41 protein-coding genes and 1 pseudogene (1 of these 42 running past the window's edge) are annotated in these 57,671 nt (G+C 42.0%); 19 read left to right on the plus strand and 23 right to left on the minus strand.

Annotated features, from left to right (window positions below; translation table 11 throughout):
* From MHO82_RS09775 to MHO82_RS09785, 3 genes and pseudogenes are all read right to left on the minus strand, one after another.
* Positions 1-201 (minus strand): annotated as a pseudogene (locus MHO82_RS09775) (hypothetical protein); the annotation flags it as partial.
* A 288-nt stretch (positions 202-489) separates the two neighbouring features.
* Positions 490-870 carry a DUF4345 family protein gene (locus MHO82_RS09780; protein ID WP_239183758.1) on the minus strand — a complete coding sequence of 127 codons (381 nt, stop codon included), beginning with the start codon at positions 868-870 and terminating at the stop codon, positions 490-492.
* A 90-nt stretch (positions 871-960) separates the two neighbouring features.
* Complete coding sequence (locus MHO82_RS09785; protein ID WP_239183759.1) at positions 961-1,884, minus strand: SDR family NAD(P)-dependent oxidoreductase; 924 nt, start codon at positions 1,882-1,884, stop codon at positions 961-963.
* A gap of 115 nt (positions 1,885-1,999) precedes the next feature.
* Here MHO82_RS09785 and MHO82_RS09790 point away from each other — a divergent pair, with 115 nt between their 5' ends.
* On the plus strand, positions 2,000-2,935 hold the full coding sequence (locus MHO82_RS09790) for a LysR family transcriptional regulator (RefSeq protein WP_239183760.1): 936 nt from the start codon (positions 2,000-2,002) through the stop codon (positions 2,933-2,935).
* Positions 2,936-3,186: 251 nt separating this feature from the next.
* A complete protein-coding gene (locus tag MHO82_RS09795) occupies positions 3,187-4,050 on the plus strand; it encodes an NAD(P)-dependent oxidoreductase (RefSeq protein ID WP_239183761.1) in 864 nt (287 codons plus the stop codon).
* Between the two features lie 133 nt (positions 4,051-4,183).
* Here MHO82_RS09795 and MHO82_RS09800 read toward each other — a convergent pair whose 3' ends face one another.
* A complete protein-coding gene (locus tag MHO82_RS09800; protein WP_239183762.1) occupies positions 4,184-6,181 on the minus strand; it encodes a methyl-accepting chemotaxis protein in 1,998 nt (665 codons plus the stop codon).
* Positions 6,182-6,395: 214 nt separating this feature from the next.
* Entirely contained in the window at positions 6,396-8,000 is a 1,605-nt protein-coding gene (locus MHO82_RS09805; RefSeq protein ID WP_239183763.1) for a cytochrome c peroxidase, read from the minus strand.
* A 192-nt stretch (positions 8,001-8,192) separates the two neighbouring features.
* Between MHO82_RS09805 and MHO82_RS09810 the strand changes: the two genes are divergently transcribed.
* Positions 8,193-8,987, plus strand: a complete 795-nt coding sequence (locus MHO82_RS09810) for a transporter substrate-binding domain-containing protein (RefSeq protein WP_239183764.1) — start codon at positions 8,193-8,195, stop codon at positions 8,985-8,987.
* Here MHO82_RS09810 and MHO82_RS09815 read toward each other — a convergent pair whose 3' ends face one another.
* Positions 8,988-9,344 (minus strand): hypothetical protein, encoded by a 357-nt coding sequence (locus MHO82_RS09815; protein WP_239183765.1) that lies wholly within the window; start codon positions 9,342-9,344, stop codon positions 8,988-8,990.
* A 97-nt stretch (positions 9,345-9,441) separates the two neighbouring features.
* On the opposite strand from MHO82_RS09815, the gene MHO82_RS09820 reads away from it, so the two are divergent.
* The 3 genes from MHO82_RS09820 to MHO82_RS09830 all read left to right on the plus strand — a co-directional run bounded on the left by MHO82_RS09820 (position 9,442) and on the right by MHO82_RS09830 (position 12,027).
* On the plus strand, positions 9,442-10,182 hold the full coding sequence (locus tag MHO82_RS09820) for an SDR family oxidoreductase (RefSeq protein ID WP_239183766.1): 741 nt from the start codon (positions 9,442-9,444) through the stop codon (positions 10,180-10,182).
* 66 nt (positions 10,183-10,248) lie between these two features.
* Positions 10,249-10,863, plus strand: coding sequence for a flavin reductase family protein (locus MHO82_RS09825; protein WP_239183767.1), 615 nt, complete (start codon positions 10,249-10,251; stop codon positions 10,861-10,863).
* 258 nt (positions 10,864-11,121) lie between these two features.
* The gene (locus tag MHO82_RS09830) at positions 11,122-12,027 is read left to right on the plus strand and encodes a LysR family transcriptional regulator (protein WP_239183768.1); all 906 of its coding nucleotides are present in this window, start codon (positions 11,122-11,124) and stop codon (positions 12,025-12,027) included.
* A 167-nt stretch (positions 12,028-12,194) separates the two neighbouring features.
* On the opposite strand, the gene MHO82_RS09835 is transcribed toward MHO82_RS09830, so the two are convergent.
* Positions 12,195-13,193 carry an aldo/keto reductase gene (locus MHO82_RS09835; protein ID WP_239183769.1) on the minus strand — a complete coding sequence of 333 codons (999 nt, stop codon included), beginning with the start codon at positions 13,191-13,193 and terminating at the stop codon, positions 12,195-12,197.
* Between the two features lie 233 nt (positions 13,194-13,426).
* Between MHO82_RS09835 and MHO82_RS09840 the strand changes: the two genes are divergently transcribed.
* Positions 13,427-14,185, plus strand: a complete 759-nt coding sequence (locus MHO82_RS09840; RefSeq protein WP_239183770.1) for a transporter substrate-binding domain-containing protein — start codon at positions 13,427-13,429, stop codon at positions 14,183-14,185.
* 67 nt (positions 14,186-14,252) lie between these two features.
* On the plus strand, positions 14,253-16,127 hold the full coding sequence (locus MHO82_RS09845) for an EAL domain-containing protein (RefSeq protein WP_239183771.1): 1,875 nt from the start codon (positions 14,253-14,255) through the stop codon (positions 16,125-16,127).
* 66 nt (positions 16,128-16,193) lie between these two features.
* Here MHO82_RS09845 and MHO82_RS09850 read toward each other — a convergent pair whose 3' ends face one another.
* The 3 genes from MHO82_RS09850 to MHO82_RS09860 form a co-directional block, all read right to left on the minus strand.
* Positions 16,194-17,036 (minus strand): SMP-30/gluconolactonase/LRE family protein, encoded by an 843-nt coding sequence (locus tag MHO82_RS09850; RefSeq protein WP_239183772.1) that lies wholly within the window; start codon positions 17,034-17,036, stop codon positions 16,194-16,196.
* 185 nt (positions 17,037-17,221) lie between these two features.
* Positions 17,222-18,454, minus strand: a complete 1,233-nt coding sequence (glgC, locus tag MHO82_RS09855; RefSeq protein ID WP_239183932.1) for a glucose-1-phosphate adenylyltransferase — start codon at positions 18,452-18,454, stop codon at positions 17,222-17,224.
* Between the two features lie 243 nt (positions 18,455-18,697).
* Positions 18,698-20,959 (minus strand): S8 family serine peptidase, encoded by a 2,262-nt coding sequence (locus MHO82_RS09860; protein ID WP_239183773.1) that lies wholly within the window; start codon positions 20,957-20,959, stop codon positions 18,698-18,700.
* Positions 20,960-21,181: 222 nt separating this feature from the next.
* On the opposite strand from MHO82_RS09860, the gene MHO82_RS09865 reads away from it, so the two are divergent.
* The gene (locus tag MHO82_RS09865; RefSeq protein WP_239183774.1) at positions 21,182-21,715 is read left to right on the plus strand and encodes a prepilin-type N-terminal cleavage/methylation domain-containing protein; all 534 of its coding nucleotides are present in this window, start codon (positions 21,182-21,184) and stop codon (positions 21,713-21,715) included.
* Positions 21,716-21,847: 132 nt separating this feature from the next.
* Complete coding sequence (locus MHO82_RS09870) at positions 21,848-22,699, plus strand: hypothetical protein (RefSeq protein WP_239183775.1); 852 nt, start codon at positions 21,848-21,850, stop codon at positions 22,697-22,699.
* Positions 22,700-22,775: 76 nt separating this feature from the next.
* On the opposite strand, the gene MHO82_RS09875 is transcribed toward MHO82_RS09870, so the two are convergent.
* Genes MHO82_RS09875 through MHO82_RS09895 form a run of 5 tightly spaced genes read right to left on the minus strand, consistent with a single transcriptional unit; the run spans position 22,776 to position 31,403 of the window.
* Positions 22,776-23,333, minus strand: a complete 558-nt coding sequence (locus tag MHO82_RS09875) for a DUF1566 domain-containing protein (protein ID WP_239183776.1) — start codon at positions 23,331-23,333, stop codon at positions 22,776-22,778.
* Complete coding sequence (locus MHO82_RS09880) at positions 23,333-24,823, minus strand: DUF1566 domain-containing protein (protein WP_239183777.1); 1,491 nt, start codon at positions 24,821-24,823, stop codon at positions 23,333-23,335. Before MHO82_RS09880 ends, MHO82_RS09875 begins: the two co-directional genes overlap by 1 nt.
* Positions 24,824-24,827: 4 nt before the next feature.
* Positions 24,828-27,128, minus strand: a complete 2,301-nt coding sequence (locus MHO82_RS09885) for a proprotein convertase P-domain-containing protein (protein ID WP_239183778.1) — start codon at positions 27,126-27,128, stop codon at positions 24,828-24,830.
* 11 nt (positions 27,129-27,139) lie between these two features.
* Positions 27,140-29,275: a TonB-dependent hemoglobin/transferrin/lactoferrin family receptor gene (locus tag MHO82_RS09890; RefSeq protein ID WP_239183779.1), complete on the minus strand. Its 2,136-nt coding sequence runs from the start codon at positions 29,273-29,275 to the stop codon at positions 27,140-27,142.
* A 4-nt stretch (positions 29,276-29,279) separates the two neighbouring features.
* A complete protein-coding gene (locus MHO82_RS09895) occupies positions 29,280-31,403 on the minus strand; it encodes a prolyl oligopeptidase family serine peptidase (RefSeq protein ID WP_239183780.1) in 2,124 nt (707 codons plus the stop codon).
* A 150-nt stretch (positions 31,404-31,553) separates the two neighbouring features.
* Between MHO82_RS09895 and MHO82_RS09900 the strand changes: the two genes are divergently transcribed.
* A complete protein-coding gene (locus MHO82_RS09900) occupies positions 31,554-32,069 on the plus strand; it encodes a GNAT family N-acetyltransferase (RefSeq protein WP_239183781.1) in 516 nt (171 codons plus the stop codon).
* Between the two features lie 176 nt (positions 32,070-32,245).
* On the opposite strand, the gene MHO82_RS09905 is transcribed toward MHO82_RS09900, so the two are convergent.
* A complete protein-coding gene (locus MHO82_RS09905; RefSeq protein ID WP_239183782.1) occupies positions 32,246-33,010 on the minus strand; it encodes a carbohydrate deacetylase in 765 nt (254 codons plus the stop codon).
* A 303-nt stretch (positions 33,011-33,313) separates the two neighbouring features.
* On the opposite strand from MHO82_RS09905, the gene MHO82_RS09910 reads away from it, so the two are divergent.
* The 3 genes from MHO82_RS09910 to MHO82_RS09920 all read left to right on the plus strand — a co-directional run bounded on the left by MHO82_RS09910 (position 33,314) and on the right by MHO82_RS09920 (position 35,767).
* Entirely contained in the window at positions 33,314-34,213 is a 900-nt protein-coding gene (locus MHO82_RS09910) for a LysR substrate-binding domain-containing protein (protein WP_239183783.1), read from the plus strand.
* 259 nt (positions 34,214-34,472) lie between these two features.
* Positions 34,473-34,739: a hypothetical protein gene (locus MHO82_RS09915; RefSeq protein ID WP_239183784.1), complete on the plus strand. Its 267-nt coding sequence runs from the start codon at positions 34,473-34,475 to the stop codon at positions 34,737-34,739.
* A 272-nt stretch (positions 34,740-35,011) separates the two neighbouring features.
* Positions 35,012-35,767: a hypothetical protein gene (locus tag MHO82_RS09920; RefSeq protein ID WP_239183785.1), complete on the plus strand. Its 756-nt coding sequence runs from the start codon at positions 35,012-35,014 to the stop codon at positions 35,765-35,767.
* Between the two features lie 135 nt (positions 35,768-35,902).
* Here the strand turns inward: MHO82_RS09920 and MHO82_RS09925 are convergent, their stop codons facing one another.
* The gene (locus MHO82_RS09925; protein WP_239183786.1) at positions 35,903-36,289 is read right to left on the minus strand and encodes a hypothetical protein; all 387 of its coding nucleotides are present in this window, start codon (positions 36,287-36,289) and stop codon (positions 35,903-35,905) included.
* Positions 36,290-36,629: 340 nt separating this feature from the next.
* Here MHO82_RS09925 and MHO82_RS09930 point away from each other — a divergent pair, with 340 nt between their 5' ends.
* Positions 36,630-37,988 (plus strand): cytochrome P450, encoded by a 1,359-nt coding sequence (locus tag MHO82_RS09930; RefSeq protein ID WP_239183787.1) that lies wholly within the window; start codon positions 36,630-36,632, stop codon positions 37,986-37,988.
* A gap of 111 nt (positions 37,989-38,099) precedes the next feature.
* On the opposite strand, the gene MHO82_RS09935 is transcribed toward MHO82_RS09930, so the two are convergent.
* Positions 38,100-39,017 carry a permease gene (locus MHO82_RS09935; RefSeq protein WP_239183788.1) on the minus strand — a complete coding sequence of 306 codons (918 nt, stop codon included), beginning with the start codon at positions 39,015-39,017 and terminating at the stop codon, positions 38,100-38,102.
* Between the two features lie 109 nt (positions 39,018-39,126).
* On the opposite strand from MHO82_RS09935, the gene MHO82_RS09940 reads away from it, so the two are divergent.
* On the plus strand, positions 39,127-39,429 hold the full coding sequence (locus tag MHO82_RS09940; RefSeq protein WP_239183789.1) for a metalloregulator ArsR/SmtB family transcription factor: 303 nt from the start codon (positions 39,127-39,129) through the stop codon (positions 39,427-39,429).
* A 7-nt stretch (positions 39,430-39,436) separates the two neighbouring features.
* Here the strand turns inward: MHO82_RS09940 and MHO82_RS09945 are convergent, their stop codons facing one another.
* The gene (locus MHO82_RS09945; protein ID WP_239183790.1) at positions 39,437-43,549 is read right to left on the minus strand and encodes a DUF6701 domain-containing protein; all 4,113 of its coding nucleotides are present in this window, start codon (positions 43,547-43,549) and stop codon (positions 39,437-39,439) included.
* A gap of 345 nt (positions 43,550-43,894) precedes the next feature.
* Between MHO82_RS09945 and MHO82_RS09950 the strand changes: the two genes are divergently transcribed.
* Positions 43,895-47,611: a DUF6701 domain-containing protein gene (locus tag MHO82_RS09950; protein WP_239183791.1), complete on the plus strand. Its 3,717-nt coding sequence runs from the start codon at positions 43,895-43,897 to the stop codon at positions 47,609-47,611.
* A gap of 28 nt (positions 47,612-47,639) precedes the next feature.
* Here the strand turns inward: MHO82_RS09950 and MHO82_RS09955 are convergent, their stop codons facing one another.
* From MHO82_RS09955 to MHO82_RS09970, 4 genes are all read right to left on the minus strand, one after another.
* Positions 47,640-48,608 (minus strand): alpha/beta hydrolase, encoded by a 969-nt coding sequence (locus MHO82_RS09955; RefSeq protein ID WP_239183792.1) that lies wholly within the window; start codon positions 48,606-48,608, stop codon positions 47,640-47,642.
* A gap of 445 nt (positions 48,609-49,053) precedes the next feature.
* Positions 49,054-49,779 (minus strand): Tim44-like domain-containing protein, encoded by a 726-nt coding sequence (locus tag MHO82_RS09960; protein ID WP_239183793.1) that lies wholly within the window; start codon positions 49,777-49,779, stop codon positions 49,054-49,056.
* A gap of 970 nt (positions 49,780-50,749) precedes the next feature.
* Entirely contained in the window at positions 50,750-52,033 is a 1,284-nt protein-coding gene (locus tag MHO82_RS09965) for an MFS transporter (protein ID WP_239183794.1), read from the minus strand.
* 14 nt (positions 52,034-52,047) lie between these two features.
* A complete protein-coding gene (locus MHO82_RS09970; RefSeq protein WP_239183795.1) occupies positions 52,048-52,788 on the minus strand; it encodes a glycerophosphoryl diester phosphodiesterase in 741 nt (246 codons plus the stop codon).
* Positions 52,789-53,180: 392 nt separating this feature from the next.
* Here MHO82_RS09970 and MHO82_RS09975 point away from each other — a divergent pair, with 392 nt between their 5' ends.
* Positions 53,181-55,484, plus strand: coding sequence for an EAL domain-containing protein (locus MHO82_RS09975; RefSeq protein ID WP_239183933.1), 2,304 nt, complete (start codon positions 53,181-53,183; stop codon positions 55,482-55,484).
* A 363-nt stretch (positions 55,485-55,847) separates the two neighbouring features.
* Positions 55,848-57,671, plus strand: partial view of a methyl-accepting chemotaxis protein gene (locus tag MHO82_RS25865; RefSeq protein WP_239183796.1) — the 5' portion only. The gene runs 126 nt beyond the window's last position; the window shows 1,824 of its 1,950 coding nt (coding positions 1-1,824); the start codon lies at positions 55,848-55,850; its stop codon lies beyond the right edge, outside the window.

The following is a 57,671-nucleotide window of genomic DNA, read 5'->3' on the forward strand; positions in this document are numbered from 1 at the left end:
CTTTATGTTGCCATCAAGAAAGTTCTGCCAGTAATCGGGGTTACGAATAAGCTGGTTATTCACCACCAAATACAGTTGTTCGTTGTCAATCATGATGGTACCTGCGTTATGTTGTGTGCAGGTCACAGGGTCGATGGTGTTGGCGTGGCTCCACGAAGAAGAAAGGAGCAGGGAAGTGAATAAAATAGATTTAAGTTTCATAATTCAACGGCTTATTAATAAACCATATGCATTATATTGATATTCAACTTAAGGGGAATGCAAAGTTTATAGATTGGGCTTTAATTATCCATTTATTCAATCTGAGTCACATAAATTCGATTATTTAGTCTATAAATCAATCGTTTGTGGCTAGTGATGAAGTCGAGATAGTGAAGGGCTTGTGAAACATAAAGGCAGCTCTTCTAAAAGTTGCCTTTATTATGTGGTTTTCTTATGTCTTACTTATTGATTGTTTTTTCATTTATTACTCTTTGACTGAGTTGCCCCTTAGTAAAAACCGCCATTTTTCATGTGGCTGAAGAGCAATACGCCTGCAATCACGAGTTCTAACACTAAAGGTGGAACAACGGCTTTATCAAACCCATCGAAAATCAGCCCTACAACTCGGCCAACAGCCACGGCGATCATTAGAATGGCCACGAAGAAATACCCTTCGGTGTTGCCTGACGTCAGCCCCAGTACCAGAATGGCAACGCTGGCTAAAAACAAGCCTCCCATGACTGAGCGAATGGTATTCAGCCCTGCTTTGCCAATGGGTTCTAGCGAGAAATTCGTGACCATTTTTTGTGGTGCAAACATCGACATGATGCCAAGCCCGCTTAGCATTACAGTAACAAGGCCAACAAGAATTTGTAGTGTAGTGTCCATTATGGTTTCCTTTTATATTTATATTTATATTTATATTTATATTTATATTTATATTTATATTTATATTTATATGACTATTTGATGTCTGAGTTACGAAAATTGTTGAATCGCTTGGCGGGCGTTGTCTTGTGCGGTGGTATTGCCAAACGAAGGTTCAATCGTGAGCTGATCCACCACCGGGCCTGTGGGTGAACCAGCGTGGCTTGCGTAGAAATGGCCACTCTCGAACCTTGGATCAAACAGTCCTTCTAAGTAACGTTTGGCCCCTTTTTCTACGCTGTGCATCATGCCGAACATGGGCATAACAAGGCCGCCGACGTATTTAAAGAACAGTTTTTTGAGGAAGGGTAAATCGTCCATGCCGTTGGTGCCTGTTGTGCCGCCCGGGCTCATGGTGACAAAGCGAAGATGCGGATGTTGCCTTGCCATGGATGCCATCCATAACGTGCCTGTCAGTTTTATGGTGCCATAGACATCGAGTGGATCGGCTTTTGAGCCAAATTTGCTGCCATTGGCGATGGAAGCGAATTCTTCGATGGAGGAGCTGCTTAGCTCGGGTTTCGCCACGCCCATTTTGGGTATTCCTCTGGCGGTTTCTGAGCCAGCGTAAAGAATGGTGGAGGTAACAAGCTGACGTTTTATTAGCTCTTCAACCAGCACCACATGGCCTAATACGTTAGAAGCAAAGATGTTGGTGACGCCGTCACTGGTGAGTGCGTGTGGCGTTCGCCCACCAGTGCCGCCCGCATTTAATACTACGGCATCAACAGGGGATGTCATTGCGGCTACTGCATTGCGAACGGATGTTGAATCTGACACATCAAGGATGATGATTTCAAAAATATCTTTTCCTGTGGCTGCGACGAGTTGGCTTTTGGCATCGTTGGCTTTGTCTATATTTCGACAGCCCAAGTAAATTTTGTTAATGCCTTCTTGTGAGGCTAATTGGCGAGCCGCTTCGAAACCAATCCCAGCGTTCGCGCCAGTAATTAGAACGGTTTTAATCGTATTCATGTTTGTTCCCATTAGTGTGATTGTTGGCATGGGATTAAGTTATCACCATTGAAAAATGAACTGTATACGGGTAAAAGTGGACACAGTGTTTCAAAAATGAACCATAGGTGACTCAGTGCTAAACAATGAAAGTTTTGCCTTCAATTGGGATGATCTGAAATTTTTTCTCGCTGTTGTTCGAGCCGGAACCTTACGCGGTGGAGCCGAGAGCATTCAGGTGAACCATACCACCCTCACTCGCCGTCTTTCGATCATGGAGGAGCGGATTGGAAGCCGTCTTTTTGATCGCTCTAAGCAAGGGTTAGTCCTCACTCAGATAGGGGAAGAGTTATTGCCTTATGCAGAGAGAGTGGAAGAAGAGATGACATCGGCCTCCCGTATGATCATCGGTCGAGATGCCGATCCGGTCGGAACCGTTTATGTTTCTATGCCTCATGGTATGGCAATGACGTCTATCATGGATGATCTCGCCCTTTTTTCTGAGCGTTACCCTGATATTACCCTTAACTTACAGTTTGGGAATGAGATTGCTAATCTGCATCGCCGTGAAGCTGATGTGTCTATTCGAGTAGCTAATGATGTGTATGACGATGCGGTTGGCCGCAGGCTTGTGCAGATGTCTCAAGCGGCTTATTGCACCCGTGAATACGCCGAACGAGTGAAAGACAACGGCGGAGAAGGGCTGCACTTTATTGGTTGGCATGAGCCGGAAGGGGATCTGACCGCAAAGTGGCTAAAAGAGAGCTTCTACCCTAAAGCGACCCTGAAACACCGAGTTTCGGAGCTGGTTCCTTTACTTTCCTTGGCAGCTTCTGGGCTTGGTATGGCTTATTTAGCGTGTAACCTCGGCGATAGACACCCCAACCTTGTTCGAGCACCTTTTCAAAAGCCGTTGCCTTATCGCAGCATTTGGTTGTTACTTCATCGCGATTTGCGTCGAACTGCGCGAATACGCTGTTTGGTTGATTTTTTAGCAGAGCAAATCCAGTCGCGGGAAAATGAGTTTTGGGTGACAGGAACCGTCCCACATGCGATGAAGGATAATGGTTAAGTGTAAACAGTCGTTACGATGTGATGGTGGCGGGTAGGTCATTCTGCGTATTGTTAGATAACATCGGCAAAAAGTATATCAATTTTGCCATGAGGTATATCAATGTATGTTTTGGTTAAAAATATCACTTATTTAGGGTGATTTTCGGTTTTGTAATGCATTCATATCCCCTAAAGTGAGCCCATAACCGCTTAGGAGAGGCTTCTAAGTGTGAAACCAGTGAATAGATAACTCTGCACAAGGAGAGAAAGATGAAAGTTAGTTTTATCGGTTTAGGTACGATGGGTTTCCCAATGGCAGGTCACCTTGTGAAAGCAGGGTTTGACGTGACTGTGTTTAATCGTACTCATGAAAAGGCCTTAGCGTGGCAGGAGCAGTATCAAGGCTCAGTGGCGACATCGGTGCAAGAGTGTGCTGAAGGCGCTGATGTGGTGATCACCTGTGTAGGCAATGACGATGATGTACGAGAAATGATCACTGGGCCAAATGGCGCATTAGCGGTGATGGCGGAAAACACCATTGTGGTTGATCACACAACAACGTCAGCGACTTTAGCAGAAGAGCTTGCAGCAGCCTGTAGCGAAAAGAAGGTCGATTTTATTGATGCGCCTGTATCTGGTGGTCAAGCGGGTGCTGAAAATGGCTGTTTAACCATTATGTGTGGTGGCGAGCAAGCGGTATTCGATAAGTTAGATTCAGTATTTAACGCTTACGGAAAATCGTACATTTTGATGGGCGAAGTGGGCCAAGGTCAGCGCAGCAAAATGGTGAACCAAGTCTGTATTGCTGGTGTTCTGCAAGGGTTATCAGAAGGCTTATTACTGGCTGAAAAATCGGGCTTAGATATTGCGAAGTTAGTAGACGTGCTAAAAAATGGCGCGGCAGGCTCTTGGCAAATGGAAAACCGCGCAGTGACCATGGCGGAAGATAAGTTTGATTTTGGCTTTGCGATTGATTGGATGATCAAAGATTTAGGGATTTGTTTAGATGAATCTCAACGTAAGGGGCTGGAGCTACCATTGGCGGAAAAAACCAATAATGCGTACAAAGCGTTATCAGAAGAAGGCTTTGGCAGAATGGATACCTCTGTGCTGATTAAATCGCTTAAAAAATAATGTGTCTATCTTCACGTGCTTGCGCCCAGTAATTAGCCTAGTCATTAAGAGCGAATAAATAAAAACCGCAGCTTCTTTTGAGGCTGCGGTTTTTCACTTTTCTATGGAAGAGATTTGAGTTACTTAGATAGCGTTACACTTTAAATTTGGACATTTCTTCATTTAAATCAATGACCTTATTTTTTACATTCTGAGACGTTTCATTAGCGTCTTTACAGTTGTTGGCCACGCCATCTGCGGAATAAGAGAGCTGGTGGATCAAATCGGCTAAAGATTGAGTCACGCTGGATTGTTGCTCGGTTGCCACTGCTACGTCACTGACTTTCTGTGTTGCGCCTTGAATATGTTGCATGCTGTCGAGTAACACGGAATTGGTGGTGGTGGTTTGTTCAATGCCTGATTGCACTAAGGTTTGGCTGCGGTTGATGGTATTAACCACTTGCCCTGTGGAGTTCTGGATGGCATTCACAATGGTGTTGATCTCAGAGGTGGATGAGGTGGTATGCTGAGCCAACAAGCGAACTTCATCGGCAACAACGGCAAAACCACGGCCTTGCTCTCCGGCGCGAGCGGCTTCAATGGCGGCATTGAGCGCCAGTAAATTGGTTTGTTCGGCTAATTGCTCAATCACTTCCGTCACTCGCTCGATTTTGTCACTTTCATCATTCAGCTTTTGTACCATGTCGTTCGCGTGATTGATGGCGTGGTGAAGCTGTTCTACCGTTGCTTTATTGTCTGTGAGTGCTTGCTCGCCTTTAGCCAATAAACTTTCTGAAGTTTGTAAATCTTGAGAGGCTTCTTGGGTGTTATTGGCGGTTTCGTTCGCCGTGACCGACAGCTCTTCAATGGCAGTGGCAATGGAGCTGATTTTCTGAGTTTGTGCCACGACCTCGTTACTGGTTTTGTTATTGGTTTCGAGTAAAACAAGCATGCTGCTGTCTACGTCATCGGCTCTGTCTGTGACGCCTTTCACCAGCGAGGAGAGAGACAAGCTCATGCGGTTCATGGCGGCGACCAAAGTGGTTATTTCATCAGCGCCTTTGTCGGCCAGAGGTTGGCCAGCCACGTCACCATGAGAAATGTCTTCGGCACGTTTAGCGACCAAATTTAAGCGTCGTCCTATGTTGCTGCCTAACAGTTTGGCAATAACCATAGAAGCTAATGTGGCTAATAACGCTGTAACAAATAGCGTCCAGACCACCGAAGTGACGCTGGTGCCAATGGCATTGCCGCTGTGCTCAGCATGGGTTTGTTGTTTGCTGACGATATTCTCTAACGTGGCAGCTAACTGATTAGCCGCAGGAATGGTGTTTTGAGCCATGTGGTAATTGGCTTGGTTCCAATCAGGGGCTTGGCGTAAACTGATCACTTGATCGGCCAACGGAAAATAGAGCTGCTGCATCTCTTTGAAAAGCTGCCATAAGGTGAGATCACTGCCTGCTAACAAGCTTTGTTTACTTTCAATTTCAGCCACAGATTTATGATGATTCGCAATCAGTTCTTGGTATTTCGCTAGGTATTCCTCTCGGCCATAAAAAAGGTAGTCGCGCAGGGCAGAAAGGGCATTGGCTAATGAGTTGTAGCTATCGGCATACAGTTTAATTAAGCGTTTTCGCTCGCCCCCTGTTTGATTCCTTTCTTCATCATTGAGTAAGCCTTGCAGTTGATCTAAAGCCACCTCAGCAATTGGGGCCGCTTCATTTAAGAGCAAAGCGTGCGCAGGCAGGTTTTCTTCACTGTGGGCAATCTCGGCCACTTGGTTCTGGCTGGCTACCAGCGTTTGCCATTGGGTTTTTACTTGGGAAAAATCATCGTGGCTTAAATTGCTTTGTAGCGTTGGCAGTACTTGATCTACGTATTGAGTGGTTTGGGTTAGCTCTGTTTTTAGGTTGTCGGCAAGGGTTTCATCGGATCCCAGTAACATATAAGCACGCAGTGATGACATGGATGCCTGTACTGATTGCTGCAATGAACGGCTGGCATCGACCGTGGGTAAATCGACAGAAAGAAGGGAGTTTGCATTCTCTTCAACTTGGTTAATGATGTTATACACCGCGACCGAGGCGCATAAATACAGTGACGCAACCAGCATAAAACTGAGCGTAAGCTTCCTTGCTATCGGTAATTTCATTTTTTATCACTTTTGATACAACATAGTTTGGTTAACATAATGTTAAAAAATGATTCGGTAAATAATTAACGTATTTTGCGACTCATATTTTCTTCTTAGTGTTGGACAGATCAAGATTTGAGAGGTGTGAATAAGCAACGAAATGCTCAGAAAAAAGCCCCCACTCAGAGGTATGGACGAGAAGATTGAGTGGGGGGAGAAATGGGATTACAGCTTAGAGCACGTTTCCGTCTGCATCGGTGCCGATTAAGACGTTATTATCTGGGTTGTCGGTGACTTCGTCGGCAATCCAAGGAGCAAGGCAGGCTCTAGAGGTTGCACATTCATCGGTCAGTGCGTGGAGGAAAGCCACTAGCTCACCCACTTCGCGATCATTCAGGTTCGCTCGTTGCAGTAACGAAGTATTGTTCTGTTGCTCTGCTCTGAGTTTATTCAAAGCTAATTCAGAATTGGCAAAAGAATCGGGGTAGAGGGCATCACAGTCGGCGATATTTTTAAACTGAGGGAGCTGACACCAACGTGCGTTTTCAAAGAAGTTTTCCACACTGCGGCTTGGGTTACGGTAATGTCGCACCACTTGCTCAAGGCTTTTGTAAGTGCCTGCGTGGCCATAAGGGGCGGTGAGCGCTATATTCAGTAAGCTTGGGGTTCTGAAACGGTAGCGATCGTCGGTATTGCCTGTGACTCGCTCTCGGCCAAAGTCATCGTTATTTCCGTCTCCATTACCTGGACCAAATTGAGGGAAAGCAACAGCGTGATGGCGACCATCACTAAACAATGTACCGTTATGACAAGCAGCACAGCCAGCGCCCCTTTCGTTGTTTGGGCGGAAGAATAACAGCGCACCACGTTTTTGCTGATCGCTTAATGCGGTTTGATCGCCATTTAAATACTGCTGCCAAGGCGAATCGATAAACAGCATAGAACGTTCGTATTCGCCAATAGCATGGGCAATGTTTTCATAGGTAATGAGGGTTTCAGCGTCATCGGCGCTGCTAAAAGCGGTCTGAAACTCTTGTAGCCATTGATTCAAGCTCAGCTCGCCTTGTCTAATGCCATAATCACCAATCCGAGCAGCCAAATGAGCACGGATTAAATCGTTACTGCTGCCATTTTCAAAGCCGTCTGTTTTCATTTCATCCGTTGACGTTACTGGGAATCTGGCTTGAGCGGTGGCCAAATTGGCTCCTGCATTGGCATCACCAATACCAAAACCTGAATCTGGCGTACTGATGCCAGAAGCGGCCCCATTTTCTCCGGTTTCTTTGCCTAAACTTTCAATACGAGAATCCCAAAATAATCCTGTGTCCCACAAAACAGTATTAAAGATGGTTGGGCTGTTGCGGGGTACAGAGGGTAAACCACTGCGGTTTACGCGTCCGTTTCCCAACACTTCTGGTTGAATCGCTTCAACCCCGATAGGCAGCGCTAGTTCATCGGCACCGCCTAAAGTCGGGTGGTGGCAACTGGCACAGGCGGTATCTAGCCCTCCTCCTAAACTTTTACTGAAAAACAATTTTTTACCCAGTTGAGCGGCTGGAGACGTGATGTCTGGCACGCTTCTTCCTGCCAGCGGTTCGGCATCCAGATTCAGGGCAGTGATCAGTTCTGCAAGGGCTTCATCCAATACTTCATCGCTATTATTTGGTGGGTTTGCCCCTGGAGGAGTGGCGGCAGGTGTATCCAGTACCGCTGCGTTTGCATCAGACGTCTGCGTGTCGTTATTGGAGCCACCGCCATTACAGCCTGCCAACATCACGACAGAGAAAGCCAAAGTTAAAGCCAGCTTAGGTGGGGGAGTTAGTATTGTGGTTATCATGGTCACCTCCTGTAACGTTTTTGACAGTTTAGGAAGTAAATGGGCAGGCTTTGCACAAACAATAAGGAATAAATGTGCAAATTAGGCAGATGGTTAGCTTTTTCCAGTCGGCTAAAAGTGGCGTAAATATAGCGGTAACCCTATCTTTATACATATCAACAGCGCATTAGGCTGCGGGCGAGAGTATTAGGAATGGTGAAAAAAACGGGGAAAGTGTTGGTCTTCTTAATGATGGCTTTTTTGTGCGTTTTTTCGGTTAAAGCCAGCGAAAAACCTGTCATTGTTTTAGCTGGTATTGAAGATTATGCGCCTTACAGTTTTACGGTGAATGATCAACATACAGGGATTTATGTTGATCTCATGACAGAGTTATTTTCACGTATTTCGTACCCTATTCATATCAAACTAATGCCGTTTAATCGTGTTTTACATGAAACGAGAACAGGCACGGTATCGGCTGTGTTCGGAGCCTATTGGACATCAGATAGAACCACGTACGCTACGTATGTTGAAGAACCTCACCTTGCCACTATTTCTGTTGCGCTTTTTGTGCCGAAAGGAAGCTGGATTAAGCAGGCCACTATTGAAAATGTAACCGGTGCCGTTATTGGTTATAAAATGGGTTTTGCCATGCCCGTGGAGTACGATGCCGCCGTAGAAAATGATTTGTTTATTAAAACAGAAGTGCGCACGGCAGAGCGATTAGTGAAAATGCTGCTTGCTAAACGTTTAGATGGTTTTATGCATACCATAGGGCAAAGCCAATATTACATTGAGCAATTAGATAAAAAGCAAGAAATACAACAAGTTTCTCCTCTTGTTTTTGATGAAAGGTTTACTTATTTAGCCTTTTCTAATGAGGCGCTAAAAACGTTACCAGAAGAGCTTTTACCTTTAATCACTCAAGCGTTATCTACGATGGTGCAAGATGGCACATTTGCTTCTGTCTATCGTAAATACAACTTGTCATATGTCGCCGAAAAATAGTTACAGATTTGGCTTAGGGTTCTGTACCGGTAATGGCAGAAAAGAGATATTGGATTCTACAGGGCTGCAATGACGGAAGTGATACAGAGAACGCTGGCGTATTACACAAAAGCGCTTAGTCAACTCAATAGAGGAACTGGCGATACAGGCGTGGTTTTTAGGTAAAGGCAGTTTGATGATTTCATTGGGTTGGTTTTTTAGGCTGACATTAATGAAGTGACGCTTTTCTGGAAAATAGTACACCGATGAAAAAGAGACAATATTGCCATAGGCGGTTTCTGCGTTTGGTGCGCACAGAAAAATCACTAACCAAAGTAGTCCCCCTGAGAATAAAGGAATGAGTGCCAGTTTAAACATCGTTACTTTCACACTTAAATACTCAATAAGTTGCACTTAAGTTAATTATGATAAATAAATGAGAACTTACAATGCGTATTACATAGGTGGGAAGATAATGAAAACGGTTTTAATTACTGGCGGTAGTAAAGGAATCGGTTTGTCGGCAGTGCTTAGATATCAAAAACAAGGGCATAAGGTGATCACGTGTTCTCGAAACACACAAACTTGGAATGAGGCGGTTACTCGGTTTCCTGAATTAGCCAATGTTGATTTTCAATCAGTGGACTTAGCAGATAACACGCAAGTCGAGCATTTTTTCGATCACATTCGTGAGCAGTACTCTGTGCTCGATATTGCCATTAATAACGCCTCGCCTAAATTGGCGTCAGGCGGGGTATTTAGTGAAGTGCCTGTGGATGCGCTTTTTAGCACGTTGCAATGTGATTTTTGGGCTCATGCGCTGTGCTTAAAATATGAGTTACAACTGATGAAACAAGGCAGTACGGTGGTGAATGTAAGTTCGGTGAATGGTTTTCGGCCCACACCAAATGCGGCCATGTACAGTGCGTCTAAGCATGCCATTGAAGGGCTAACTCATTCTGTAGCCTTAGAAGCCATTAAACAAGGTATTCGAATTAATGCGGTTTCTCCAGGTGTTACATGGACACCTCGTTGGCAAGATAGAGTGACGCAGAGTCAGCCAGGGCTAAAAGAAGAGGTCGAAGCGGCTGTGCCATTGGCGCGTTTTGCTAATACTGATGAGATAGTGAATGCCATTGAATGGTTGTGCTCAGATCAATCAAGTTATGTGGTGGGTCATACTTTAGTGGTCGACGGTGGATTATCTCTCGCGTAATCGCGACAATAAGCGCATTATCAACACACTTTTCATTTTTTAGTTTTAGAGAAAGGATGCCTGTTCATGCAGTTGGATTTTTCAGCATTATCACCAACCGAAATTTATCATTTAGTTACCCAAACCGTGATTCCTCGTCCTATCGCTTGGGTACTGACCGAATCGGCAGAAAAGTCTTATAACCTCGCGCCATTTTCTTACTTTACGCCTGTTTCTAGTAACCCGCCGTTGCTGATGTTTTCGGTAGGAAAAAAGCCAAATGGTGAGCTGAAAGACACGGCGAAAAATGCCATTGAGAAAGAAAAAATGGTGATCCACATTGCTTCAGAAGCGCAAGCGGAAGCCGTAACAAAAACGGCGGCAACCCTTGAACACGGTGAATCTGAAGTGGTGCAAGCCGATCTTAAAACCGTGGAATTTGACGGTTTTCCATTACCGCGTTTAGCCGATTGCAGTGTGGCCTTTGGTTGTACCTTATACGAAGTGAAAGAAATTGGTGGGGTACCACAAACGCTAGTGTTTGCCCAAGTAGAAACCGTGTATTTAGCAGAGTCTGTAGTGGGTGAAGACGCTAAAGGGCGCTTGTCGTTAGATGCTACTAAGATTGCACCACTTGCTCGGTTAGGTGGTGGCGAGTACGCCCCTATTGGTACGCCGTTTGCGATTCAACGCCCGAAATAAGCGTGGTTTGAGGTAAATCTTAATATGGCCTTTGCAGTTCAATTTGCAAAGGCTTTGTTTTTTGGGGTCAAAAGAAATTAGTTATTATGTATTAGCTTGGTATAACCGATTTGTTATTGTGAATTATGAAAGGTAAACGGCAGAGGCAGAGAATAGGTGATATTTATAAAATTGTTTATATGTCTCATAATGTTGGCGACATAATGTCATTCTTTTTGTTAATATGAAACATTATGTAACTAGATGTAATGAGCAGTAGTGAGTATTATTAATCGTCAACTACCAAGTATTAAGCAATTACAGTGTTTTTTAGCTGTTGCGGAAGAACTAAGTTTTAGAAAAGCCGCTGAACGACTCCGAATGACTCAGCCACCTCTTACACGACATATAAAATGTTTAGAAGATATATTAGGGTGTGAGCTGTTATCGAGAAATACTCATAAAGTGCATCTTACTGATGCTGGAGCCAAATTAGAACGTAAAGCTTCTGCTTTGATAGAAGAACTTTCACTGCTAACGAATGAATTAGCAGAGGTCAAAACGAGCTTACGTATAGGGTTAACGAAAACCCTTAACTTTAATAATATTCCTATCTTATATAATAAAATTTCTGAGCTTCTGAGTGACGATGAACTAGCGATTCAAAGGTTAAACTCAGAGCAGTTATTACGATCACTTTCTAAAGGTCAAATGGATATTGTGATAACAGGAGAGAAAAGTCTATGTAGTACATATAATTATGATTTTCATTGGTTATACCGAGAACCGTTGTTGTTGGCTATGCCATCTTCTTATGTCGACCCTTTGAAAGCAAAAGTGTCATTAAAAGAAGTGGGTGATCTGCCTTTGTTTTGGTTTTCACGCAAAGAAAACCCTGTTTTTTATGATAAATGTGAAGGATATTTTTCAAAACTTCCTTACTCTATTAAAAGGGTAAAAGAGCCAGAAGATTCACTTGTTATGCTTTCTGCGATAGCCTTAGGGAAAGGTATGGCATTAATGCCCGCATCCATGTGCACTTTTACTCAGGAAGGTTTAACGTATAAACCTCTTATAGATGAGGCTCAAAAAGTATTGAATATTGATGTTTATGCTGTTGTCTCTAAATCAGAAGAAAGAGAACATGTTTTAGAAGGCTTGAACAGCCTAATAGATAAAGTTTAATAGGACGTCTTGTGACTGCTTCTAATCGCCTTGATCCTAGCTTGATCTAATTGTTCACCAAATTCGAAATAGGGCTCATTTTTTATCAGGTATGAGGTTGTGCTCCCTAGAGCTTTTTTGCTATTTCAAATTTGGCTTTTAATGAAAATTTAATTAATAGAGAAGGGCTAAACGTTAACCCCTTTCATTCCTTCTTTATTGTATCTACTACCCTTTATTATTACGTCTTTGTGAATATTATCTAATATTGATACGTCAGCAGGCTCTAATATGATGTTCGATGCATTAGAATTTTCAATTAAATATTTTTCAGTCTTTGTTCCTGGAATAGGTACAAGCTTATTGTATTTGGCTAATAACCAAGCAAGAGCGATTTGCCCAAGTGTGGCGTCGTATTTACTTGCTAAGGGTTTGATTTTTTCTAGGAGCTGACTATTGTGGTCTAAGTTTTTTTGTAAAAATCTTTCATTTGTTTTCCTAAAATCGCCATCAGAAAAACTGTCGTTATTTTTATAGGCTCCAGTTAAAAAACCACGCCCTAGTGGAGAATAGGGAACCAATCCTATATCTAAAGACTTAACGACAGGAAGGATTTCATCTTCAATATTTCGTGTCCATAGAGAGTACTCTGTTTGTAACGCCGAAATGGGGAAAACAGAGTGGGCTTGTTTGAGTGTTTCTGCTGATACTTCGCATAAACCTATATGTTTTATTTTACCTTGCTGAACTAGCCCAGAAAGACATTCCATACTTTGTTCGATAGGTAATTCTTTATCTATTCGATGCAAATAAAATAGATCAATTTGCTCTACACCTAGGCGCTTTAGTGATTCATTACAGCATTTAGTAATGTACTCTGGTGTGTTGTTAATACGCCTTGCATACGCAGCATCAGCAGAGCGCTCAATACCACATTTAGTCGCTATTTTAAATTGATGTCTGGTATTCAGATCTAGGCTTGAAAGGAAGCGGCCAATGAGTTTTTCATTATGACCACGGCCATAAAAATCAGCGGTATCGATGAAATTTATCCCTAAGTCTATTAACTGATTAAGTACTTTTAAGGACTCTTTTTCATTAGTGTTACCATAAAATTCACTTAGTCCCATAGCGCCATAGCCAATAGAACTTGTTTGTAGACCTTCTGCAATATACCTACTATTCATATATCCTCCTTCTATAGTGAAAATATTATTTCATCATTTTTTTTGAGGCTGAATTGCTATGTAAGCAATACCAATTCGGTATTACTGGGAATTATGTTGTAGTGATAAATTGGCTTTGTTTCCTAAATCGTATTCGGTTTAAAGTGTTACCGTTCGGGAGGAAATTTAAGCAACAAGCTATTGATCATGTATCTACACTATAAGAGGTGTTAGAAGCATTGGTGCTGCGGAATATGAAGTTTTATCTATTCACTGTTTTCATTTCTTTATCCCTTATTTCTGTTTGTCGTGCCGACACGATCACGATCACTGCCGATGAATGGTATCCCTATAATGGGGCACCGAATTCAACTTTACCTGGCTATGGTATTGAAATTGCAGAGCATATTTTTAGTCGACATGGCCATTCAGTTATGTACACGGTGCGCCCTTGGGAGCGAGCCATTTCCAGTACTCGGCAAGGAAGGTTCAACGCCATCATAGGCGCCTTTTTAGAAGATGCACCAGATTTTGTTTTTCCATCGCAAGAGTTTGGGCGGGCCCAAAACGCTTTTTTCATCAACAAAGAGAGTGCTATTGAAACGATCTCTGGCATACACGATTTGAAAAATTTACGGATTGGGGTAATTAAGGGATATAGCTATGGTGATGAGTTAGATGCGTTTTTAGTCCGTAATCCAAAGAGTGTTTATTATTCACATGGGGCAAGCCCTCTAGAACCATTGATTAAGTTACTGCAACAAGGCCGGTTAGACGTTGTTATTGAGGATCAAAATGTATTCTGGCAACAGACAAAATTAATGGAAATCAATGGCGCTTTTCGTGCTGTTGGTTTGCTAAATGATGGAAATCGAGTTTATATCGCTTTTTCTCCTAATCACGCTAAATCTAAAGAATATGCAGATATTTTTACACGTGGTTTGATTAAAATGCGGGAAACAGGCGAGCTGCACAAAATTCTTAGTAAGTATGGTCTTAGTGATTGGCAGTAGCATACCCCTTTTTGAGTATTGAACTCATCTATAATAATAGAAAATGGCTTGGTTAGGTGAGGCTGTTATGGACGTTAAAGGTTATAAAAAAACTGACATACCTCCTAAAATCCTCAATGATTGGCAGGAGTTATTGAACCATATTGCTTTAGAAGCGGGCATTCCTGCGGCTTTGATTATGCGGGTGTCTGATGAAAATATTTCCGTGTGTGTGAGCAGCAATACAGAAGGTAACCCCTATAAAGTTGGAGACAGCGAGTCCTTAAAAGGGGAGTTGTATTGCGAAACGGTGATTGCCAATCAGCAAGAGTTGTTAGTACCTAATGCTTTAAAAGATGTGGATTGGGACACTAACCCGGACATCGCTCTGGGGATGATTTCTTATTGCGGTTTGCCTGTTAACTGGCCGACAGGGGAAGCTTTTGGCACCATATGTATACTGGATAACAAAGAAAACCATTATTCAGATAAACAAAGAAACTTACTCAGTTTATTCAGAAAGATGGTTGAAAGTAATCTCGATGTTTTTTATCAAAATCAGACGCTAGAAAGTAAGATTTTACAGCGTACTACCCAGCTAGAGTATGTGAATAAAAAACTGGCTCAAACGATAGATCAATACGCCGCAGAGAAAGAGATTTCGAACCTACAAAAATACCGAGACTCGTTTACTTGGTTGCCAAACTTATCCCAGCTAGAGAAGTTTTTTAATGATCATTTGAAGCAGTCGGAGCCAAAGCTGTCGGTTATCTCTTTACGAATCAACAATTATGCGCAGCTTAGAGAGGAGCTCGGCTTAATAGATAGCCAAAAAGTGACCATTTATGTCAGTAAGCAGCTGACGTTTATTTTGCCGAGCACCGTGTATTTAGCATCAGTATCAGATGAAGAAATATGCATTCTCTTTTTATGCGATAACCAAGAGTACGTAGAAGAGACTATTGAAATCGCAGAGAAGTTGTCTAAAAAGTTGAATAAAGAAGTAAGCATACAAGACAAAAAAGTAGTGCTATCGGTTAGTCTTGGCGTTTCTATATACCCGCAAGACTCTGAAGACTTTATGCCTTTGGTTAGAAAGGCCAATTCTGCCTCGATTCACTGTCACATTGATAATAAAGGATACCAATTCTTCAATAGAAGGATGACCTCTGACTTAAGCCAAAAACACCAAATTGAGATCCAGTTGTCCAGCGCGCTGCGTAATAATGAGTTGTCACTTTACTATCAACCACTGGTTGATGTCGAAAGCAATAGGGTGATGGGGGCAGAAGTTCTCCTTCGTTGGTATAGCCCGATGTTCAGCTTACTTCTTCCTGAGTCTTTTTTATCTGTTGCAGAAGACTCGAAGCAAATTATTGAAATCGGGTATTACTCATTACGGGAGTCGGTTCAGCAACTTTCTAAATGGCAAGCTTTGTATGGAAAAGAGTTTTATCTTTCTATTAATTTATCACCTGTTCAATTATTAGATGAAAGTTTGCTAAGTAAAATTAAATACTTGCTGGAACTGTATGAAGTGAATGCGTCATCCATTGAAGTCGAGTTCCAAGAAAGTATTCTTTATCAGAACGAGGAGCGGTTTCTACAAACGTTAAGTAACATTCAGGGCCTAGGTATTAACATCTCTTTGGATAACTTTGGTTCAGAGTCGTCGTCACTCAAATATCTACATGCATTACCTATTTCCACTTTAAAAATAGAAAGACAGTTGATCAGTAGCCTTTTTAGCCCTCAAAACACCCAGAAAATCACGTCGGCGATCATCTCTATGGCTAATAATCTAGAAATCAACGTTGTTGCGAAGGGCATTGAAACGAAAGAGCAGGCCGACTTTGTGAAAAAATGCGGCGGTAATATTTATCAAGGGTTCTATTTTGGAAAGCCCGTGAATTCCAATGACTTCTATGCAAACTACCTTTCTGCGAACGATAAGCTTGAATAAGACGTGCAAAGATAGGAATACAAGGGCTTTGTTAGGAATGTTTAGATGTTTTTATTTATGAGTGCTTTACAACTTATATTCGAGAATTTCACCCTCTAATGCCATTGGTATGAGAAGTGTATTTTTCTTTTGGGAATAAAGCAGATCGCCAGCACCACGAGGAACATCGAGGATCTGTTGTGATTCACCATTGGTTGTTACTGAATACACCGCACCTTGTTTCCAGTCAGATACGATTAAATTGCCTTGCTTGTCGACTTGTAAGCCATCTAAATTGCCCAGTGGCTTTTGGGTAATGGCGGTGATCGTTTTAGTATTTGGGTTTACTTTTAGAATTCGCCCAAATGGTGCTTCAAGAGGGTTGGCATCATTAAAGTAGCCCCATGCCGCAATGTAGAGCTTGTTATCAATAAATTGTAGGCCGTTTGGGTTTTCGATGGCAGGAGTGTCTAGCCAAGTGGTGATCTGACCGTTTGTTAACTTGTAGATGGTGGAAGTGAACATGTCTGAAACGTAAACATCACCATTACCATCAATCGCGACATCGTTTAGAAATTCGGCATTTTTAGGTTGGTATTTGGTTACTTGCCCTGAAGCAAGATTGATGTCGACTAAATACTCCATATCGCTAACAAAGAGGTGCTCCCCTTTAATCGCGATGCCTTTTGGGTTCTCCAACCCTTTTGCGATGGTTGCAATCAGTTGATAATCGGTGTTTAAAGCAACGATAGAGCCGTCTCCCGGTTTGTCACCAGCTTGAAGAGACACAAAGTACACCCCTTTGCTTTCATCAAAGACAATCGACTCTGCTCCAGGTAGGTTTGGCACGGTATTGATCAATTGTGGGGCCGCTGCTGCTTGCGTGGACAGAAGAATGGATGTCGTAATGGCCATGGCTAATTTTTTCATTATATTCTCTTAGTTATTTTGTTGGCTTAATTGCTGGGGGAATAATAAGAGAATGACAATTGTTGATATATGCGGCATTAATCAAATATCTGTTTCCATATTACAACAATGATAGGGTGGGTAAGAGAGCCGTTAGTGAGGATAACGGGCTCTCTAAGGGAATGATGAAGATGCAAACGTGAAGTTTAGGGTACGAGACAAGGTGTAAAGTTATAATCTGATGGAATGATAACCACGCCTTTGTCTGAAATTTTAAAACGCATAGCATCAAGCTTTGGATCTACGCCAATTTCTATTCCAGCGGGTATCGTAACGTGTTTATCGATAATGCAGTTTTGTACGTAGGCATTGTCTTCTATGATGACGCCTTCAAAAAGAATGCTATTTACTACCACGGCGGCATTTTTAATGGTCACTTTAGGGAATAAAATGGAATTCTGAACTGATCCTCCTGTGCTCACGACACCGTTAGCAATAATGGAGTTAATAAAAATGCCTTCATTGCCTGTAACAGATGATACGGTGCGAGCAGGGGGGAGCTGTGGTTCATAGGTGCGAATCGCCCAATCTTGTTGGTACAAATCCATCGGCGGTGTGGGTTGCAGCAAATCCATATTGGCTTGGTAATAGGAATCAAGGGTGCCCACATCTCGCCAGTAAGCATCTTGGCTTACTCGGCCCTCTTTTCCACCAAATTGGTGTGCGTAGACGTGGCCTTGATCGATCAGTCTAGGGATGATGTCTTTACCGAAATCGTGGTTGGAGTTGAGTTGAAGGTTATCGTGCTCTAATGCGTTGATGAGTGCTTTGGTGGTAAACACATAAATGCCCATTGAAGCCAAACTCTTAGTCGGATCTTCGATTAAAGGGGTTGGGTTTTCGGGTTTTTCACAAAACGTGAGAACTCGCTGGTTCTCATCTATTTGCATTACACCAAATTGTTTGGCTTCCTCTCTATCGACTCTCATGCTGGCAATGGTGACATCTGCCCCTGTTTCTTTGTGGCGTTTTATCATTGGTACATAGTCCATACGATAAATATGATCACCAGAAAGCACCACCACGTATTTGGCCTCGCTGCGTTTAAGTAGGTAAAGATTTTGGTAAATGGCATCGGCAGTGCCTGTATACCAGCTGTCACCGTTGCGCATCTGTGGTGGAACGTTCGTGACATATTCTCCAAGCTCTGGGTTGAAAATAGACCAACCGTCGCGCAAGTGCTTTTGAAGTGAATGTGACTTATATTGAGTTAAGACTAGAATACGTCGAAGGCCAGAATGCAGGCAGTTTGTTAAAGTAAAATCGATGATGCGGTATTTACCACCAAAAGGAACAGCGGGCTTGGTTCTATGATCGGTGAGTGGGGATAGTCGAGATCCTATTCCACCAGCTAAAATTACGGTTAATGCATCGTGCATCATCAAAAACCTCCTTAACAACAAAAACAAAATAGGAGCACTACAAGTTTTACGCCAATGTGCAATCACTTGATAACTATAGCCGCTTGGGCGAAATAAGCGGGCATTTGCACTAATATGGTGAAAATAAAATGGTTATTGCACTAAATTGGAATGGCAGAAGCAGAAAGGGAAGCAAGGGAAAGAAACAGGCCGCCCATGAATCCATCATGATGCATCGACGGCCGATTTTAGTGTTTGTGATTAATGGCTAGAAGTTACCCACCATGTGCCATTGTTGGGATTAAAGTTGGCAATATCATCTTTACCATTACCAGTGAAATCCCCTGCGACTTGGGTAGTCCAGCCTGAGTTATTGTTGTAATCACTGAGCACATAGGTGGAAAAGTCATCTTGCTGCGGCAGAGATTCACACATTCCCCATTTACCTGTTGTGGTCCGGTAGTTGGCAATATCACTTTCGCCATCACCGTTAAAATCGCCGACGATGTGAGTCTTCCAACCATCTTCATGATGGTAATCCACCCATTTGGTTGTGGTAAATTGACTGCCATTGGAAAGAGAAACCCACCACGTAGCATCGTCGGAATTAAAGTTAGCGATGTCATCTTTGCCATCAGCGTTAAAGTCGCCGACTAAGCGTGCGGTTAAGCCACTGAAATCAGAAAAGTTATCCCATCGCGTGGCAGAAAAAGAAGATCCACTGCTGACACTGACATACCAGCCGCCTTGCTCATTATCAAAATGCGCCACATCATCTTTGCCGTCGCCAGTAAAATCACCCGCTAAGTGATATGTCCAACGAGTAAGATCGCTGGTTCGTCCCCACTTTGTCATGTCAAACGTATTGCCATTTGAAAGGGTTACCCACCAATCACCGTCTTCTAAGCTCATGTGAGCAAAATCATCTTTGCCATCGCCATTAAAGTCGCCCAGTAGCGACGTTTGCCAGCCAGATCCTCCTTGTGAACCTAAGTTTTTCCATAACGTGGTTTCGAAGCTGCTGCCCGTAGACAGGCCAACCCAAATGTTATAGTTGGTGCTTTCGACATAAGCGATGTCATCTTTACCATCGCCATTAAAATCGCCGACATGGAAAGAAGTGATGTCGTGGCTAGTGTCGTTCGTTTCCCAATGAGTGGTAGTAAAGGCATTTCCCGTAGAGCGAGACACCCACCATTTGGCATAGAGTGGATCAAAATTGGCAAGGTCGTCTTTACCGTCACCATCAAAGTCCCCCACAAGTTGGGCATCCCAGCGATCATTGTTACCAAAATCATCCCACTTTGTCGTGGTGGATGGGTAATCGATAAGCACATCCGTAAACAGAAGCTTGTTGGGGGAGCCGGAGCCAGTACTCGATAGCTCACCTAGAGTGGCGGCATCCACTAATGAATTTCGAGCAACAGAAGGCGACACGGTTGGTTTTGTTTGCAAACCCAGAGCTAAAGTGCCAGAAACAAAGGCGGCAGACATGGAGGTGCCACTCATAATCGAATGAGAGCTATTTGAGTTCTTCCAAGCCGATTTAATATCCGTTCCAGGGGCAAAAATATCTAAACATGAACCTTTATTAGAAAAGCCGGAACGAACATCGCTGCTGGTGGTTGAACCAACGGTAATGGCATTAGGTACTCTGGCTGGCGTTTCGTTGCAGGCGTCTGAGTTATTATTGCCTGCGGCGGCGACAGCGGAGATATTGTTCTGGATTAACGCATTAACGGCATTATCAATCGCGAGATCTGAGGTTACGCCGCCAAAACTCATGTTGACGATGGCAGGAGAGGTAGCGTTGTTCAAAACCCACTCTAGCCCTGAAACGATAAGATCTGAGCTTGTTGCACCATCACAGTTAATGATTCTAACGCCGACAAGGTTAACATTCTTTGCGACTCCACCAATGATCCCCGCCACGTGTGTGCCATGGCCGTGACAGTCAGAGGCATTGGCATCATTGCCAACAAAATCCCAGCCGCTGGTTGCTCGGCTGTTAAATTCCGAGTGAGACATACGAATGCCTGTATCCAGAACATACACGGTGACACCTGTGCCATCTCGATCTGAGGTGTAGCTATTATCGGTAGGTAAAAAGCGCTCGTCGATCCTATCTAACCCCCACTCTGGATTTACTTGGGTGCTGGACATGGATATCACGGGGGAAAGGGCAAAAGTTTGGTTCTGCTGGATGTACTGAATATGCTCACTTTGTGCTAGCTGTTGTGCCTGCTTTGGTGTGGCTTCAATCAAAACACCATTAAGAGATTGTGGATAGCGTTTTAATACACTGAGTTGATGTGAATCAATTAACGAATCTAGGTATTCTGATTCTGTCCCCGCGTAACTTAACGGCCTTGGTTGAAAGGCGACTAAATATTGATGAGTTATAGCCTTGGTTGGGGCAGCTAGGTTTAGCTTATTGGGGATTTCGGCGGCAAGTAAAGATGAGCTGAACCCAAGGCAGCATGAGAGTATCAGTGGGCTACCGCTGTGTTTGAATGACCACATAATAGAACTCCTTTCAGTGAACGTGGTTTATAGCGTGTGCCATTCAATATATTGACTTTGCACTCTGTTGTACATCTCTTATTTAGTAGAAATATCTTTTTCTTTCAGTGATTTGCTTTATGAATGGGTTGTGGTTAAATAAATCTAGTTGCGTCAAAATTAAGATAAATAAATTATAAATATGATTTTTAGTCGTTATAATTTAACGGTGTTTTATTTTTTGTGACTAAAAAACGAATGTTAAAGATTGAGCTGTATAAACTAAGAAAACAGTCAGGATTTACCCTAATCGAACTTATCGTTGTTATTGTGATTCTTGGCATAGTGTCTGCTGTGGCCGCCCCGTATTTTTTGAATGTTCAGTCTAATGCCAGAGTAGCAACATTGAATGGCTTTATTGGCTCGTTTAATGCCGCGGACAGCTTAGTGATGGAAAAAGCGATGATTGCGGGTGTAGACAACAGGCCCGGAGAAGTCACGATTCCTCATACGGATATAAAGCTTCAAGATGGTTATTTGAGTATTGCGCCTGAAAATATTAACAATGTTATGAATGTGGATGGTTTGATGATGTCGGCATCCGAAAAAAGTGATATTCCGAGTACTTATGTCTATTTTGGGGATAAGGAGTTGACCTTTAAAGAAATCGCATCACAGCGTTGCTTCGTGCATTTATCTCGATCGTTAACCGTCACATCAGAGGGTAAGAAAGCCGTCGGCCCAATTGTTATTCGACGTTTCTTTGAAGGTTGTTAGTAGGGTAACGAATAAAAAATATATATTACTAATATTTGAAGTTATAATTTCAAAAATTGTTGTAATGCCATGAATAATATAAGAATATTGTTTTTATATGGTATTCTTATATTAATTTTTTAGTAGGCAATAATGAAGTACTTGTCTTTAATCCCTGTTTTGTTAGGTCTGTCTAGTAGCGTATATGCTGGGTGGTTTTCTGGTCCTCCTCCTAAGGTAACATCATTTTCTATTGTAAATAGTGATGTGCTTGAGCTCTGTTTTGATAAGCCATACTACAAAGAGTTGTTACTTTATTCTTTAACTTTAACTAGGGATGACGGGAGCAAGTTACACATCCCTAAAAGGTATAAAGAGGTTTATGGTTCTGACGAGAGAGCTGAAGATGTATGCTATGGAATCTCAGTATCCAGATTTTTCAGTAGCCTGCACTCTCATCGAACAACGCTGGATCTCAATCTTTACTCGTATGCCTCTGTGGAGGTATCTGTTGCAGTAGCTAAAGGCCGACACCGGAGCCAAAGGAGTACGGTTGATGAAGAAATCTTTAATAAGACTTACCGTTTGCCTCATGAGTCTCCATTCGATAGGCTGACTGATTGCGAGTTTGCAAATCATATTATCGTGCGAGCCAAGGTGTTAATGGATACTGTTGTTCAGTTTTATGAAAGACGGGCATCATACGATGAAATAGCACATTGGCATACTTACGTCTATAAAAAGGAGATCAGGAATTTATACATGGATTTAGATGTGAATAGAGAATTACAAAAAAAGCAGGGGCGGGAGTTATCAAATAAAATGTATGAAGGTTTTGTTAAGAACCTTTATCCTGTAATCAGAGAAATTAAGTATTCTGCACAAGTTCAACTGTTCCCATTGCCGGCACTTCAAGAAGCGTATCAGCCTATAAACAACACCTTGTCTTACTTTTTAGAGCAATGTAGTGAACCATTAAACATTCCTTTATCTGGCACTAAATAGCAAGATTAAAACAGACGAGGCTTGGTGACTTTTATTCAAAATCACCAAGCCTTTTTTGTATTATGCCAGACGGTACTTATTGGCTAACCAACAAAACGCCATAGTCAGCTCTGGTGATGGTTTGGGCGTACACATCACCATTGTCTGCGTCAAAGCTCATTACTCGGCTCTCACTTCCCACTGGTGTTGCACTCCAAAGAACGGTCGTAGTATTACCAAGTTCGTAAGTAAAAGCACCAGGGAAGGCTTTTTCATTGACTGCCGGGTGGTAACAAGCGGCTTCTTTTAAACTAACCAGTTCTTTAATGTTTGGTAAGCGCCATTCCTCTTTACCACCAAATTTATGCAGCGGGTGAACTGTGCTTTTATTAATTGCTTGAACGTCGTTCAGGGCAGATTGCCAATACATACCTGTTGCCGTGCCATCGCAAGTCATTTTGTCTTGGTTCCACTCCTTGCCAAGTGGGCAACGCATCCAAGTTAAGTTGGTTTTTAGGTCAAGGATTGTGCCGTTATTATTATCGATAAAGCGGGTATTAGGTGCGGTAGAAGTAAAATCTGTTGAGCACTCTTGAGCAATCACGGCTGTGGCTGGCAATACAGATAAAGCAGAAATTAACAGTAAACGTTTCATTATTTTTTACCTTCTACAGAAACTAAACGAGCAGGAAATAGGTACGAGTAATCATTGTCTTGTGGTGTTTTATCTGAATAAACTTGAATGCTGGTGATCTCCCCACGTACCGCTCCACGGGCTTTCACGTAATTAAAGGCTTTTTCTCCTTCAACGTATTCACCGTATTCTGGGTAATAAAGGCCAGAGCTCCATAGCTCACCTTCTTGCTCACCAATATCAGGGCTGCCAGTAGGTTGATTCGGGAAGTACTTCAGTGTGAACCCATATACTTTACCGTTACTGTCTTTCTCTGTTTCACCAAAGTCGAGTAAGTTATAAATATTGAAGTTGGTTGGTAGCTTCCAGTTGGTTTTACCACAGTAGGCATTTGTTCTTAGATAATCGATGTAATCTTGAGTCGTACAAACGTTATCGCCTGCGGTTTTACAGGTGGCTTCTGCGATGTCTTTAGAAAATGGTGTATGTACACCTGGGATTTCTAATGTAAAAGCACGATCTTTATATTGGATCGAGTTTGCATCGCTGCTTTTCACTTCCCAGACTAGGCCAGTACGCTCATCTCTTACGCATGACCATTCGGTGGCATCATCAGCAACTGGGGTACCTTTGGCGTCTAACTTGGTAAATTTAAAACCGTTGTTGGTGTTTGGGTTTACCTCGGTTTTATCTAAGCCGTATTCCGCGTCTTGCCCTGGGTAGTCTGCTTGTGGTGTTGCTTGTTCTTCTCCTGCATCACTGAAATAGCGTGTTACCCCTGTGTCATTAAGAGTCACGTTGTATAGCGCTGATTTGGTATCCGTGATCATTTGTGAGATTTCAGCTTCACTTGGTGATTGAGCTGTTAACACCGCTTTGTTGTCAATAATGGTGCTGCTGATAGCCGCTAAAGTTAAGTACGCTTCGTTAGCGGGGATCTGGTTCGAAATACTTACCATGTTCGCTTCGATAGTGGCTAAGCTACTGTCAGTTGTATTGCTAAGCAGATCGTTTGGCGGTGTAATACCGATGACAGTAAGGTTATCTTTTAGCTTGGTTTCAGCCTCGGCTAAGGTTAAACCATTTTCCATGGAGCCCGCTAAAAGAGTCGTTACACCATTAATGATGTTGCCTGTGGTTTTTTTCTGGCCCGGTGCCGCTAGGGTGGCAGTATTTTGGCTTTCAGCACTGTTGGCTGCCTGTACTGAGCGGTGGCTTGCAGCTTGTACACCTGTGTTGGCATTGGTGACTAATGGCGCGGTTAAAATATTCTTATTTAAACTGGTGATGGTAAAACGGCCATTTTGTGCGGTTGCGCTTGGATCGCTACTGTCACAAATAAAGTTATGGTTTAAGTCGGCACACACCGTGCTGTCTTTTGCTACTGCTGAGGTAATTTCGCCACTTACTGAGTAGGTTAGATCCGCGGTGTTGTTACCAGAGCCAGAATCTGAGCCATTACAGCCTGTGAGTGCCAGCGCGACGGCTAGGGAAGTTAATTTATATTTCATAGGATTATTTCTTCTTTTTAAGGTTAACTAAACGAGTACAAGCACATGCCAGTAAGGCAAATAAGCCAAATAGAGAGCTGCTTCCACCACTGGTGGTGCCGTTATCTGGGGTTACTTTGCTATCGATAGTTGGGATTGGGCCACAGGCAAATTTGGTTAAGTTACCCACACCCCAGCTCAGTAATTTCCCGCTATTCTCTTGGCTGTGATCGGAAATTTCTAAACGCCATGCCCCTGTGATTGGGCTGCCTTTCAGAGCGGCTAACTCAGGCATATGGCTCAGTAAATAAGTGGTATTGATGGTGTCGGAATACACTTGCTGATGTTTTACTAAGCTAATGCGCTCACCATTTGGCGACACAAGAGTGATATCCAGATCCGTAATTTGGCTGTGTGTTAAATGCAGTTGCACCGCGAAGTTGTCATCAATAACGGGTAGGTTGTCATTGATATAGAAATTAAAGGTTTTGAAACCAATTTGTGCTCGGCCGCTGCTGTCTGTTTGCGCATCAGGAATGATGGAATCAAATATACTCGGTTCATGAGATAAAATCGGCGTGCCATAAATGTAGTCTTTTGACAGTTTGGTGCTTTTTTCTAGTAAATTGTCATTAAACTGATAGTTAATATTGGCAGAAACGGTGACTTCTTGACCACATGTCATTTCTTGGTTGGGAAGATAAGTAATATCTAGCTTATCAAAGGCCGCATTTTGAATGGTTTGTGTCCCTGTTAAGTTGCTGCTTAATTCAGCGTTAATACTCGCTTTTCGTTTGGTCGGCACTAAGCTGAAAGCAGGATTAGTGCCTTCCGGAATGAACACACTTTGCGTTACCATTTCAAAAGGATCACGCAGTAAACCATGAAAGTAAAAATGCGCTTTAAACAAGCGTTGGTAGTCTCGGTTAGGGTACAGCTCGCCTGCGACGTACAAAATGTTTTCAGCGAGATCATCCATTTTTACGCCACGACCTAAGCCGTAGAAGCTTTCTAAAATAATGGTGTTTACTTCATTGAAAGCATCAGCGCCATATAGAGCAACGCCTTGTTTTAAGGTTTGGAACAGAGGGGTAGACCACAGCTCATCACCCAGCTCACCGCCAACACTTTCATGAGCGCGATATTCAGCTGTTGGGTAATAGCGTGCTTTTTGATTGTTTAAGCTGCGTGTATGACGCTGGTGGCCAAAGTAGCCATCCCAGTTAAATACAGTGTCTAGCTCAAAGCTTGTACCTTGCTCATATTGTAATTGGTAGCCATACGCGCCAGCCCAGTAGTCACCGAAGCCTTCACCAATGGTGTCACTGTGGCCATACGCCCAATCTGGGGTAATGTGGTGGTTAATGGCGTGGCCTAGCTCATGTAAAATGATGTCTGCATCCAGAGCATCTGGTGAACCACCGATACCAAAAGCTAAGGTTTTCGCACCAATATAATAAGATGAGTTATTTGTGCTTAATGCTTTCGCATCGAACAGAAGTGGCCCTTGAAATACATCAAAGTTCAAACTTTTTAAGTAGTCGATGGATTTATCTAAGTGATAAAACGCCATCAGCTGCAGGAAGTTTGCTTCATCGTTAAGATCCACTTGAGCCAGTTGTGCGGCATTAGTGAATGTGCTCAACCCTTCAGGTGGTAAAAAAGAAGTACCGGGATCGACAGCCTGATTACCTTGCTCATCGGCAGGTAATAGCAGCTGTTTAATATCAATTTGCTTAACATTATTGTTCGATAAATACAGCTTGCCTTCAGATTCAAGAAACTTAGCCTGTTTGGTGAAGTAATGAATACTGCCAGGGTAGTCACTCACGTTAAGGTAGTTACTCTCTGGTGGTGGAGTTTGGTTCATGGTGCGAAGATCGGGTGAGATCACATTGATCGAGTGATCAACCAATGAACCAGAGCCGATCGAAGGCGCAAGATCTGCATCAACAGTACGTGGTGCTTCGAGTTCAGCTGCTTTAGTCGCAACACCATTACGCACAATGGTGTCTTCTAAGCTTTTGTAAACGCGCGATACCATGTTGGATTTATCGGTGCTTAATACCAAAGTACGCTGCTGCTTATACTCACCATTTAGTGTGATATTAAAGTTGTAATGTGTGCCTAAAGCGCTATTGGAGGTGTAGCGCAGCGTCAGCTCTCCCGCTTCTGGGTAGTGCTGATTCAAGTAGGTTTTGGCTTGCGCGGCATCGGTGATTTGAACGGCTTGAGCTGGGTAATCCCACTCGCCAGCCTGAACCGATGCGCTGCCTAACGCCGCTGACACCAAAGAGGCCAGCGTTAAAGTAAGAGGTTTCTTCATTTCTTCTTTCCTTAGAAGCGGTATTTCACATGAGCGGTGAAGTAGCGACCCGGCTCGGTTGAGTATTTGGTTTGAGCTTCGCTAATGCCTGCCACATCTTGATAGCGCGTGTATTCTTTATCTAGAACGTTCACGACATTTAAGCTGATATCCAGATCACTGATCAGCTCGTAACTTAAGCCGAGATCCGCCGTTGCCCAGCTGCCTGTTTCTGCGCATTTCTCGATCATGTTTAAGTCGTTCAGACACCTTGATGTCTTATCCATCGCCGCAGCCCAGTTAATACGCAGGTAAGAGTTGAATTTGTTGGCCTGATAATCTAGCGTTAGGTTGCCTTCTAGCGGTGTCATGGCAGTGATGTAGTTGTTATCGCCATCTTTACCCTCGGTGATCCCTGCGCTGGTTGAAATCTGCCATTGATCCGTCATGCGGTAGCTCGCGGTTAATTCAGCACCGTATGTTTTTACGTTATTTAGGTTCTTATATTGGAAGTACCAAAAGCCATCTTTTGAGTTGAAAGACTCGCGTTTCGCATCGATAAAGTTTTTGAACTTGGAGTAGTGCAGGGCAGCATACAGCGTCCATTTTTGATCATGGTACTTGGTACCTATCTCGTATTTATCGCTGGTTTCGGCTTCAAGATCCATGTTTGGAATGATGATGAAAGGATCGAAAGCGTTGAACAGGTGTGGGTTATAACCATATATCTTATCGTAGCTTGGTGCGCGATAACCGTGGTTATAACTAACGTAGCTGTTTAGCTCAGGTGTAAACTGATAAGCCAATGACAGACTTGGTGACAGCTCTTGGCTGGTTTGGGAAGAGACTGCAATTCCACCAATGCTGTTTTCAGACTCTGGTTTGATTTGATGATGATCGAAACGCAGAGATGGAACTAATGACCAGTTATTCCACGTAATCACATCGCTCACGTAAACGCCAAAAGTATTGGTACGGGCTTCAACAAAAGGCACGTACTGTTGAGGCTGTATGCCATTAGAATCAATCAGGGTTTTTGTGATTGGCCTTGCGTGGCGGTTAGACTCTAACGTCAGCCCATACACTAGGTTATGTTCTGTGTTTTGAGTGTGCAGTTGCTTTTTTGCCGTCGCAGATAACCCGATTAACTCATCTTCAAAATCGCGTGATTCAATTTGACGTCGTTTTTCATGGATGCCATTTTTCATGCGAGACATGAGTACGTTGGTGTCTGCTTGGTTGTTGGTATTGCGCCAATAAACGTTCGAATCTAAAGTGTCGAATAAAAAGTGTTCAGAATCTAACTCAACCCCAACTTTTGCTTCGATGGTGGTGGTGGTTTTGTCTTCGTTGAATTTATCGGCTTCCCATTTTCCATCAGTTTGGACCAAGGCAGAACCTTCATTGCGCTCTGCTCTTGATTGGTAGTATTTTACTTGGCCTTTGAGCAAGGTGGTATCAGTAGCAAAGTGTTCTACTGTGTAGCCTAAACTGTTTCCTTCAACAGTACGTTCGTATAAGTCCTGCTTGTGGTTACGAGTTTCTTCACCCGTCCAGTAGCTGGCTCTGAGTAGGCTATCGGTGTCTCCAGCTCTAAAAGCAAGGGTACTTGATCCTTTGTATTTGTTACTGATGCCTGTGTACGTCGCGTCAGCATCCATGTAGAAATCATCACCTTGCAAGTAGTCTTGTGGTGCCTTAGACGTTAGCACCACAACGCCACCAATAGCGCCAGAACCATGAATGGATGAGCCTGCGCCTTTCACGACCTCCACGGTTTTTACATCGTTTAAGTCAAAAGAATCTCTGCCTGCTTTGTCATTTAAGGCATTAGCACCGTAGCCATCGGAGACTTTTACGCCATCTTTGATGATTGCAATGCGATTCCCCGTCATGCCGCGAATGGTAATGTTTTGTGGTCTGCCTGCACCACCCGTGACACTGACGCCAGGTTCATGGTTAAGGGCATCGTACAGCTCTGTTGCCCCTTGCTTTTCAATTTCATCACTTTGAATAACAGCGACAGAGCCCGGAGTTTTAGAAATTGGTTGTTCGATTTTATTGGCGGTGACTAACACTTCTTCAATGTAGGTCAGCTCTTCTTGCGCGCATACGGCTTGTACCGCCAGTACGTTCAGTACAGCGATGGCAACGGGTGCTAACTTCATTGGTTTACTCCGTAATTTGAGACTTGTTATTTAGTAGATTTAAAAGAAAAGCGTATTCTTGAGCTTGTTTCTTCAGTGCTTTTCGTCGATCAGAAAAATGGCCTGATTCAAAATCAGTATGCAAAAGGTATGGGCCATGGCTAGTGCTGGTTTGGCGAAGCTTAGCGACGTATTTTGCGCCTTCCCAAAAGGGTACGCGTGAATCGTGTAGGCCAACTCGTACTAGCATTGGTGGGTATTGTTTTTTAGTAATGTTTTGGTATGGATCGTAATCTTCCATTGCCGCAAGTTCAGAAGATGTGTTTGGGTTACCCCATTCACCATATTGCTGAGCGGTTAGAGGAAGTGTGCTGTCAGACATGCTGGCGACAACATCCACAAAAGGAACTTGCAGTACGGCCCCTGAAAAGAGTTCTGGCTTTTGGTTGAGTGCAGCTGCGACTAAAGTACCGCCTGCGCTGCTGCCAATGGCATACAACGGACGTTTTTTATTTTCGAAACGAGCCATAACACGAGCTGCGGCAATAAAATCGTTAATACCGTTTTGTTTTTTAATGCCTTTGCCTTCTGCATGCCAGTTTTCACCTAAGTAGCCACCACCACGTACATGAGCAATTGCATAAATGGCTCCTTGATCTAACAGGCTAACAATTTGTGGCATAAAGTAGGGGCGCATTGTGACGCCATACGCACCGTAACCATATAAAATCACAGGTGAATTCGATTTCAGAGCTTCTTTTTTGTAGGCCAATGTTACTGGGACAGACACGCCGTTGTTATCCACTTGGAGCTGGGTTGAGCGGTACTGATCAGGGTTAAAATCAGGGTACTGATCTTGGGACAGCGTACTTAGCTGGTGGGATTGTACATTGAACTCTTGCCATGTTGGTGGCGTTGTCATGGACATGCTGCGAATTCGAATCACATTGCTGGCATAGTCACCATTACGAGAAATCCATGCCGCTTTGCCTTGTCCGCTGAGTGGAATTTGTGGAGCCGTTGTTTGCTGTTCACCTTTGGCAAGAACAGTTAGGTAGCTGCTTTGTGATTGCTCTATCTTAAGGGCTACACCCGCTTCAAACAGGTAAAAATCTTCCAAAGTTTGATCGGATTTAGGGGTGTAGATCGGCGTTAACTCAGCAGGACTTGAGTTTTCTTGAGCTGAACTCAGTTGTTTTCGATACAGAGCAAACTTACCGCTTTGGTTGTTCATCATGAACAGTTGGTTATCGGCAATGTCTGAGTAATATTCGAGGCCATCTTGGCGTGAAATGATAGGCTCAGAAAGCTCACCAGTGGCTAAGTCTAAGTAGCGTTGTTCACTGGCATTTTCATTGTTGGTTTGTACTAACGCGTATTGTCGATCGCTGGCTTGGTAGGCCGAGACTAACCAAGCAGAATTTGGTTCTTCATACACAGTGGTGATGGCATTTTTATTGTCCAGATCGATCTTTAACACGGCATTAGAGCGAAGCGTTTTTTCTTCTTGGCCAATAACATACAGAGCGTTGCTGTCGGCTGACCAAATTAGGCTCGATTCCACATTGTTGGCAACCGTGGTTTCGGCACCTGATGTTAAGTTGATTACCTGTACACGGTATTGCCCAGAGCCACGTAGATCTTCTGCCACAGCAAGGTAGTTGTGGTTTGCGTCTATCGCCCAGTTGGCTAGAGAATAGTAATCATGTGCTTTGCCACGCTGTGCCAAGTTAAGTAAAACGCGTCTCTCATTGTTATCTTGGCTGGCTTGAATAAGCGTGCGCTCACCATCAATGGTTTCAATACGAAACTGTGCGTTGCCCTGGATTAACCAAGGTTTGTTGGCTTTGTGAGGAGACATACCCTGCCACTTTGCCAAAAGAGCATCCGTCGTTTTTTGTAAAGGCTGCATGTATTGGGCTGTTTGGGCGTTATGACCTTCAAGAAACTGGATAACATCTGGGTTACTGCGGCTGTCGTCACGTAACCAGTTGTTATCTGTGTTTGCCATCAGGGCTGGGCTAACAAGTGCGCCAAGAAGTATTATTGTATTTTTTATTCGCATAGTAGTGACTAAAACATGCAGTGGTTCTATAAATTTGCGCGCATTCTGCATGAGATTAATAATGAGATCAATTATCATTTTCATGCTCATGTGATCTAAGTCAATTTATTTGTATTATTTTTGGCTGTGAAAGTAGGGTTGGGCAGTGAAATATGATGAATTTGCACGCACTTAAGAAAGTGTAGTAAGACAGATGGCGGTTATTTTTCATGGATATCATTTAGGCAGGATGCAATGAGCATACAAATTAGTGTAGCGAACCAGTTATCATCAAAAGACATTAAAGAGCTCTCTTTGGGGTTGCTAAGCGCGGTGCAATCGGGGGCGTCAGTAGGTTTTTTAGCGGATTTCTCACTGACAAAAGCAGAGCAATACTGGCAGGAAGTAGAAAAAGAAATTAATGATAAATTATTGTTATTATTAGCAAAAGAAGGAAATGAAATTGTAGGGGCAGTGCAGTTAGAACAATGCCAGAAAGACAATGGCTCTCATCGAGCAGAAGTGCAAAAATTGTTTGTGAATCCAGCTCATCAGCGTAAACAGATTGCATCAAAATTGATGGCTCAAGTTGAGTTATTAGCGCGCGATAATCAGGTAAGTTTATTGGTATTGGACACGCAATCTGGTTCTGGTGCTGAGCCATTTTATCAGCAACTTGGCTGGGTGAAATCAGGGGAGATCCCTAACTTTGCGCTCTCGCCAGAAGGGCAGTTATGTGCGACGTCTTATTATTACAAAGTGTTACATTAATTTTAATTAGCCTTGGTACTAATGCCGACAATTTACACTGTAAAGTGCACCTGTTTTCAAGCTACTAAGAAGCCTTAAGGTGTCAATTAAGGCTTTTAGCAATCCTTTCCTTGAGCTATTGCTTATAGAGTTTACTAAAGTCTCGTTGGTATCTAAGGGGGCTACAACAGTCGAATTTAAAGCTGAGAAAAACCGATACATTCGATGTCATACTTTGCAAGCCAGTTGCTTAGCTCTACGGAGGTTAAAATCTGGGTTTCTTTACAGCGCTGTGTTGTGTAGCTGGAAATGGCGTTGATGCTGGTGTCGTTAAAGCTACCTGGGTGGCACATGACTTCTAATATTCCATGAGGGAAGTCGGCTTGGTGCTGTAATAACAAAGTCTGTAAGTGCACGAAAGTTGCGCCATTATCATAAAAAGTAATGTCTAGAGCGTCAGGCGTGGGTACGTGTAGATCAGATTGGCCGGGCTCGAAAACATCAGCACGCCGTGAAGGAAGGCCAACGTTGTTTGCAAAATCAATGTAGGCGGGTTTTATTTGTGGCAGCGTAGCAGCAAAATGGTGGCAGTCTAAGTGACTGAGTTTAACGCCTGACTCAATCGCATGTTGGTATTGGGCAGACAGTTCGTTATAGACTTGCTCTAAATTAATCGTTTTTTTCTTCGTAAGTACTGGGTTAGATAAAAAATAACCATCTTCATCCACTAAATCGGGTACCGCGTGCGCGGGTAAAATAGGGCGACCAGAGGTTAGGGTGAGGTGCAACCCAACATCACCGCAGACTTTGCCTTGTTTTATCAGGTTAATGGCATCGGCTGTGCCGGGTTGGTTAACCATTAAGGTAGTGGCTTTCACCACACCGTGCTCCATACATTTTATAATGGCACGGTTCACTTCAGTTGTGAGTCCGAAATCATCGGCATTCATAATCAGTTTCATCACGAAATCCTTATAATTTAGGGAGTACTAAGTTCGTTGTATTAAGAACAGTTACCCAGTAGCATGAATTGATTAAATTCATGAATCTATCTCTGGCGTTGGTATTAAATATCAATGATCAACATGCTTTTCCTGTAATTTACTTCGGAAAAATCAGAGCGGGAAATCTTATTAATCGCTCATAAAATCTTATGTTTACTGGCGTTTTAGTTGCTCCAATAACGCCATTTAATCTTTTTTTTTGAAAGCGAACAAACGAAAGATTAGATAGTATGGATTAAATTTATTAATGCATAGAATGTAATGGATAAAAGACAACAGCTTTTGGCAAATATGCACACATTTAGTGTGGCGGCGCGTTATTTAAGCTTTACTCAAGCGGGTTGTGAATTGAACTTAACGCAAAGTGCGGTGAGTCATCGGATCAAAAATTTAGAAATGTCACTTGGGTTTAAGTTGTTTGTTCGTTTAACAAGAAGAATGGAGCTAACCCCTGAAGGTGAACGGCTACTATCAACATTAAACCGATCTTTCGAAAGTATTTTTTCAGAACTAGAAGATATTCGTAGTAATGAATTAAGTGGTGAGTTGTGTGTTGGTACTTCATTGTGTTTTGCCTCTTTGTGGTTATTGCCACGATTAGCCAGTTTTCGAGAACAATACCCCAGCCTAAATATTCGCTTGATCACAAAAGAAAGGCAGTTAGATTTTGAATATGAGCCTGTGGATGCGGCTATTTTTTACAGTGATGGTCACTTCCCGGGTTTTCACTGCCAGCATTTATTCCTCGAAAAAAGGGCTCCTATCTGCTCTCCAGAATACGCGGAGCGTTATGGTTTGCTAGAGAAAGGGATAGAGGGGCTAAGAGAGGTGACTTTTATTCATAGCTCGCACTCAAAAATATGGCGGCTTTGGCTCAGTGAAATGGGAGCTGATATTGACTGCCAGAAAAAACGTTTGGTGCTTAATTACAGTGATCTCGATGTTATGGCGGCACGCCAGTCTCTTGGGGTTGCGATAGGACGACAGCGCTTTACTCGGCAATACATTGAAAGCGGTGAGCTTATTTCTCCTTTCCCTGCGATTGATACCGATATGGGGTACGACTTGGTGTGCCCGGAAGGCATGCAGTATCGCCCTAAATTTGTTGCGTTTTCTCGTTGGGTAGCTGCTCAGGTGGAGCATGAAAATAAAACAATTTAAGAATTTTAACAGGTAGTTCATAAATTAATTGCATGATGTACTATTTTATAATAAGTTGTCCTTTTAAATAATTGTACGATGTATAATTAAGGGTCTGAACAATGAGTTAATTATGTTATAAAACGAATATTAACCCATAGATTTAGATTATAAATTAATGCTTTATTTTAATAATAGTTATGAGTGGGTAGGTTTAGAGTAGAAATATAAGCCAACCTTCTATTCTAAACTAGAATCAATACTTAGATAGAGATACCTTATGAAACCAGCCTTTAAGTATTTCATTAGCTATATGCTTGTGTATTTTATAGTCGGAATCTTAGCCGCAGGTGTTCCATTTTCATTTGCTGGGGTGGCTTTTGGTGGAATATCGGTGACTATCGCCTCTATAGCTCTTGCTATTCTTAAAACAATAGAGGGCAAAGAGTATGGCTACCCTAAATTAAAGTGGAAACTGTGGCTTAATGCATTTGTTATTTTAATGGTTATCAACGTATTGGTTTTTGTGTCTTTAGAATTTCTTTAATGATGAAGTTCTAATAAACAGTATCAAAGTATTTTCGTTATAACGACTTTAATTCTTATAAAAATCACGATGATTATGTAAGTAATCAACATCCGGGGGGATTTATCGTGCTACCTGCAATTAGTGAACATCTTAAAAATATTATTACTAAATCTTTTATTCATAAGGATCACCTTTCTGCTATAGCCGCAGCATCGCAAAAAGGAAGGTTTACTGTAACATTTCGAGAGGCGGGCGAGCATACTATTTCTTGTGTGGGAAAAGGCGCTCCTATGAAAGGCCATGATATTCTAGAAAAAACCATTAAAGAGTCGTCCCTTAAAAAAGCTTATCCTGACGCGGTAGTAAGACAATCTGTGGCGAGAAAGCTAAAAGACGCAGGGTTGTTTGGTTGTGTAGGGCATTGGGATAAGAGTTTAGGTCTTGTGGGGCTGTATATTGTTGGTGTTAATGGTGGCAAAGAAATTATTCCTCTTGATGTAGATAATTTAGCGCCAACATTACTTAAAATACAACAGTATCAAAATGCGGTTGCTTATACTGGTGATTACGATACACATGACATGCTTACTCACCGAGGAGCTGGCCGCCCTAGAACGGTGATTTCTGATTCTTTGGAAGAGCGCCAGATTATTGATGCAATTAATAGCAGTATTTCAGCGGTGCAGCCTTACAGAGGGGTAAGTGAACAATACAATCCAATCCGCCATGGTGCGCAAGTTAACTTCGTGACACACATGATAAGAGAAGAAAAAGAATCGGTTATTGAACATAATGGCGTAATACGAGCGGTTGCAGAAGCTGGTGAGTTCCCATTAGCTGCTGTGAGTCTTGGTAAGTGGAGTATTATTAAGAATGTTTATGAGCTTGAAGCTTTTTATACTTCTATTGGTGCCGTTTTAAAAGAAACGTGGAAACCAAATGGCGCGAGAAAGTTCCATGGCAGTGGGGATTTTGTATCGTTGAAACAAGAGAGTAGACTTTCAAAAGAGATTGGGGTTAAGAGAGCTGTTGGCAGTAACAGCTAAACAATGAAGATAATAACAAATAACCTTGATGTATATATATCATCAAATTTATTTCTTAATCTATTGTTATCTTGGAAGTCTTTCCAAGGTAACAATATGGTTATTCATTAAGTTGCTTGATATAGCCTACTCTTATTAATATCGATAAATATCCATATTAAGGAAACTAGAAAGAGTCCAACTGCCTTCGGATATTTTTAAGTTCACAATGGCTTCTTTTATTTCTTGTTTACCATTTTTAATATTTGGATTTAGCTCAATATCAGAAAGTAACTCATTATCTTTTTTTATGATGATCGAATTCACTTGTGGCAGAGCATAAGATAGCCATTCATGTAGTGATAATTGGGTATTGCTTGAATTCGTGTTGTAGTTGGGTTTGGGTTCTTCTTTCTTTAAGTTTATGGAGAAAGGTGATTGTGCTTTACTGTGGTTTATTATGTGCTCTGCATTACAACTATATGTAACAGAAAGCAATGAAAGCAGAATAATACAATTGTTTGAAAGGTATGTCTTACACATCAAAGAACCTTACATAAATAAAATTAAGTAAGCTTTTTGAGCAAAAGAAATACCATATTTATGAGCTCGGTTATAAGCCTATGATTTTTACATAGACTATTTATTTATTAAATAAAACAGCCAAAGAATCAGTAGATAATATACAGGAAATTGTAAAGTTATCTGACATTAAGTGTCTGAATTGCAATGATGTTTTGTCCTTTTCCCTTTGCATTTCTTTTGTGAATGTAGTTCAGGTTTGTAGTGGTTTAAGCTATGAAGTAAAACGTTGTCTACAACTCTTAGTGAGATATAATTTTCAAAATGAGAAGCAAAATAATAAACATAAGGATAAGTGACAATGAACTCACTCCCAATGCCACCTTCTATGGGGCTATTAGGGCATGTTAAAGCACTAAAAAAAACGAATGTTCATCAACAAATGCTTCAATGGATAAAGGAATATGGCACGAGCTTTAATTTACGGTTAGGCGCTAAAAAAGTACTGGTTATTTCAGATGCGAAAGACGTAAAACAAGCATTGAAAAGCCGGCCGGATGTTTTTCGCCGTTTAAAAAATATTGAATCGGTGTTTGAAGAAGCGGGTGTGAATGGCGTTTTTTCAGCAGAAGGAGAACGTTGGAAAAAGAATCGTCTATTAACCGATCCTGCCTTCCAGCCTCGCCATCTGCGCTCTTTTTTGCCTGCGTTAAAAAAACATTCCATTCGTTTAGAAAACCGCTTCTCTTTACTGGCAAAGAACCAAGAGAAGGTCGACTTACTGCAAGAGTTCAAACGTTTTACCTTAGATGTGACTATTGAGCTGGCGTTTGGTACGGATGTGAACTCCATTGAAAAAGGGGAGTCGGATCTGGAAAAAGCCATTCGTGTTATTTTCCCTATGATCAATAAACGTATTACTTCACCGATCCCGTTATGGCGTTTTGTACCTACTGCGAAAGATAAAGAGTTCGATGCCTCATTAGCTTATGTACGTAAAGAAGTGTCTTCGTTTATTGAAGTTCAAAAAGCACGAATGGCTGACAATCCGGCGCTGTTTGAAGTGCCTGAAAATATTTTGCAGGCCATGTTAGCGGCCAAACAGTCTGAAGCGCATTTATCGGATGATGATATTTTTGCTAATGCCATCACGTTGTTATTAGCAGGAGAAGACACCACAGCCAACACGTTAGCCTGGATGTCATTTTTACTAACGGAAAAACCACAATGGCAGCAAACATTGTGTGATGAAATGGGGGCAGAGTTAGAAACGTTAGAGTGGCCCCTACCAAAAGCCCCTGCATTAACCGCCGTTATGTACGAGACCATGCGTTTAAAACCTGTTGCGCCGCAACTGTATTTAGAAGCAATTGTGGATACGAAAATTGGTGATCATAATATTGCTAAAGGGACGCCTGTTTTTGTGATGCTGCATGCTAATGGACATAACGAAGAGTTGTTTAAAGCGCCCGAAGAATTTAGCCCAGAGCGTTGGTTGGATGAGGGAGGTGCTTCTTTTTCTCATTTGCAGCCTTTTGGTGGGGGCGTGCGCTTGTGCCCTGGTCGTGCGTTGGCGATGTTGGAAATCAAATTGGCTATGACGGCGTTATTAAAGCAATTTGAAGTAGAGCCATTACAGCCGAGTTCAGAAGTGATTGAAGAGTTTGCGTTTACTCTTTCTCCAAAAGGTTTTTATTGCCAGCTAAAAGCTAAAAGCTAAAAGCTAAAAGCTAAAAGCTAAAAGTGAATAAATAAGAACAGAATCAATAGACATCAAAAAGAGGTGAAGCCGTGTGGTTCACCTCTTTTTTGTTTCGAAGGCGTGGGATTGCTAAAACAAGATCGAATAGCTGTATCCGGCCAGTACCGCCATGCTGAGAATCACAGTCAGAAACGCGATGATCATTTTATTTTTAAAGATAGATTTTAATAAAATTACTTCCGTTAAGCTTGCCCCTGCACTACCAATGATTAGCGCCATGACTGAACCTAACCCCATGCCTTTGGCTGCGAGTGCTGCACTGAGTGGGATCACCGCTTCTGCGCGAATATACAGTGGAATACCAATCACTGCTGCAACCGGGATAGCAAATGGGTTTGTGTCACTGGCAACGGCTGCCACAAAATCCGTTGGCATGAAGCCATAAATGAACGAGCCTAGTGCGATACCGCCAAACAAATACGGCAAAACTTTCTTAAAATCTTTCCATGTAGAGTGCCACAGTGTGATCCATTTGCTCTCAACTTTTTTATTACCAGAGCAGCTCGACTGGCAACCAGAAGGTGCTGGAGCTTGATAGGCTTCTGGTTTTACTTCTTTTTCAAAACCTAATTTTTCAAGAGCGTAGCCAGCAACAATGGACACTCCCATGGCAATAATAAAGTAAAACAGAGTGACTTTAAGCCCAAACGTAACGGCAAATAGACCAATAATAATCGGGTTGAGTAATGGGCTTGCAAATAAAAAGACCATCATGGTGCCAAAGCCAGCGTTTGCTCTTAATAAACCTTTTAAAAATGGAATGGTTGAACAAGAGCAAAACGGTGTAATCGCACCTAAGAAGGCGGCAACAACGTACCCTTTACCGTTTTTCGAGCTTAGGATTGACTGGATCCGTGCCGGTGAAATGTACATTTGCAGTACACCGACAAAATAACTGATCACGAGGAACAGAATGGTCAGTTCAACCGCAAGGAAAGCGAACATACCTAGGGCTTCTTCAAGCATTGTCATGGTTTCAGGAGTCATAATTAAACACTTCTATATTTCTGGAATATTCGAAATATAAGATGAGACGCTTTATTGTGTCAATATATTTCTGCTATTATCGAAATATAAAAACAGATGAGGATTTCACATGGATTTAGAAAGTGTCGCTAAGGCTCTGAAAGAATTGGGCCACCCAACCAGATTATTCATTTATAAGCATTTGGTGAAGTCGGGTCATCAAGGGGTGCCTGTTGGTCAGTTGCAACAAGAGCTCTCTATTCCTAATTCAACGCTTTCGCATCACATTTCCAGTTTAGTGTCGGCGGGGCTTGTGGTTCAGCACCGAGATGGGCGCACACTTTACTGTGTGGCCCAATACGAAATACTGGAGGGCGTGATCGGATTTTTACAAGATGAGTGCTGCGTGCTAGAAGGTGACAACGCACCTTAAAGAGGGCCTAGCGCAGGCTACCTATCTTGGGCTCCCCGCGATAAATGACGCGATCGTTACCACGATAGATCCCAAAGGTAGCCACCATAGATGGGTCTTCATCTCCTTCTCCACGCCAATTGAACAGTAGCCAAGGCTGATGCTCATTATTACTGCTGCTTGGTCGGTTAGCGCACTCTTTGGCTGTATTTTCAGAGTTGATGAGTAGCCACATTCTCATTTGTGCCCTGAGCCCTTCAATGTCATGCTTGGCTTGAACAAGATGATTTTCTCCTAGTGAAGCTTGGCCTCCCGTTGAACCATCGCTTGCCATGTAGCTCAGCTGAGGAGCGGAGTTTGCGGGTAAGCTGTTAGGCCAAATGAGTTCTTGGCATTGATAAACCGTATCTAAATAAGAGACGCTGTCTTGTGTGTTAATTTCAAATTGAGAACCAGTCCAATGCTCGATGCTAAGTGGAGTACTAAGCTGATCCTGAGTGCCGCCGACTGAGGTAAGCGTCATTCTGCCATAACGAACGTTGGGTTGAGTCAGATAGGCTTGACCTTGGTTCGTGTTTAAGCCGGAGTCATCATGGCGAATGGTAATGGTTGGGCGAAGTGGATCGCTAGGGGACAGTTGGAAATTTACCTCATCCACAACGTGTGAAGCGTACAGGCCAAATTGTGTGTTCTCTGACGTATAAGGGCCATCTGGCTCTGTGGTTCTAGGTGATGCGCTAGTTTCTTTGCGCAGGAAGGTAAAATCGGACAGGGTTTTGCTCATTTGTGATGTGTTTTTCGTAGAGTTCCATTCGGCGCCGCCCCAAGAGTATTGCTTTGCGTCTTTAATTCTTGAGGACAAATCATTGGTACCACTTGCCTTTTGGCTTTCAATACTCATTAGACTGATGTGGGTTTTAAAATTGTCACCAAACAGGCCGTAATTTTGAGTCGCGGTATTACTGCTGTTTTGTGCTTCCACCACGAATGAGTGCGGAAATGGCTGATCCATATAAGCAAAGTCATTTTGTCCTGTAGGGTACGACCATTGGCTGCTGGTGATGGCTAAATGACTGGGGACAAAGCGGCCCATAACAAACTGTGTTGCAGGAATATTTAAACCTGAAACAAGATAGTTCTCTTTATAGGGTGAAAGGGCTAGGCTGCCAACGTCATTCCATGTAATGGTGCTGGTGTATCCTTGGGCATTGGCTAATTGAGGCAATGTGAGGTGACTAAAATTCGAATTGTCCCAAGTCGCATTACTGGGTGAATGTAGGCTGGCATTGAGGCTAAAAGTCCCATCAAAGGCTTTTAACCCACTTTTGCTGCATAGGGCTTTAGCGTAACTGACGTAGTTAGGCGTAGCTGTGCCATTCGCAATGCTGGGCTGTTTTATGCTGCCATCATTATTGGCGTATTGAGAAACCCAAGGGACCGCTTTGATATAAACGTCAGCACCTTGTCCTGCTATCGCTAATTTATCACCACTGTTTGAGGTTCCGTAGCTTATAGGTAAGGTGTGATTGTTTGGTGAACAAACAGATAGCGCAAAAGGCCGATGATATAAAGGTAAAGTATTGGAAGACATTGTGGCGTTGTTACATCCGCTGCTTGTGCAAGATGATGGCCCAGTAACAGATAAAGATATTTGTTGTGCTTCTGAATATACACCTGTTAATGGTGTGCCTAAATTTGTGTTGCTGATGACTGCAACGCCAGATTTAAAGGTAAGTGACACAGGAGTGTTGGTTTCTATGGTGTGGCGCTGGGTGGAATCACTTAAGGTATAGTTACCTAACGGTGTTTCTCCAGCAGGGCTAGAGCGGCTGAACAGTAAGGGGACTTGGTTGTTGGTGTAATTTTCAAGTGGCTGACATTGCAATGAATTGTTGTTGGAAGAAACGGCTTGTATAGTCAGCGAATAAGGTCGCACCGCGATTTGCCCACCATTAATAGAATCCACATCGTTACCGCTGTCCAATAAAAAACCATTGGCTAAAAAAGAGTATGGGCCAACGTTTGCTAAATCCATTTCGCTGGTATTTTGTACCTGAGCATTAATGTAGACTTCCCCTGCTTGTTTACTAAAAATAGAAAAGCGTCGAGATGTTGGATAGGCCACAGTAAGTTGTCGGTGGCTATCTTCTTCTCCGCAGTTGGTTGGTGGAGAGTTTCCTTCTAAAACAAAGCAGGCATCTATGTTTGAATCATTATTTAAGCTAATATCGATAGATCCCGTAAAATCCGCTTCTTGGGTGGTGCCTTTTTCAACGACAGATAAGTTGAAATCAACTCCTGTACAAGAGAGTCCGCTTGATGTTGTCGGTGAGAGTTTTAACTCAGTATTCTGGGGAATACCAAAGCAGTTACCACCACCAATAATTTGGTTTCCGGCTCCATGAAGGCGAAGATTGGCGGCAGTCACAGCCCCTTCAATGGTGGAAGCATTACTTAAATCAACGTCTTTTTCGCTGTACAGCAATCCAGTGAACTTGGCCCCATTGGCTAAATCAACTCTGTTGTGTATGGAGTTCTGAAAGCTAAAGGGGAGGTCATGAACAATAACCACCAATTCAGAACTGAGGTTGCTGTTTATTTGTGCGCTTTGGCTTAGAGACAGTCCCTTAGTGTGTATGGTGACTTGCTCGTTATTTGGGATATTAATGGTGCCGCCAATTAGGTTAAGGCTGTCAATCCAATACACCCCAGCTTTGAACGTTGCGGTTACATTGTTATTAATGGTTAAAGCGCCAATGTGTTCATCGTTTTGGAACGTTTGGTTACTGACAAGATTGATGTAATACAGCGCGGGATCGGTTGGTGCCTGAAAATCTTCTAGGTTAGCCTTGGGAACCATTAGCCCTGTATCCCCTTGACAGACTGAGCCGTTACACCCAGCAGAAGCAACATCATTCACTTTGTTGGCAGAAAAACCAACAAAACGTTGGCCTGCGATGGTTGAGGCACCATTGATTTTCGACAAATTATCAATAAGAAGTTCCCCATTAGTATTGGTTTCCCATGTTTGAGCTGGGCTAGGGAATATTTCACAAACAGGTCGAATTTTCTGGGCTTCAAAGAAGAAGAAGCCCACTTTTTCCCAATGGTGTTTCCTTTCTTTATCTGAATCCATGTCTTCTTCGATAACAAAGCTGACTTCATCGGGTTTCATAAAGCAGCGGCGTAACCACCCACCATTACTACCATGGCGGGAATTTTTGGCCGCTACCAAAATAGGTGGGGCTGAAAAAGAGGCCGGAATAGGAGTGTATGCTTCACATTCTTCTTCTACAGGTCGATAAACTTCTTCTCCATCGCCTAATGTGTCTTTGGTTTCACCACTACCCCACCAAAACTTTTTGCCCGTAACAAAGCCTGTACCTAACCCTGCTACAAAGCCGACGGTTTCCGCTTGAGTGATGTTGGCATCACGAGTTTCAGACAGTTCAATGGCAAACTTAAAAGAGCTGAATGTGACGTCTTTCGATACCGAAGTCATCCATTGAGGTTGGTTGGCGGCATAATGGCCGTTGGGTTCGTTAGTAGAATACCGATTATTAATGGACTGAATTTGAGTCATGACCCCTGGTGGTAAATTGGTATCTCCATGCCATGGATCAAAGCTGGGTAATCCGAAGGTGTTGAACATAATAGTCTCATAGCCACCCACTATCTGGGCTGGTTTTGTCGACTTATCATTTCGGATCGTTTGAGTTGTGGTAAAGCTTCCTACCAACAGCTGTGCCCCGGAAGATAGCTTTAGTATACCGGGCTCTGCCACTAAGTAATCAATGTCTGTCATCGGGGTTGGTTTAAATGGGATCCCAGCTTTGGCTTTTCTGGCTGGCGCGACAATCTGTCGAAATTGAGCTTGGGTATTTGTTACGCTCATTAACCGAAGGCTAGAGGGTTGGTCTTCACCATTTTTGGTAATTGTGGGCATTAAAAAAACTAAGGGAGGTTGAGCGTAGCTTTTGCTAAAGGTGATAGTACACCGATCAGTGTCGGCAGTCTGAATGCAGTCATCTACACGTAGACGACCAAACTCGAATTCCATGGCAATTGCTGTGTTATCTACACATATAAAAAGGAGCAGCGTGATTAAACCCCAATATGGCTTACTGTTTATTGTTTTCATACTACTCCTTTATGATTAGGTTTAACTCAAGGCTAATATGAAATTGGATTTATATAAACAATAAAATGTCTATGGAGATGCATCGTTACTGCTGCTAGTTAGAGAACAATTTGATTTACGAATTGTTTTATAAGATTTGATTACCGATTTACTCCAAGGTGTGAACTCATACGCAAAACCAATCAATTGTTGATCTAATATATTGTATTTAAAAAATAAAACCGTGATTTAAATCGAATAAATTACATAAATAAATAAGCATTGCTGCACATATTCCACACTTGCACTACGTTTAACTAGGAGGGATAAGTTTCATATTTTTTTGAAGCGATATTGGATAGTTAAATGAGGTTATTAACTGCTATGCTTGCTCGTTGGCCGTTTCTGTTTTTTGTATTTCTTTTCTTATTTAGTCCGCTTTCTTGGGCTGTAAATCAATGTACGCCGTTTTTTTCTGAAGCTGTTCAAACTTGGCTACCACAGGCTGATGTGACAGGGGATAATGGCAGCTTAATAATGACCCATCGTAGTAATATTAGCGGCTCTGATTCTGATAGTTTCAGGTTCTCAAACATTCCTTCAACTTCTACACATTCTCGTAGCTGTGCAAATGGGGCATGTACAGCTAACGGGCAGAATGTAGATTTATTAACTTACCCGACTTTTCTTACCAGCAGCTCAAATACCACGATTAACGCAAACTCCAATACGACGATCGGAAGTGGGGCGCACTCAGGGAATGAATTTAAAGAAATCAATGGCCACTCCGGAGATGTGATTCGATTTGTTGCCTCTTCAACTCCGTATCGAGTGAAAAGCATGAAGCTTGAAGGGATAGCAAAACTTTACCTACCCCCAGGTAACTACTTTTTTGAAAACTTGATCATAGAAAACAACACATCGATTGAGACCGATGGCAGTGCTGGCACAGTAGCTATCTGGGTTAAAGAGGCTTTAATCATTGGGAACTCCACAGAGATCAAACCTACATTGGCATCTCGAATCGCAATACTCGGTTGGGACAACATAACAGTCGAAAATAACAGTAAAGTTGTCGGGCTGGTTTATTCCAAGAAAACAATTGAAGTGAAAAATCACGCTAAAATTGAGGGTGCGGTGGTGGCTCTTAAATTAAAAATGGAAAATAACACCGAGATTGCATGGAAAGATGATATGGAAGATGTGGACTTAGGTGATGCATGTAATGTCACTCCACCTCCATCAGACCTGCACCAATGTGACGCTATCTTTAATGGGGCTGTTCATGCACTCACTTCTGAAACGTTAGCTATTCCAATATTCTCACCGACGGTAGATTACATTCGTACTCAGTCTGATCCTGACGAAACCTTTAACTCTAATCAGGATTACTACTATATTTCTGGGGGAATTTCGGCTAACTCCAGTTCATTTAATTTAAATAGTACGGCTTCTACTGTTAGAAAGCTGTTTGCCAGTACTTTTACGACTTCTGGTAGCAGCGGTAGTATCAATTTGAACCCTCGCCAAGCAGGGGAAACCAGCGACAAACCTGAGCGGCTATTAATCAGTTCAAATGGCTCTTTAGTTATTGATGCCAATACCGTTGTTAACGGGTTTATTTACTCAAAAGGGTCGATCCAAATTAATGCTGGTGCGGTAATTAATGGTGCGGTGGCTGCTGAAGGCAATATCGCTAATTATGGTACGGTGAATTACATGCCCAATGCCATTGCGCGTACCGATTTTAACGGCATGTGTGAAAACACCAGCGTGATCACAACTACGATTGAGATTACCTCTGGTGTGAATGCCTTAACGTGTGATGCACATTCAGTCACCATACAAGTGCTTGCGAATGGGGTGCCTGATACGACGTATTCTGGTTTGATTACACTAAACACATCCAGCTCTAAAGGTGATTGGACATTGGTGTCTGGGGCTGGGAATTTAAATAATGGATCGGGTGATGATGGGGTTGCTACCTACCAGTTTACACCGAATGATTTAGGCAGTGTGGTACTGAGCTTAAATCATAAATATGGTGGTGATGTCAGAATTAATGCTTCAGATTCTACAGCAAGTGATACCCAAACAGTGACTTATCGACCTTCTGGCTTAAAAGCAACTTACACGGCGAGTAGCCCCCATATTGCAAATAGACCATTGGGGATGACTTTAACGGCTGTAGGGATGAATAGTTCAAATTCAGGGTGTGATGTTATTAAAGAATACACAGGTACGAAAACCATTAAGTTTTGGACAGACTACATAACCCCTTTGGCTCCTTCGGGTAATAAAAGCTTGGAAGTGAATAATGGGGCGGTTGGGAAAAGTGAATCTAATGCGACTTCAGTGAATATAGAGTTCAGTAAAGGGGTCTCTATTGCAAATGCACTTTCTATCCGTTATCCCGATGCAGGTAAGATTGAGGTGTCTTTAAAGGATGATACTGGTATTGGAGCACCACCGGGAGATGGAGGCAATGAATTGGAAGGGGGAGGCACTTTATTGTTTAACCCTTACTCACTGGTTATCAGTAATATCGTTCAAACTGGAAGTTCAAACACTAATCCTGCCACCCAAAATAGCGGCAGTGGCTTCATCAGAGCTGCCAACCCATCTAATGCCAATGAATTAGCAAGTTCGGATAGTTTTGATGTTACGGTGAAAGCGTTGCTTGATTGTGTGACTGATCCGAGTCGCCACTGCTCAGGAAGCGAGCCAGTTGCAGAAAGCTTTCAAAATACATTAACGTTTGAACACAGCCAAACTTTCCCATCTCCTCTTATTGTGCCTGCGCCAGCGACTGGCCAGTTGAAGCTTGCCGCTCAGTCAGGAATGACACATACAATGACGGGCAGTGGTAGTGAGCTTGTATCTAAGTTTACTTACAGTGAAGCCGGGACATTAAGCTTGTCAGTTCGCAGTAATGGTTATCTTGAAAATGGTAACAATATTGCGCTTTCTTCTGCTGTCGATATTGGTCGATTTTATCCGGCTTATTTAGCTTGGGATAATTATCTTGCGGGTTCTTCTTGTAGTGATTTTACTTATCTTGATCAACAAGCTCTTGCTATTAGTTATCGATTAAGGGCGTTTAACCAGGCAGGGGAAATCACCCAAAACTATGATAATGATCGACTAGGGTACGTAACGGCAGGTGCTGCGAGTAGTGCCAGTGAATTTACTTATGCTGCTTTTGATAATAGCCAAACCGATCAAAGTGCGCGCTTATTGAATAATGATGAAAATCGAGTATGGGTGAATGGCGTGTACGAATTGAGTGCACCAACATCGCCGATCACAAATCCGTTAGATGCTCGTTTAGTGGCGTTCACAAAAACCGATTCTGCCACACCTGATGGGCCATTTTTAGACTCTGATGGCACACAAATGATGTTTGCTTTGCGGGTTATTGGTATTGATGGTGAAAAGCTGCAAGACACATCTGGTGCTAGCCCTCAAGCTTGTGTGGCAAATACTCATCCAGCGACGGATATGTGCAGTTTAGGCAGTATGAAAGACTTGCTGTACGGTCGCCTAGAAGCGGGGAGTGAGTTCGGTTCGGAATCGACATCGGTTAATGTCGCTCTTGATGTTCAATATTATGATGGCAGCCAGTTTGTAACAAATGAACGCGATAACTGTACAAGTTTAAATTACGATGTGAGTGAAAGTAACCCGGTGAAGCAGCACTCGTTTCTTCACGGTGATCCGATGGCCGTAACGCCGGAGCAAAATACACCAATTCCCGTTGGATCTAAAACGTCTGAGTTGACGATGTCGAGTGCCCAAGCTGTGAAAGGGCGAATGCAGCTGAATTATTCAGCGCCTGAAGATCGTGGCCAGTTTCATTATTTTATCGATTTGAATGACTCCAGCTCATCGTTGTGCTGGTTGCGTTCTGATCGTAATGGTGATGGTGGTATCACGAATGTATGTGGTCAAGGAGTAACCAGCTATTGCGCTAATGACAGCTCTCGACCAGATGACTGTGTTCAGGGCACGGTAACTTTTGGAGGCTACCGCGGTAATGACAGAGTAGTGTACCGCGGTGAACCCTATTCGATAATCCGTTGATAGCTGGTGGCGAAAGCACGTCGCCCGTTTAGGTAAGTATATGCTGGCGGTTAGTATGCTGCACTCGTCCTGTTTTTATGGCGTGTGCCATGTGAGCAATGCATGGACTGACGGTTGTTCCATCATTGGTTTCAATGAAATAACTGTGCCCTTTGGGTTTATCAAATGTATTGTTAAAGTTGTCGCAATCGACTTCGATGACATTTTTGGGTGTTTTCTCTAAGCATTCAGTTCCTGTCATACCGAGTCTACGAGAAATTGTTAGATTCTTTAAATTGGCGATTTTAGAAGCAGGCATAGCTAAATCATCGTTGGCGTAGTACACCACTACATTTCTAGCCGATTCAGGAATGCATTGGCCTGTTTCCCCTTTTTCTAAGGTTTGGTTTTCTACATCGGCGGCGATCATAAAAATGTTTCTAAAGAGCTGAGGCATTGCTTTGCCATGGGATTCTGCATATTCAGCAATGGCGTGTTGTAGTACGTTGTTTCCCATTGAATGAGCGAGAACATTGATTCTTTTCAGGCAAGGGGCAGACAATTGCTCATCCTTATTTCGCCATGCTTCGAATTTGTTAAGTAACCGAGAATAGAGCATTCCTGCGACTTTTGAGGCTCTTTGATCGTCCCAGTAATCGTCAACAAAAGCGGCAAGGGAATCATCGTCACAAGGCCAAATAATCGGTATTACCTTTACTAGTTTGTTGGAATAAACCGCATTTAATCGGGCTTCTAGTTTTTCTGCGCGAGGGAAAATGTCTTTTTCTGGGAGATTATTAAAGCCATGGATATAAAAAAGAAGTTGGGTTTCTTCATCCAATTCTTTGAGCTCTTTGAAAAAGTTTTGTGATCCTATTTCAATGTAGTGTTTCTTTTTATTCCGTTTACAAAAATACTCATGAATAGAGACATCGGTATTTTGTACGTCGAAAGTTAATGATCGGCCAAACTCTAAAGTAGGTTTTTCGTTAGGAGTACGTGCGGTAATAAATAACATCTCACACCCTTACTATTTATTGTATCAATAAGATGTTGTGAGTATAGCGACTTGTTTCTTATTTTATAAGGTCAGAGATAAATAATAGGCGGAGGTTATAAAAATTGAGCTAATCAACCATCGAGAATTCAACATACCAATATGTTCTATGTGAACTTTTATATTGTTAAATATTCATTCTTCCTCAGCAGAAATTCAAATTCTCTAAAAATGTGAACATTTTCTTTAGAAATGGCGTTAGTGCGTCAAGCTGACCAAGATTCACTGTGTAAATAAAGGGTACATTTATACTCATTTCATTGTTTTGGAAGAATTAAATTATTGTGCTGGAAGGGTATGAGTTCTTTAGGGCAGATCTGGAAAACTTCAACGGCAGAAACCATAAAGTTTCTGCCGACGGGTTAGAAGTTACTGAGAAATTGGTGTAAAAGGCACGTATAGTGGATCAACGAGTTAGTGTTGACTGTATTGGTGGTAAGTTATCTAGCATTTTTATATATTGCATTATTGTATTGCTCTGCTCTATTCCAGACACTTTCCACTCATCATTATCTAATGTAAAGCTCCACACAGTTCTTACCGTTTTATACTCTTCGCTACCTTCGACTATTTCACCCGTTTTTATGTCCTTTAAATAATCATTCATTTTCGCACTGACTATAACCACAACAGATGAATCACGATGGCCATCGTCATGATTACGATGAACAAGCATAAGTGGTCTGATTGAACCAACACTTTGTACATCACATATGTTAACTAACCCTTGTTCCTTCCATTTATCCAAAAAAACTTGTTGTTGATTAGTCCAATACCACTCGGTCATCCACTCAGATGTATCCGTGAGGTCTCCTCCTTGCCACCCTTGATGAACTCGTAAAAAGCAACTTTTAACTCTTTGTTGTAATTTAAACCAATCAAAATGGTCACTATGTACTGCCATAAAGGCTAGATCTTTGCTAGCTCGCTTTTCAGCAATTTTTGTCTTAATTGAGTTCATAACAATAAGTGGTAAAAACAATATGAATAAGACAACGAGTAAAACTTTTCCCCATGTAGAGTCAAATATAGCAGACGCAATCTGGCCTCCAGGCCCAGCTAACACTGGTTCAGCTATAAAAGCCATTGATAAAAACATGACACAAGCTGTAAACAACGTATATTTTTTCACTTATCATTTTCCTTATTTTTCAATAATATTTCATTTTTTATTAGTACAGTTTACAACTGAGCAACTTGTTAAAGCGCGACCAATGAGATAGAACCGCACTAATAAACTTTAATATTCTACTTGTAAGGTAAACCGCAGAGTTATTACTAGAGAAATCATTCACTCAATCTAGTTTACCGTTCACCTTACGTGCATATAAGCCAATATCACCACTATCAAAACATTAATATCAAACGTGATTTATTTATCACTGTGGTATTTCCAGAGAAAACCTAAGCTTGGTATCAAAGAACTCAACCTGAAGAGTAGCTTTGTATATCTTGTGTTCTAGTGTGTACATTTTGAGGAGTAAAATCTGATTCAATGCAACCGTTTAAATCTACCACCACAAAAGTCGATAGAACTAACTGATGTACAAACTATCTTTGCTTTCTTTTTGGAAGGCTGCATTCTACACATCTATAGATATTTTATATATATAAATCTCATTACCATCGAGCTTTAGCTGGTTTAAGTAGCCTCTGTAGCCTTGATGCTGTTTACCTTTTTTCGTACGGTGACCTTTAATATTTCGTTTCACGTTTCATGCTTCCCGCTCAGATATCATTCAGCAGACGTGATCATTCCAATGTAGAAATACCGCTCTTTCTTTTTTAACAGGTAAATGGATAAAAACTATATTTCAATAGTAACTTTATTGATGAAAAGGAGGTGCCAGCGGTTAGTGAAGCTTGATAGGGGAAGTTATGGCATTAATAGAGTGAGGGCGTAACTTTAACTGTCTAAATGTGTATAGAAAACAATCGCTGTTGGCATTAAATCTCAATACCATTTATTGGATTTAGTGTATGGGAGCTGAGGTTTAGCGATAATCAGATAAAATATAGCTCAAATTAAAAGCCCCCTTCACTACGAAATATTAAAGCAGTGTAGGGGGCTTTGGTTTAGTTCTTTGTTGATATAAGCTAAGTTAGCTTCCTTGAGTAGCTAATTGTGGTGCTTGCTTTTTCTTTAGTGCCAGCAGGCCAAACGCACATACCATACCAAACGCAGAAACCGTTAAACCAATACCAAAAATCATTTGATATGCTTGTACCGCTGGGTAAGTATCAATGATCCAACCGTTTAGTGCATAAGCCCAGAATACAGAAGCGTATGCTGCAAAAGAGCCAACACTCATCGCAGCACCACTGAACTCTTTTGGCACACCAGCTTCAGCTACTGGCGCAAGAATAATCCCTTTCGCTAGGAAAATGCTGAATGAGAAACACATCAGCAGAATCATGTTCATGATAAGCATGTCGGCAGATTTTGGCAGCGCAATAGTCACACCCAAACATACAACCGTTAGGCCTAATGCAAACAGCATCATTTTTGTTGAAGATTTGAAAATGAAATCGGAGATAGAGCCAGCAACTAAACCTGCTACCACACCCATTGCTCCAGTATTAATAATACCGAAGACTGCCGCTTGAGCTGTACTTAGATCAAATACTGCTTGTAGGTATGGCACAGTGTAGATCAGAGTAATGTACGTCCAGTAAACCGTTAGAGAAGTAATCGCCGCTAGCCATACTGTTGGCATTTTTAGAACGTGGATCAAACCTTGTAGAGCCGCTTTGTTTTTGCTCTCGCCTTGTTTCACTTCTAGGCTGTTGTCTGGTACAAATTTCCAAACGCAGAACACCATAGGTAAAATTAACAATGTGTAGAAAACAATCGCGCCTTGGAATACCAAAATAGAACCACCCACAAGCGCCATAATACCTACAATAATGGCGTTCATGCTCATTTCAGTGGCACGTCGGATAGATTCTAATAAACCAAAAGCCATGCCTTTGTTGTGATCGCCCGACATTAAGTTAACGCCGTTGACCACCGCAGGCCAGAAAATAGCATCAGTGATACCCCAGATGGCAGCAATGACGATTAAGACCGTGAAATCTGGCTGCAAGGTAATGATGGTCATCATACTGACAAATCGAACCAGCAGACTGGTGATCAAAATAGATTTCACTGAAAAACGGTTATTCACCCAGCCTGCCGGAATGTAGAAGAACATGGCAGATCCAATTAAGGTAAATAAGATACCCATTTGGGTGTTGTCGATTTTCAATACTTCAAGAAGAAGGTTATAAAATGTTCCTTTGAAGGCTTCAAAAGCGGAGTAGATAATTTGCCCTGACATAACCACAGACAAAAAACCATAAAATTGTTTATTGGTATCGAAGCCGACTTTAGCTAATAAATTCATTTTGTTCTATCTCATTATTTTTGTTTGTATTTAGATGGGAATTTATGAGCGATATCGGTACAAATGCCATCGACGCCCCAGTTAAACAATTGGTTAGCTCGAGCTAAATCGTTTACTGTCCACACGTTGACTTTAACGCCAGCATCTTTGAACTTTTGTACCATTTCACGTGTTAGGCCCTTGTCTTCAGGGTGAATGTAATCGGCTTGGCACCATTCGATGGTGGCATTCCAGTCGTCCCATAAAGTGTGGCTTTCAAATAAGCAGGCAACAGAGGTTTGCGGGCTACGACGTTTAAATTCAGACAGAACCAAGTGGTTAAAGCTAGAAACAATAAGCTCACGCTCTGGGTTAAGATCTTCCAGCGCAACAATTAGATTTTCAATTAATTGGTAGCTTAAGGCTGCACTTGCAGCGCATGATTTGATTTCGATGTTTAGATTTAGTTCTTGTTCATTAGCGAGTTTAATTAGCTGTTGGATTGTCGGTAAGCGCTCACCAATGAACTCATCAGCAAACCAGCTACCTGCATCAATATCGGCTAAGTCTTCTTTACTAATGCGACACAGCTTGCCACTTTTATCAGTACAGCGATCCAGTGTGTCATCATGGGACACAATCACTGTTCCATCTTCTAAAATATCAACATCACATTCAAACCATGTAATGCCGTGCTCTTTACATAAAGAAAAAGCGGCGAGGGTATTTTCAGGAGCTAGGGAAGACATCCCGCGATGAGCAATTAATCTTTTCACGTTTTACCTTTTGTTTTTAGGCTTATTATGGGGGCAGGATGCTACAGAAAAATGAGCGTTTGAAATGTGATATGGATAGAATTATCAGCGTTCGAGCATAAATATGTTGTATTTTGCGTGTTGAATCGTCCCTAATAAAGAAAAATACGGACAATTTATGAACATAAACCTCGAAGTGAATAGGGTTAATAGTACATATTTATCAATATGATAGGATGATATGTGCTAGTTGTTTAATAAGTAAGTCTGGCGCTTTTATATGGTTTCGAATGAATTGATTTCATGATTTAGATGGTGCTGAAATAAGAAGTAAGTTTCTTATTGTAAAATGCCATTTCTTTGTTACGGTATTCTGTGTTGCTTGTTTCTATAGGCCGGGTGTATTTGTGACGATGCTATTTTCGAATAAAAATATATGGATTGTGTATTGGGTAGTGTTTTTTATAAATGGTGCTCTACTTTGTTTTATTTCGTATTCAATGTGGTGCAGTAATAAAGAACAATTGCTTCAAAAGCAGCGGAATGAAGTTGAATTATTCTCAAGTTCCGTGGGATCACTTTTTCATGCCCATGGCACGTTACTGGATATCTTAGGAAACCAAATACAGAGCGATAAAGAAATAGATAAAAATAAGCTTCAAAGCACATTTGACCGAATTCTTTTGTCTCAGCCTGAACTGGGTGGGATGATTTTATTTGATCTAAATGGCGACATGATTTTTGGTAGTTCTAATATAGCACCAGAGAAAGTGGTTAATTTACTCGAATCTGAAAACACGAAAGCCAGTTTTAAGCTAACTTTGAGTAGCCAGCATTTTGTGTTGGGCAGAACGTATTTTTCCCAATCTCTGCACTCCAAAATCATTCCGGTGCGAAAAGCCATCAGAGATAAAAATGGTGTTCCTTTTGCCGTATTAGGGGCGGCAGTAGAACTGAATAAATCGAATGTTTTTCAAAATATCTCTTACGGCAGTGAAAGCCATGAAATCGGTTTAATTCGAGGGGATCGCTATCGGCAGTTTTTTTCGTCGGCTACATTTGAATATAACGATTACTACACACCTGTGGACTTGAAATACTTTATACAAATCAAACAGAAGCTGTATCGATTGGGCAGTGATCGTTTACGTAAAATTAGAGAATCGGGGGAGGTATTTACCACGTCATTAGACAAGGCTGGCAGTGTGTTTCAAGGGGCGATTAAATACGATTCACAATTGGACCTTTGGGCTGTGTCGGGTATTGCAGAGAGAGCCATTATCGAGAAGTTTATTCCTAAGTTTCTGAGTGGCTTGCTCATTTTTGTTTGTATACAGACGTTTTTGTTTGTTTTGATGAGAGTCATGTCTTTGCGTGAGTACCAAAGACGTGAGCAGCTGCTTCATCAAATTTGTCATGATGATCTCACAGGTTTACCCAATCAAAAGCATTTAAAAGACAACTTCCATCAGTGGTGCATGCCAGCGAGTGAAACAACATTTGCTGTTTTGTTCATTGACCTTGATGATTTCCATCATGTGAATGACAGTCATGGTTATGAATTTGGTGATGGGGTGTTAATTCAAGTTTCTGAACGATTAGGCGCTCTTCTACCTAAAGGTGGTTTACTGGCCCGTAAAGCGAGCGATGAGTTTCTGTTATTGGCTAAATATAAGGATAAATACGTTATTGAAGCCCTTTCTGATCAAATTTTGTGTGAAATATCGAAACCATACCAGATCAACCAACGTCAATTTTCCTTAACATGCAGTATTGGTATTGCCTACTACCCTGAGCAGAGCGAATTGTTTGATGAACTGCTGTCGTTTGCTGGCTTAGCTTTGTTTCAAGCCAAAGAGCAGAAAAACAGAGCAAAACTGTTCACGATTGAAATGCAGCGATCGTATTTAAGAAAAATTACCATTGAACAGCGGTTAAGGCGCGCTATTGAAATACAAGATACCTTTATGGTTTACCAGCCGCAGTTCGACAAGTATGGCCAGTTGTATGGTGTTGAAGCGTTGGTGCGGTGGGTTGATAATGTGCTTGGTTTTGTTCCTCCTGATGAGTTCATTACAATTGCAGAATCAAGTGGTTTAATGGCGAGACTTGGACATATTATTTTTCAACAATCCATTCGTGATGTGTCGTTACTTCATAAAAAGTTAGGCATTAATTTTCAGTTGGCAGTGAATATTTCGATAAAACAGCTTATAAAAAGTGATTTTGAGTTTAGGCTGCTGGATCTGATTAATAAATATGACTTTGATATTCATTATCTCACACTAGAAATAACCGAAAGCCTATTTATTGAAGACATGAACAAAGTAAAACCCAAATGCCAATCTTTAAATAAGCTAGGAGCTAAAATTTCATTGGATGATTTTGGAACTGGGTATTCTTCATTAAGTATGTTGCGGTCATTACCTATTGATGAATTAAAAATTGATAAAAGTTTTATTGATAATATAGAGTCAAATCCTCAGTCTTTACAAATGGTACAAAATATTATCGCTATCGGGAAAATATTCAGCCTCGATGTATTAGCCGAAGGGGTTGAAGAGAAAGATCAAGTGCGTATTTTATCTGGCTGCCAATGTGATTTTATTCAAGGTTATTTCTATGCTAAACCGATGTCACTTAATGCGTTAGAAAACTACCTTAATACTCACTTTGTTGATTATTATGAAAATGAAATAACCGCGATGGCGAAATAAGACATGGTCAATAAATGAACATTATTGTTTCTTAAAGTTACATAATAAACTTTGTCAGGTAAGTGCTTTCTAAATATAAGGTATTTATTTATAAGAAAATATTGATTATTACCCATTTCGAATACTGTTTTGACAGACTGTATTTTGACGCTAATTGAATACTGTTAAGTATCGACTTTTTATAAAATTATCCCTATTATTCAACTGGTCAATATATCTGTGTTGATCGTTGTTAGGGTTAATCATGAAACACAATTAAATATTTATTACTCCTATCATATCAACAAGCTGCAAATGGATAGCAGTCAGTTTTAGCAATGGATGCCCGTCTATTTCAAGCATATAAGAAATGTTGGAGACTAAGTGTTTAAATTTAGTGATTTGAAAGTAGGCACCAAGCTTGGTGTTGGTTTTGGTGGTGTTTTGGTGTTAACTTCATTAGTGGCAATGAATGGCATTAATGGCACCACAACCATTAGTGAGGATGTGGAAAAAGCGGATGATGTTAACCGTATGGTTAAATACATTAAAGAAGCTCGCATCAGTGAAAAAAACTACGTAATACGAGAAACAGACAGCTCGGTTCAATCACTGGATGAAATGGTCGCTAAAATCACCTCTTTAGCGTTACAAACAAAACACTCTCTATCTGAAGCCTCTCACCAACAACAGATGGATCGAGTGATTGCTTCAACGAATGATTACCATCAAGAATTTAAGCACTTCATGAAACTGAAGCAGCAAGCTAATTCTGCTGCGTTAGACATGCGTGAGCAAGCTCGTGTTGTCGATCAGCTATTGTCTGATATTCGCCAAGATCAAAAAGTGGCGTTTGAGCAGTTGGTTCAAAATCAAGGCAGTTATGTTGATATTCAAGATGCGATTGAAAAAGCCGATGACGCTAACCGCATGATCAAATGGATGCTTGAAACTCGTCGAGCTGAGAAAAACTACATTCAGTCTTTAGACAGTAAATATGCAGACAATGTAGCCAATCATGTTAAGAGCATGAACCAGTTGATGACCAGCTTAAAACAACGTTATCTTCAGGAACGTCATATTGAAATGGCCAAAACAGTACTAGCGAGCATTAAGCAGTATCAAGTGTCTTTTAATAATTACCTCTCTATTCAGCAGCAAATGGAACGCGCGAATGAAGTAATGTTAGACAAAGCTCGTGAAGCTGAAAGTTTGATTAACGATACACGTCAATACCAGAAAAACCATTTAGGTGAGCAGATTGACACGGTCGAAAACGTGAGTATTGCGTTAGCGCTGGCATCTATTCTATTGGGCTTGCTCATTAGTGTTGTTATTACTCGCTTAATTGTTCGTCCACTTCAGGAAGCGGTACAGATTACTCGTTCTGTCGCCGATGGCGATCTCAGTATTACAGTGACTACCGATCGCAAAGATGAAATTGGTGATTTGTTTGTAGCCATGGGTACGATGACTACAGGCTTACGCCAAGTCATGACACGCCTATCTGACAGTATTTGTCATATTGCTACTGCATCGGAAGAACTTTCCGCGGTAACGAAGCAGACAAGCGTTGGTATTAATGCTCAACGTGGTGATATCGAACAAGTCGCCACAGCCATGACAGAAATGAATGCCACAGCTTCAGAAGTGGCGAATCGTGCTGATTTAACGTCTCAGGCAGCCCAGCAAGCGAACGATCAAACTAAAACAGGTAATGATCTTGTTGTTAGTACAGTACAAGGTATGGGAACACTGGCCCAAGAGGTTGAACAATCTGCTGAGATTATTCAGCAAGTGAAAGCGGATAGCGAAAACATTGTTTCGGTACTGGACGTGATTAAGAACATTGCCGATCAAACGAACCTACTTGCGTTAAATGCAGCTATTGAAGCAGCTCGCGCTGGTGAGCATGGTCGTGGTTTTGCGGTTGTCGCTGACGAAGTGCGCTCTTTGGCTCAAAAAACTCAAGACTCGACCATTGAAGTTGAGAAGCTGATTGATGCCTTAAAAACGGGAACAGACACGGCAGTAGGTGCAATGGAAAATAGCCAAGGCCAAGTACAACAAATGGTGAATATGTCTGAGCAAGTAAATAATGCCCTGACGTCCATTACACAAGAAGTGTCTACTATTACAGAAATGAACATCCAGATCGCAACAGCGGCTCAGGAGCAAAGTGCCGTTGCCGAAGATGTGAGTGTTCGC

This window comes from Vibrio sp. Of7-15, assembly GCF_022347565.1.
Taxonomy (GTDB): Bacteria; Pseudomonadota; Gammaproteobacteria; order Enterobacterales; family Vibrionaceae; genus NORP241.

Coding starts and splice junctions, on each gene's coding strand:
- MHO82_RS09930 (WP_239183787.1), top strand. CDS start 36,630: ATGAACTCACTCCCAATGCCACCTTCTATGGGGCTATTAGGGCATGTT.
- MHO82_RS09890 (WP_239183779.1), bottom strand. CDS start 29,275: ATGAAGTTAGCACCCGTTGCCATCGCTGTACTGAACGTACTGGCGGTA.
- MHO82_RS09825 (WP_239183767.1), top strand. CDS start 10,249: ATGCAGTTGGATTTTTCAGCATTATCACCAACCGAAATTTATCATTTA.
- MHO82_RS09895 (WP_239183780.1), bottom strand. CDS start 31,403: ATGAAAATGATAATTGATCTCATTATTAATCTCATGCAGAATGCGCGC.
- MHO82_RS09820 (WP_239183766.1), top strand. CDS start 9,442: ATGAAAACGGTTTTAATTACTGGCGGTAGTAAAGGAATCGGTTTGTCG.
- MHO82_RS09860 (WP_239183773.1), bottom strand. CDS start 20,959: ATGTGGTCATTCAAACACAGCGGTAGCCCACTGATACTCTCATGCTGC.
- MHO82_RS09905 (WP_239183782.1), bottom strand. CDS start 33,010: ATGAAACTGATTATGAATGCCGATGATTTCGGACTCACAACTGAAGTG.
- MHO82_RS09810 (WP_239183764.1), top strand. CDS start 8,193: ATGGTGAAAAAAACGGGGAAAGTGTTGGTCTTCTTAATGATGGCTTTT.
- MHO82_RS09815 (WP_239183765.1), bottom strand. CDS start 9,344: ATGTTTAAACTGGCACTCATTCCTTTATTCTCAGGGGGACTACTTTGG.
- MHO82_RS09805 (WP_239183763.1), bottom strand. CDS start 8,000: ATGATAACCACAATACTAACTCCCCCACCTAAGCTGGCTTTAACTTTG.
- MHO82_RS09915 (WP_239183784.1), top strand. CDS start 34,473: ATGAAACCAGCCTTTAAGTATTTCATTAGCTATATGCTTGTGTATTTT.
- MHO82_RS09845 (WP_239183771.1), top strand. CDS start 14,253: ATGGACGTTAAAGGTTATAAAAAAACTGACATACCTCCTAAAATCCTC.
- MHO82_RS09795 (WP_239183761.1), top strand. CDS start 3,187: ATGAAAGTTAGTTTTATCGGTTTAGGTACGATGGGTTTCCCAATGGCA.
- MHO82_RS09910 (WP_239183783.1), top strand. CDS start 33,314: ATGGATAAAAGACAACAGCTTTTGGCAAATATGCACACATTTAGTGTG.
- MHO82_RS09880 (WP_239183777.1), bottom strand. CDS start 24,823: ATGAAATATAAATTAACTTCCCTAGCCGTCGCGCTGGCACTCACAGGC.
- MHO82_RS09835 (WP_239183769.1), bottom strand. CDS start 13,193: ATGAATAGTAGGTATATTGCAGAAGGTCTACAAACAAGTTCTATTGGC.
- MHO82_RS09785 (WP_239183759.1), bottom strand. CDS start 1,884: ATGAATACGATTAAAACCGTTCTAATTACTGGCGCGAACGCTGGGATT.
- MHO82_RS09800 (WP_239183762.1), bottom strand. CDS start 6,181: ATGAAATTACCGATAGCAAGGAAGCTTACGCTCAGTTTTATGCTGGTT.
- MHO82_RS09965 (WP_239183794.1), bottom strand. CDS start 52,033: ATGAATTTATTAGCTAAAGTCGGCTTCGATACCAATAAACAATTTTAT.
- MHO82_RS09885 (WP_239183778.1), bottom strand. CDS start 27,128: ATGAAGAAACCTCTTACTTTAACGCTGGCCTCTTTGGTGTCAGCGGCG.
- MHO82_RS09850 (WP_239183772.1), bottom strand. CDS start 17,036: ATGAAAAAATTAGCCATGGCCATTACGACATCCATTCTTCTGTCCACG.
- glgC (WP_239183932.1), bottom strand. CDS start 18,454: ATGCACGATGCATTAACCGTAATTTTAGCTGGTGGAATAGGATCTCGA.
- MHO82_RS09875 (WP_239183776.1), bottom strand. CDS start 23,333: ATGAAACGTTTACTGTTAATTTCTGCTTTATCTGTATTGCCAGCCACA.
- MHO82_RS09940 (WP_239183789.1), top strand. CDS start 39,127: ATGGATTTAGAAAGTGTCGCTAAGGCTCTGAAAGAATTGGGCCACCCA.
- MHO82_RS09955 (WP_239183792.1), bottom strand. CDS start 48,608: ATGTTATTTATTACCGCACGTACTCCTAACGAAAAACCTACTTTAGAG.
- MHO82_RS09920 (WP_239183785.1), top strand. CDS start 35,012: ATGAAAGGCCATGATATTCTAGAAAAAACCATTAAAGAGTCGTCCCTT.
- MHO82_RS09925 (WP_239183786.1), bottom strand. CDS start 36,289: ATGTGTAAGACATACCTTTCAAACAATTGTATTATTCTGCTTTCATTG.
- MHO82_RS09950 (WP_239183791.1), top strand. CDS start 43,895: ATGAGGTTATTAACTGCTATGCTTGCTCGTTGGCCGTTTCTGTTTTTT.
- MHO82_RS09840 (WP_239183770.1), top strand. CDS start 13,427: ATGAAGTTTTATCTATTCACTGTTTTCATTTCTTTATCCCTTATTTCT.
- MHO82_RS09935 (WP_239183788.1), bottom strand. CDS start 39,017: ATGACTCCTGAAACCATGACAATGCTTGAAGAAGCCCTAGGTATGTTC.
- MHO82_RS09975 (WP_239183933.1), top strand. CDS start 53,181: ATGCTATTTTCGAATAAAAATATATGGATTGTGTATTGGGTAGTGTTT.
- MHO82_RS09900 (WP_239183781.1), top strand. CDS start 31,554: ATGAGCATACAAATTAGTGTAGCGAACCAGTTATCATCAAAAGACATT.
- MHO82_RS09945 (WP_239183790.1), bottom strand. CDS start 43,549: ATGAAAACAATAAACAGTAAGCCATATTGGGGTTTAATCACGCTGCTC.
- MHO82_RS09780 (WP_239183758.1), bottom strand. CDS start 870: ATGGACACTACACTACAAATTCTTGTTGGCCTTGTTACTGTAATGCTA.
- MHO82_RS09870 (WP_239183775.1), top strand. CDS start 21,848: ATGAAGTACTTGTCTTTAATCCCTGTTTTGTTAGGTCTGTCTAGTAGC.